Genomic DNA, 55,707 nt, shown 5'->3' on the forward strand with positions numbered 1-55,707 from the left:
CGCCCCGGCCCCCCCCCCCCCCCCCCCCCCCCCCCCCCCCCGCCCCCCCCCCCCCCCCCCCCCCCCGGGGGGGGCCCCGCCGCCGTGTCCGGCCTCCGGGCCCGCCGCCGTGTCCGGCCCCGGCGGGGACCGGCCGCCCTACACTGGCCCGCTGTGAACGAAACACTCGGGGACGCCGCGCTCGTCCTCGTCTTCATCCTGCTGGGCGGGCTGTTCAACGTCGCCGAGATCTCGCTGATCTCGCTGCGCGAGGGCCAGATCCGGGCGCTGGAGGGGCGCGGCACCCGGCGCGCGGCGCGGGCCGCGCACCTGGCCGCCGACCCCAACCGCTTCCTGGCCGCCGTCCAGGTCGGGGTGACCTGCATGGGCTTCCTGTCCGCCGCCTTCGGCGCGGACACCCTGTCCGGCAAGGTCGCCCCGCTGTTCGTCCGGGCCGGGCTCTCCGAGGGCGTGTCCGACGCGGTGGCGCTGGTCGGCCTCACCCTGGTGATCAGTTACGCCTCGCTGGTGCTGGGCGAGCTGACCCCCAAGCGGATCGGCCTGCAGCGCGCCGAGTCGATCTCGGTCGTCGCCGCCCCGGTGGTGGACGTGATGTCGGTGGTGCTGCGGCCGGCGATCTGGCTGCTCGGCCACTCCACCGACCTGATGGTCCGGCTGCTCGGCGGCGACCCGACGGCGGGCCGCGGCTCGATGAGCTCCGAGGAGCTGCGCGGCCTGGTCGCCACCAACACCGAACTCGGAAGCGACGAACGGGCGTTGATCGCCGACGTGTTCGCCGCCGGGGAGCGCCAGCTGCGCGAGGTGATGGTCCCGCGCACCGAGGTGACCTTCCTGGACGCCGAGCGCCCGCTGGCCGCCGTCCGGCACCAGGCCGACACCTCGCCGCACTCGCGCTACCCGGTGGTCGAGGGCAGCGCCGACGCGGTGGTCGGCTTCGTCCACGTCCGCGACCTGTACGGCGCGCGCGGCGAGCAGGCCGCCAAGGTCCGCGACCTGGCCCGCCCGGTCAAGCTGCTGCCCGGCACCAAACGGGTGCTGGAGGCGATGGGCGAGATGCGCCGCGAGGGCCACCACCTGGCCATCGTGGTGGACGAGTACGGCGGCACCGCCGGGATCGTCACCCTGGAGGACCTGGTCGAGGAGGTGATCGGCGAGATCCGGGACGAGTACGACCGCCCGGAGGCCGCCCCCACCCGCCGGCTGGCCGGCGGCGGCATGGAGCTGGACGGTCTGCTCAACCTCGGCGACTTCACCGAGGAGACCGGCGTCACGCTGCCGGAGGGCCCGTACGAGACGGTGGCGGGCTGCCTGGTCGCCGCGCTCGGCCGGCTGCCCCGGGACGGCGACCAGGTGCGGGTCCCGGTCGAGGGCGGCGGCGGGGTGCTGCTGACGGTGGCCAAGGTCGAGGGCCGGCGGATCGCCCGGGTGGGGGTGAGTGCGGTCACACTGGCCGACCCCGCGGGGGCGGAGGTTTCCTGAGCGAGCGGTGGAACTGGAACAATGGCCCGCATGGTCAACGCAGCGGTCACTGGTCCGGTCAAGGACCGTCCCCGGGTGCTCTCCGGCATCCAGCCCACCTCCGGCTCGTTCCACCTCGGCAACTACCTGGGCGCGGTGCGCCAGTGGGTCGACCTCCAGGAGGCCAACGACGCCTTCTACATGGTCGTCGACCTGCACGCGATCACGGTGCCGCAGGACCCGGCGACGCTGCGCCAGAACACCAGGGTCTCCGCCGCCCAGCTGCTCGGCGCCGGCCTGGACCCGGACGACTGCACGCTGTTCGTCCAGTCGCACGTGCCCGAGCACGCGCAGCTCGCCTGGGTGATGAACTGCCTCACCGGTTTCGGCGAGGCCTCCCGGATGACGCAGTTCAAGGACAAGTCCTCCCGGTACGGCGCCGAGGGCACCACCGTCGGCCTGTTCACCTACCCGATCCTGCAGATCGCGGACATCCTGCTCTACCAGGCGGACGCCGTCCCGGTCGGCGAGGACCAGCGCCAGCACGTGGAGATCACCCGCGACATCGCCGAGCGCTTCAACACCCGCTACAGCCCGACCTTCACCGTCCCGAAGCCGTACATCCTCAAGGAGACGGCGAAGATCCAGGACCTCCAGGACCCGGGCGTGAAGATGAGCAAGTCGGCCTCCTCGCCCAAGGGCCTGGTGAGCCTGCTGGACGAGCCGAAGGCCAGCGCCAAGAAGTTCAAGAGCGCCGTCACCGACACCGGCACCGTCGTCTCCTACGACGAGCAGGAGAAGGCCGGCGTCTCCAACCTGCTGCGCATCCACTCCGCGCTCAGCGGCCAGACGATCGACCAGCTGGTCGCGCACTTCGAGGGCCGGATGTACGGCGCCCTGAAGACCGAGCTGGCCGAGCTGTTCACCGAGTGGGTGACGCCGTTCCAGGAGCGCACCCGGATGTTCCTGGACGACCCGGCCGAGCTGGACCGGGTGCTGGCGATCGGCGCCCACAAGGCCCGTGAGGTGGCGTCGGTGACGCTGGAGACGGTGTACGACCGGATCGGCTTCCTCCCGGCCGCCAAGCGGTGACTCCGCTCACGCGCCTGCCCGGTGGTGGCGACCTCCCCGAGGTCGTCACCATCGGCGTGTCCGTGAGCGTCCCGGATCCGTACGGCGCGGCGATCCAGGACGCCCGGGCCGGGCACGGCGATCCGCTGGCCCGGTCGATACCCACGCACGTCACCCTGCTGCCGCCGACCGAGGTGCCCGCGGAGCTGCTGCCGAAGATCGAGGAGCACCTGGCGGCGGTGGCGGCCGCGCACCGGCCGTTCCGGATGCTGCTGCGCGGCGGCGGGACCTTCCGCCCGGTCTCCCCGGTGGTGTACGTCCGGGTCGAGGAGGGCGCGCAGGAGTGCCGGCTGCTGGAGGCGGACATCCGCTCCGGCCCGCTGGCCCGCGAGCTGGCCTTCCCGTACCACCCGCACGTGACGGTCGCCCACGGCCTGTCCGACGACGTGCTGGACCAGGCGTACGAGCAGGCGCGCGGCTTCCGGGCGGACTTCCCGGTGCCGGGCTTCGGCCTCTCCCGCTTCGACGCGGACGAGGTCTGGCGCCCCTGGCGGAGCTACCCGTTCGGGTGACCCGGCGAGCGTGACCCGGCAACGGTGTCCCGCCCCGGCGCGGGCTCGACCCGCTCCGACCGGCCACCGCACGGCGCCCGCGGACGCGCGGGCGCCCGGCACCGAGGGTGCCGGGCGCCTTCCGGATCGCGCGCGGGGGCTATTCCTTGCGGAGCATCGCGTCGACCACCCGGGCCGAGGCCTTGCCGTCGTCCAGGTCGCAGTACGCCTCGCGGAACGCGGCCGCCCGGTCCGCGTACTCCTCGGTGACCTCGTCCAGCCGGCCGAGCATCGAGACGAGCTCCTCGGAGGTGGCCGGCATCGGGCCGGGCGCCTCCGCCTCGAAGTTCAGGCTGAAGCCGCGCAGGTTGTCCCGGTAGTGCTCCAGGTCGTAGGTGAAGAACACGATCGGCTTGCCGGTCGCCGCGAAGTCGAACACGCTCGCCGAGTAGTCCGTCACCAGGACGTCGGCGATCAGCAGCAGCTCCGCCATGTCGGGGTAGCTGCCGACGTCCCAGACGTAGCCGTTGCCGGCGCCCGGGATCTGGCCGCACATCAGGTGGTGCCGGCGCACCAGCAGCACCTGGTCGTCGCCGAGCGCGGCCCTGGCCGCCGCCAGGTCGATCCGCAGGTCGATCTGGTAGCCGCCCTGCGGCCGACGCCGGTCCTCGCGCCAGGTCGGCGCGTAGAGCACGACCTTCTTGCCCTCGGGCAGGCCGAGCCGCTCCCGGACCTGCTCGGCGGTCTTCTCCCGGTCGGCCGCGAACAGCAGGTCGTTCCGCGGCGAGCCGCTCTCCAGGATCTCGCCCTTGAAGTCGAAGGCGCGCCGCAGCACCGGGGCCGACCAGCGGTTGCCGGCCACCAGCAGGCTCCAGTTCGGGACCTCCCGGGCCAGGCTCTTGAGGTACTCGGAGTCGGTGAACCAGACCTTCTCGAAGTCGAGGCCGATCTGCTTCAGCGGGGTGCCGTGCCAGGTCTGGAGGACCACCTGGTCGGGACGGCGGACGAAGAAGTCGGGCAGGTGGGTGCTGGCCACCACGTACTTGGCGGTGGCCAGCGCCTCGTACCACTCCGGGCTGCGGTAGCGGAGCGCGGTCACGCTCTGCGGCAGCTCGGCCTGCATGTCGTCGTTGCCCCACAGGTGCTCCAGCGGCAGGCCGCGGCGGACCAGCTCCTCGTGGACCGCCCGCGGCGAGCCGGAGTAGGTGCCGTACTTGCCGGTGTGGTAGACCACCGTGTCGCGCACCGGCAGCCGGCGGGCGGCGGGGTAGTCCACGCTCTGCAGCTGGCGCTGGCGGAAGCCGGCCCGCTCCTCGGGCAGCAGCACCGAGTCCGACTCCAGCGACAGCCCGTCGTGGTTGCGGCGCTCCAGCAGTATCCGCTTGCCGCGGGACTCCACCACGACCGGCAGGACGTCGAAGCAGTCCGGGGTCACCAGCGCGGCGGCGTCCGGCAGTTCCGGCACCGGCACCCCGACCGGCCGGAAGACGACGTTCCAGGTGCCCCGGGAGAGCGGCACCCGGCCGGCGAAGGAGGCCGTCGGGACGGCGGGCAGCGCGGTGCGGAACCGGCCGTCCGAGATCTCCACCGGGTAGGCGTGCTCCTCCTCGCGCCACTTGTGACGGACCACCAGCTCCCAGCGGTGCGCGCCGGGCAGCGGGAACGAGCCGCTGAGCAGGAAGCCGTCGGCGCCGCGCGAGGACACCTCGTCCACCATCGGCTGGAGCACCTGGTCGGTGAACTGGAGGCGCCCCTCGGGGGACGGCTTGGAGTAGAGCGCCCGGCGCTCGGCGACCGGGGCCTGCGGGTTCAGCGCCAGGTGCAGCCGCTCCGGCGCGTTGCGGTCGTCCCAGGCCAGCGGGACGGTGCTGCCGTCGGCCAGCAGCAGCGCGCCGTCCCAGTGGTCGCGGCTGCGCTCGGCGGCCATCGGGTCCAGCTCGGCCCAGGCCTCGCGGACGGCGGTCAGCTCGGCGACCGGGAACGCCGCGGTGAACGGCTGGAGCGAGCCGACCGGGGTGCCCAGCTCCAGCGGGAAGCTCACGTGGCGGTCCGACTCGGCGTGGGTGAGCCGCAGCCGCGCCCCGGCGAAGCTCGGGCCGGAGCGGGCCGCACCCGAGACCTCCAGCCGGTCGCCGTGCGCGGCCAGGCCGGTCACCCGGGCCTTGACCGTCTCCACCCGGAGGTAGACGAAGTTGTCCCGGACCCACGGCACGATCCGCACGTCCGGCTCGACCCAGTGCGACGGGAGGAACTGGGCGCTGTCGCTCCACCCGGCCGAGATCCGGCCCTTGTAGACCCCGCCCTTGCCCGCGCCGGCCACCAGGACGCGCCAGTTGCCGTCCTTCCACTGGCCGCGGTACCGGAGCTTCCTCGGGTCGACGGCGACGGTGAAGCCGGACCAGTCGCAGCTGTACAGGTCGTGGCGGCAGCTCGCGGTGGCCTCGGGGCTGTACGTCGTCCGCATCGGCACCGCGATGACCCGGCGGCCCTTGGTCTCGCGCAGCACCAGGGTGCGGACCATGTCGTGCTTGCCGGCCGCGCCCAGCTGCTCCGGGTACGCGTGCCCGGTCATCCGGAGCTTGCCGCCTTCCCAGGAGCTGCTGTACAGCCGGCTGCGGATGACCAGCGAGTTGTCCAGCTTGAGCACCCCGGCCGGCACGCTCCTGCGCCCGCCGCGCAGGAACGGGTAGTCGGCGTACGGGCGCAGCAGACCGCGGGCCTGGACGCCGCCGCCGCTCTCGCGCTCGTACGTGATCTGCTCGACCAGCTCGTCCATCCGGCCCGACAGGGTCAGGTGGTACTTCAGCCGCAGCGGCGCGCGCAGCCGGGCGACCTGGTCGGCGCCGATCGCCCGGAGCAGCCGGCCGACGTGCAGGAGGTAGGCGTCCCGGTACTCCTTGTCGCCCTCCACGAGGGAGGAGAAGAACATCGGGATCTCCTCGACGAGGGTGTTCTCGTCGTAGGAGCGCAGGTACTCGGCGAAGCGCGGCTCGGTCTGCTTCATCAGCCAGGCGCGGACCAGCTCGACCGAGGCGACCCGGTCGATCAGGCCCTTGGGGTTGGTGCGCATCTGGGTGATCGACATCTCGCCGACCTCGCGCTCGCGCCAGTGGTAGATCGGCTCGGAGAGCACGTCCACGCTCTTGGCCAGGTAGTGGTGCGGCACGCTGACCGGGGCGTCCTCGTACAGGATGCCTTCGGGGTAGAGCAGGCCGGCCGCGTCGAAGAACGAGCGGCGGTACACCTTGTTCCACGCGGTGCGGTCGGTGACCAGCGCCGGGATCTCGGTGATGTGGGTCTTGAGCCTGGTCTCCTTGAACGGCTTCAGGTGGCCGCCGGACGGGTAGTAGCCCACGGCGCGGAAGCGCAGCACGTTGCCGGTGCAGAAGTCCGAGCCGGTCTCGTCCAGCGTGTTGATCATCAGCTCGTACGCGCTCGGCGGCATCGAGTCGTCGCTGTCCACGAAGCACAGGAACTCGGAGTCCGGGTCGATGTGCCGGATGCCGGTGTTGCGGGCCGCGCCGAGGCCCTTGTTCACCTGCCGGACCAGCCGGAACCGGGAGTCCCCGGCCGCGTAGGCCTCGGCGAGCGCCGCGCTGCCGTCCTTCGAACCGTCGTCGACCATGACGCACTCGAAGTCCGTGAAGGTCTGGGCGGCGATCGAGTCGAGGCATTCGACGAGGTAGCGCTCGACGTTGTAGATCGGGACGACGATGGAGAGGCGGGGAGCCATCGGCTACGCAGGCCTTTCTCTGGAGGAGCGTGGCAGCCCGTACGGGGCCTGGCCGCACTTGTGATCGGTGCGTACGTGCGTCCCGATCCTACCTCCGGGGACCTCGCCCGCCCGGGGGCCACTACGCTGGGGCCGTGTCCCGTTTCAGCGTGATCGTCCCCGTGTACCAGGTCCAGGACTACCTCGCCGAGTGCCTCGAATCGGTGCTCGGCCAGGACGGCCCGGACTTCGAGCTGATCGCGGTGGACGACCGCTCCCCGGACCGCTGCGGCGCGATGCTGGACGAGGCCGCCGCCGCCGACGCCCGGATCCGGGTGCTGCACCTGCCGGAGAACGTCGGCCTCGGCCGGGCCCGCAACGCCGGCCTGGAGGTCGCCACCGGGGACTACGTGATCTTCCTCGACAGCGACGACACGCTGACGCCCGGATTGCTGAAGGCCGTCGACGAGCGGCTCACCGCCACGGGTGAACCGGACGTCCTGGTCTACGACTACGCCCGTACCTACGCCGACGGCCGGATCACCCGGGCCGCCTCCGCGCACGTCTTCGGCGCCGCCTCCCCGGACGTCTTCGACCTCGACGCCCGCCCCGACCTGCTCGACCTGCTGCAGGTCGTCTGGAACAAGGCCTACCGCCGCGGGTTCGTCACCGAGCAGCGGCTGGTCTTCCCGGCCGGCTACTACGAGGACACCCCCTGGACGTACCCGGCGCTGCTCGCCGCCGCCCGGATCACCCTGCTCGACCAGGTCGGCGTGCACTACCGCCAGCGCCAGGAGGGCGGCAACATCCTGGCCACCGCCAGCCGCAAGCACTTCGACGTGTTCGCCCAGTACGACCTGGTCTTCGCCTTCCTCGACCGCCGCCCCGACCTGGACCGCTGGCGCCCGGTCGTCTACGGCCGGATGCTGCACCACCTCAACACCGTGGTCTCCAAGCCCGGCCGGGTCCCGCCCGGCGACCGCCGCGAGTACTTCCGCCGGGCCGCCGGGCACTGCGCCCGGCTGCGGCCGGCCGGCTACCGGCCGCCGGCCGGGGTGGACGGCGTGCGCACCGAGCTGCTCAGCCACGGCCGCTACGGCGCCTACCAGGCCGTCCGGGCCCTCGCCAAGGCCCGCCGACTCGTCAAGCGGTAGCCGGCCGGTCCCGCCGCGCTCCCGGGCCGCGGCGGCCGACGGACCGGTTCCTGGGCCCGCCTGACGCCCATTCGGGGGACAGGCCGGTATAACCGGTGGGTGGACTTCCTGACCCGACTTCCGGTCGTCGGCCCCTTCGTGGCCCGGGTACTGCGCAGCCGCCCGTACCGGGTGTACGAGTACCTCTCCGCCGCCCGGGGCAACCGGCTGGCCGGCGCCGTCACCTTCTTCGGCTTCCTCGCCCTCTTCCCGCTGCTCACGGTGGGCCTGGCGATCGCCGCCGCGGCGCTGAGCGACAGCCGGGTGCACGAGCTGCAGGAGCACATCTCCGACCAGCTGCCGGGGATCTCGGACGCGCTCGACCTGCCCGCCCTGGTGGCCAACGCGGGCACCGTCGGACTGGTCGGCGGGGCGCTGCTGCTGGTCTCCGGCCTCGGCTGGGTGGACACCATGCGCACCTCGATCCGCGACCTGTGGCAGCTGCCCCAGGAGGACGGCAACCCGGTGCTGCGCAAGGCCTGGGACGTGGTGGTGCTGGCCGGCCTCGGCCTGGTGTCGCTGTTCTCGCTGGGCGTCTCCGCCGTCGGGACCACGCTGGCCGGCCGGATCGCCGGCGCGGCCGGCCTGGGCAGCGGCTACCTGCTGACGGCGGTGGGCGTGCTGATCGCCATAGCGTGCGACATGCTGCTCTTCGCCTACCTGCTGGCGCCCTTCCCGGGGATCACCGAGCAGCGCCGCCGGGACCTCGTGCAGGGCGCCCTGATCGGCTCGGTCGGCTTCGAACTGCTGAAGCTCCTGCTCGCCTCCTACCTGAGCTCGGTCGCGGGACGGAGCCTGTACGGGGCGTTCGCCACCCCGGTGGCGCTGCTGCTGTGGATCAACTTCGTCTCCCGGCTGCTGATGTACTGCGTGGCCTGGACCGCGACGGCCGACCCGGTGGCCGCCCGGGAGCGGACCAGGGCGCACGGCCGGACGCTGCTGGAGGCGGCCGACAAGGCGGAGGCGGCGGCCGGGCGGGTGGAGACGGCGGTGGAGAAGGGCGGGGCCCGGCCCCCGGACTGAGGCCGAACCCCGCCGACGACCGGTGGGTCAGCCGGCGGAGCGCCGCCGCCGCAGCACCACCGCGCCGTACCCGGCCGCGGCCCCGGCCAGCACCACGGCCGACCAGCCGCCGAGCCCGAGCCCGCCGCCGTCGGTGGCCGCGGCGGGCGCCGACGCGGCCGCGGTGGCCGGCGCGGCGGTGGCCGAGGGGTGCGGCGGCGGGGCGGGCGGGCCGCCGGTGCCGCCGGCCTGGCCGGTCGGCTCGGCGCCGCCGGGCGGGAGCTCGTCGACCAGCCTGCCGACCGGCTGGACCTTGCTGGCCGCGGCGAAGCCCCAGTCCAGCAGGGCGGCCGTCTCGTCGTACACCTTCTGGTAGTTGGCCGGGTGCATCACCGTCACCAGCAGGGTGCGGCCGTCGCGCTCGGCGGCCCCGACGAAGGTCGAGCCGGCGTTGGTGGTGGTGCCGTTCTTCACGCCGATCAGCCCCGGGTACCTGCCCAGCAGCCGGTCGGTGTTGGCGATCCCGAAGCTGCCGCGCTGGCCGGTGTTCCGGTCGACGGCGCCCGGGAACATCGCGTCCCGGGTGGCGCAGTACGTCCGGAAGTCCGCGTTGCGCAGGCCGGCCCGGGCGAACAGCGACAGGTCGTAGGCCGAGGAGACCTGGCCGTCCATGTCGTAGCCGTCCGGGGAGACCACCCTGGTGTCCCTCGCCTGGAGCGCGTCGGCGCGCGCCTGCATCTCGTCGACGGTCCGCTGGACGCCGCCGTTCATGTGCGCCAGGACGTGCACCGCGTCGTTGCCGGAGCTCAGGAACACCCCGCGCCACAGGTCCTCGACCCGGTAGTCCAGGTTCTCCTTGATGCCGACCAGGCTGCTGCCGGGGCCGATCCCCTGGATCTCCTCGTCGGCCACCCGGTGCACCGCGTCGCGGTCGAACTTGGGCAGCACGGTGTCCGCGAAGAGGATCTTCAGGGTGCTCGCCGGGGGCAGCCGCAGATGCGGGTTGCTGGCCGCCAGCACCTCTCCCGACGCCGCGTCGGAGACTATCCAGGACTGGCCGGTCAGGTCGGTGGGCAGGGGCGGGGCGCCCGCCATCGGGGCGACCTGCACCCCGGGGAGCCCGAGCCGCTCGCCGCCGATCGCGACCGACGGGGGCGGCTGCTGCGGGGCCGCGCCCGCCGGGGCGGCGAGCAGTACCGGTAGGGCCGCGGTGAGCGCGCCGCACAGGCGCGCGAGCGTGTGACGGGGTGTGGGCACCAGCCGACCGTACCCACTCCCGGCTCCCCGCGTCCTCCCCCCGGGGCCCGTCCACTCCGCAGGAGGGGCCCGCCCTACGCCGATCGGAGGCCGCGCATACTGGGGACGCACACCGTCTTCACACGCCGAGGAACCCCCATGAAGCTCAGCCGCCGCACCTCCTGGTTCCTGACCGCCTTCGGGGTCTGGTCGGTCATCATCTGGACGACCTTCGTCAAGAACCTCTGGAAGGACTCCGGCGGCCAGGCCTTCACCGGCGGCGACCACTCCCAGCCCACCGCCTTCTTCTGGGTCCACCTCCTCCTCGCCGTCACCTCCTTCGCCCTCGGCATCGCCGTCGGCGCCGTCGGCGTCCGCGGCCTGCGCGCCACCCGCCGCACCCCGGCCGCCGACTGACCCGGCGGGCGGGAACGCGAAGGCCCCCGGCCCGATCGGTGGATCGGGCCGGGGGCCTTCGGGCCGTCAGGCGGGGATCAGAAGCGGCGGGTGACCAGCGCCCGCTTCACTTCCTGGATCGCCTTGGTGACCTCGATGCCGCGCGGGCAGGCCTCGGAGCAGTTGAAGGTGGTGCGGCAGCGCCACACGCCCTCACGGTCGTTGAGGATCTCCAGGCGCTGCTCGCCACCCTCGTCGCGCGAGTCGAAGATGAAGCGGTGCGCGTTGACGATGGCGGCCGGGCCGAAGTACTGGCCGTCGTTCCAGAACACCGGGCAGGACGACGTGCACGCGGCGCACAGGATGCACTTGGTGGTGTCGTCGAAGCGCTCGCGGTCCTCGGCGGACTGCAGGCGCTCGCGGGTCGGCTCGTTCCCCTTGGTGATGAGGAACGGCATGACGTCCTTGTACGCCTGGAAGAACGGGTCCATGTCCACGACCAGGTCCTTGAGGACCGTCAGGCCCTTGATGGCCTCGATCGTGATCGGCTTCTCCGGGTTGACGTCCTTGATCAGCGTCTTGCACGCCAGCCGGTTGCGGCCGTTGATCCGCATGGCGTCGGAACCGCAGATGCCGTGCGCGCAGGAACGGCGGTAGGTGAGGGTGCCGTCCTGCTCCCACTTGATCTTGTTGAGCGCGTCCAGGACGCGCTCCTTCGGGTCCATCTCCAGCTGGTAGTCGACCCACACCGGGTCCGGGTGCTCCTCCGGGTTGAACCGGCGGATCCGGAAGGTGACGGTGATCAGCTGGACGGCACCCGCCTCGGCCGCGTCCAGAGCGGCCGAGTGCTTCTCCACGGTCGGAGTGCTCATCAGTACTTACGCTCCATCGGCTGGTAGCGGGTCGTGACGACCGGCTTGTAGTCGAGGCGGATGGAGGTGGTGCCGTCCTCGGCAACCTCCTGGTACGCCATGGTGTGCTGCATGAACTTCACGTCGTCACGCGTCGGGAAGTCCTCGCGGTAGTGGCCGCCGCGGGACTCCTCGCGGGCGAGCGCGGAGACCGCCAGCACCTCGGCCAGGTCGAGCAGGTTGCCCAGCTCGACGGCCTCCAGCAGGTCCGTGTTGTACCGGAAGCCCTTGTCCTGGATCGCCACGTTCTTGTAGCGCTCCTTCAGCGCGGCGATGTCCTCGACCGCCTGCTTCAGGGTGGCGCCGGTGCGGTAGACCATGGCGTTGGTGTCCATGGTCTCCTGCAGCTCCTTGCGGATCTGCGCCACGGACTCGGTGCCGGTGGACTCGCGCAGGCCGTCGACCAGGGCCTGGACCTTCTCGGCCGGGTTCTCGGGCAGCTCGGTGAAGTCGACCGTCTGCGCGTAGTCGGCGGCGGCGATGCCCGCGCGCTTGCCGAACACGTTGATGTCCAGCAGCGAGTTGGTGCCCAGGCGGTTGGCGCCGTGCACGGACACGCAGGCGACCTCGCCGGCCGCGTACAGGCCGGGGACGATGTCGGTGTTGTTGCGCAGCACCTCGCCCTCGACGTTGGTCGGGATGCCGCCCATGGCGTAGTGCGCGGTGGGCTGGATCGGGATCGGGTCCGTGTAGGGCTCGATGCCGAGGTAGGTGCGCGCGAACTCGGTGATGTCCGGCAGCTTGGCGTCCAGCTGCTCCGGCGGCAGGTGGGTCAGGTCCAGGTAGACGTGGTCGCCGTCCGGACCGCAGCCGCGACCCTCGCGGATCTCGGTGTAGATCGCGCGGGAGCAGACGTCACGGGACGCGAGGTCCTTCATGACGGGGGCGTAGCGCTCCATGAAGCGCTCGCCGTCCTTGTTGCGCAGGATGCCGCCCTCGCCGCGGGCGCCCTCGGTGAGCAGGATGCCCATGCGCCAGATGCCCGTCGGGTGGAACTGGAAGAACTCCATGTCCTCCAGCGGCAGGCCGCGGCGGTAGACCAGGGCCTGGCCGTCACCGGTGAGGGTGTGGGCGTTGGAGGAGACCTTGAAGAACTTGCCGGTGCCGCCGGAGGCGAACACGACCGACTTGGCCTGGAAGACGTGGATCTCGCCGGTGGCCAGCTCGTACGCGACGACGCCGGCCGTCTTGCCCTCGTTGATCAGCAGGTCGAGGACGTAGAACTCGTTGAAGAACTCGACGCCGTGCTTGACGCAGTTCTGGAACAGCGTCTGGAGGATCATGTGGCCGGTGCGGTCGGCCGCGTAGCACGAGCGGCGGACCGGGGCCTCGCCGTGGTTGCGGGAGTGGCCGCCGAAGCGGCGCTGGTCGATCCGGCCCTGCTCGGTGCGGGAGAAGGGCAGACCCATCTTCTCCAGGTCGAGGACGGCGTCGATGGCCTCCTTGCACATGATCTCGGCGGCGTCCTGGTCGACCAGGTAGTCACCACCCTTGACCGTGTCGAAGGTGTGCCACTCCCAGTTGTCCTCCTCGACGTTGGCCAGGGCGGCGCACATGCCGCCCTGGGCCGCGCCGGTGTGGGACCGGGTCGGGTAGAGCTTGGTCAGGACGGCGGTGCGGCTGCGCTGCGTCGACTCGATGGCCGCGCGCATGCCGGCGCCGCCGGCGCCGACGATGACGGTGTCGTACTGGTGAATCTGCATGGGGGGTTAACTCGCCTCTGGCCTCTGCCGGTGGTCGATGGTGCTCGCGGCTCAGATGTTGGGGTCGAAGGTGAAGATCACCAGGGTGCCCAGCAGCACGGTGAAGACCGTGGCGGTACCCATGAGCCCCTTGAGCCAGAGCCGGGTCGAGTCCTTCTCGGCGTAGTCGTTGATGACCTGACGCATGCCGTTGGCGCCGTGCAGCATGGCGAGCCAGAGCATCAGCAGGTCCCAGCCCTGCCAGAACGGCGAGGCCCAGCGGCCGGCCACGAAGGCGAAACCGATCTTGGAGACGCCGCCGTCGAGCACCAGCATGATCAGCAGGTGGCCGAGGATCAGCACGACCAGGACGATGCCGGACAGGCGCATGAAGAGCCAGGCCAGCATCTCGAAGTTGGTGCGGGTGCGACGCGGGGTCTTCTTGGTCCGCTTGCGCGGAGGCTCGATGACGAACGCGTCGGCCGGGTTGCCGGTGCCCAGTCCCTTGCCGGTGTGCGCCTGCTTCGACGGGACGACGATGGCGTCGGAGATTTCCGTGGACATGTCTCGGCTCACTTCCCGAACCAGGAGATCAGCGTGTGCTGGAGGATCCCGTAGAAGGAACCGGCCATCATGACGACCCAGACGCCGACGACGGTCCAGAGCATCTGCTTCTGGTACTTCGGGCCCTTGGACCAGAAGTCCACCGCGACGACGCGCAGGCCGTTGAGGGCGTGGAACAGGATGGCGGCCACCAGGCCGTACTCCATCAGGTTCACGAGCGGAGTCTTGTACGTCTGGATGACGGTGTCGTAGGACTCCGGCGACACTCGCACGAGGGCGGTGTCCAGGACGTGGGCGAACAGGAAGAAGAAGATGAGGACGCCGGTGACTCGATGAGCCACCCAGCTCCACATGCCTTCCCGGCCGCGGTACAGCGTTCCAGCCGGCACGGAAAAACCCTCCGGAAGCGATTGGGGGCTCGGCCGGCTTCGGTGTCGGTCAGCCCGGCCGGGTACGGTCCACCGGCCGCCAGCATCCTATCGACGCCTTCTCGGGAACCGCCTCCGGGGGCCCCAGGTGTGATCAATCAGGCACTTCTGGCCTAGCGGGGCGGGAACCGGACCGGTTGCCGCCACGGCGGGTGAGGGCGCGCTCACGCCGCGCACCGGAGGGTGTGGGGCGCGGCGGTCGCGGACTCGGGCCGGTTCGGCTCCGGTGGTGCCCCGGATTCACCCGTCCGGGCGGATTCGCGGATGGAGTCACCCGCACAGGTGAAGCCGGGGTGCGGTGGCGGGCTCAGTGCGCCGCGGCCCCCGTGGGGGTGGCAACCAGGTGCTCCAGTCGGGTGAGGGCGATCCGGCGGAGTTCGTCGGCCGCGATCAGCCGCTCCTCGTCCGGGTCGTTGGCGAGCCGGGTGCGGATGGAGGAGAGCACGGTGTCGAGCATCTCCTCCGGGGCGACCCGCTCCAGGCAGACCACGAAGACGTGCCCGAACCGGGCCTCGTACGCGGCGTGCGCCGCCCGCAGCGCGGTGTGGGCGGCCTGGCTGCCGGGGGCCCGCATGCCGAGCAGTGGCTGCGGCATCCAGCTCTCGTCCGCCAGCGCCTCGGCGAGGTCGGCCGGGCGGAGGTCGTAGGAGGCCTCGCTGGCGGCGGCCAGCAGGGACTCGATGTCGGGGTAGGGCCGGTGCGCGGTGAGGCGCAGGGCCCAGCGGTGGCTGCCGCAGCAGGCCAGCAGGGCCTCCTCGGCAGCGCCGGCGTCGGCTTCGTTGAAGCGGTGCAACCCGAGGAGGGTCGGCTCTGTTCTGACGTCGAGCCGCTGTGACGGGATGTCGCTGGCCAGCGGGTCCTCCTCGTGAGGGCGGGAAGGTGCCGGTGAAGGGGGGTGGTGAGCGGGTGGAAGAGGGGCTGCCGGGGGGCGCGCGGGCGCCGGTCGGGCTGCGCCTCAAAGGTAGTTGAGCCGTCATCAGTTGGGGAGGGCGCGCGCCGAATTCATCCGGACGAGCTATCAAGTTGTGACGTTGACACCTGCACGTCAGCGCCCTCCCCGCGGTCGTCGGCCCGCCCCTCGGGGCGGGCCCCGGCTCAGCCGCGGTGGACCTTGTGGTTGGCGGCCTGCGCCCGGGGGCGGACCACCAGCAGGTCGATGTTCACGTGCGAGGGCCGGGTGACCGCCCACGCCACGGTGTCCGCGACGTCCTCCGAGGTGAGCGGCTCGGCCACGCCCGCGTAGACCGCGGCGGCCTTCTCCTCGTCGCCGCGGAAGCGGGTGACCGCGAAGCCCTCGGACTTCACCATGCCGGGCGCGATCTCGATCACCCGGATCGGCTCCCCGCACAGCTCCAGCCGCAGCGTGGCGGCGATGGTGTGCGCGGCGTGCTTGGCGGCGACGTACCCGCCGCCGCCCTCGTACGCGGCCAGCGCGGCGGTCGAGGAGAGCACCAGGACCGTGCCGTCGCCGGTGGCCCGCAGGGCCGGCAGCAGGGCCTGGGTCACGTGCAGCACGCCGAGCACGTTCACCTCGTACATGGCCCGCCAGTCGGCCGGGTCGCCGTGCTCGACGGTCTCGGCGCCGATCGCGCCGCCGGCGTTGTTCACCAGGACGTCCACCCGGCCCACCGCGGCCGCGAAGGCGTCCACCGCGGCCCGGTCGGTGACGTCCAGGGTGACCGCCCGGGCGGAGCCGCCCCCGTCGGCGATCTCCTTGGCCAGCGCCTCGACGCGGTCGGTCCGGCGGGCGGTCAGCACCACGTCGAAACCCTCGGCGGCCAGCCGGCGGGCGGTCGCCGCGCCGATCCCGCTGCTGGCACCGGTGACCACGGCCACCTTCTGCTCGGTCATTGCCACTCCCTGGGGCTCATCGGTCGTTCACCCGATCATCTCAACCGCGTCGCCGCCCCGGCGGGCCGGTCAGGCCCTACATTGCGAGACACCGCGAGGACCTTGCTCCCAGTTCCGCAGGAGGCACCCATGGCAGCCGAGCCGCGCCGCGCCGAGTCGGGCTTCGGGATCGAGCCGCTGTACGGGCCCGAGTCCCTGGCGGGCTGGGACGCCGGCGCCCGGCTGGGCCGGCCGGGGGAGTACCCGTACACCCGGGGCGTCTACCCGACGATGTACACCGGCCGCCCCTGGACGATGCGCCAGTACGCGGGCTTCGGCACCGCCGCCGAGTCCAACGCCCGCTACCGGCAGCTGATCGCCGGCGGCGGCACCGGCCTCTCGGTCGCCTTCGACCTGCCCACCCAGATGGGCTACGACTCGGACGCGCCGCTCGCCGCCGGGGAGGTCGGCAGGGTGGGCGTCGCCGTGGACAGCGTCGACGACATGGCGGAGCTGTTCGACGGCATCCCGCTCGGCGACGTGTCCACCTCGATGACCATCAACGCGCCCGCCGCCCTGCTCCTGCTCCTCTACCGGCTGGTCGCCGAGGCCCAGGGGGTGGCGCCGGCGGCGCTCACCGGCACGGTCCAGAACGACGTGCTGAAGGAGTACATCGCCCGCGGTACGTACATCTTCCCGCCGCAGCCCTCGCTGCGGCTGGTCGCCGACGTCTTCCGGTACTGCCGGGCCGAGATCCCGCGCTGGAACACCATCTCCATCTCCGGCTACCACATGGCCGAGGCCGGCGCCGACCCCGCGCAGGAGGTCGCCTTCACCCTGGCCAACGGCATCGCCTACGTCCGTACCGCGCTCGCCGCCGGGATGGCCGTGGACGACTTCGCGCCCCGGCTCTCGTTCTTCTTCGTTGCCCGTACGACCCTGCTGGAGGAAGTGGCCAAGTTCCGCGCGGCGCGCAGGATCTGGGCCGGGATCATGCGGGACGGATTCGGCGCCCGGGACCCGCGCTCGCAGATGCTGCGCTTCCACACCCAGACCGCGGGAGTGCAGCTCACCGCCCAGCAGCCCGAGGTCAACCTGGCCCGGGTCACCGTCCAGGCGCTCGCCGCGGTGCTCGGCGGCACCCAGTCGCTGCACACCAACGGATTCGACGAGGCGATCGCGCTGCCCACCGAGAAGGCCGCCCGGCTCGCCCTGCGCACCCAGCAGGTGCTCGCGTACGAGACCGACGTGACCGCCACCGTGGACCCGTTCGCCGGCTCCTACGCCGTGGAGTCGCTCACCGACCAGCTGGAGGACGCCGCGCGGGCGCTGATGGACCGGATCGAGGAGCAGGGCGGTGCGGTGGCCGCGATCGAACGCGGGTTCCAGAAGGGCGAGATCGAGCGCACCGCCTACCGGCTCCAGCAGGAGACCGACTCCGGTGAGCGGACCGTGGTCGGCGTCAACCGCTTCCGGTCGGACACGGAGGAGCCGTACCAGCCGCTGCGGGTGGACCCGGCGATCGAGCGGCGGCAGGCGCGGCGGCTGGCCCGGCTGCGGGCCGAGCGCTCGGCCGGCGCCGTCACCCGGACGCTGGACGCGCTGCGCCGCACCGCCGAGGGGACGGGGAACGTGCTGTACCCGATGAAGGAGGCGCTGGCCGCCCGGGCCACCGTCGGCGAGGTGTGCGACGCGCTGCGCGGGGTGTGGGGGACGTACGCCCCGGTGGAGCGCTTCTGACCTCCCGCTGAACGGCCGTCAACCCGCGGGTCGCGTCCTGGCGGTGGCGGCCGTGACCGCCGGCCGGAGGGATCGTTGCACAGGGCACGCAACCCGGGGAAGGCGGCTGAAACAAGATGTCATACCCACGTGTCCGGCCGGTATGCACCCATCCGGAGACTAATTTTCCGGAAGTCGGGCCAAATCCCCCCAACAGGCCTACGATTGGCGAGATGAACCGTCCTGAGCCCGCTCAGTCGGGCGCCACCACTCTCGCCGTCGCACGTCCCGCCGCCGATCTGCGCGACCGGGTACGGGCGCTGGAGCCCGAGCTGATCGCCTTCCGCCGTGATCTGCACCGGCACCCGGAGCTGGGCCGCCAGGAGTTCCGAACCACCGGGCTGCTGCGCGACCGGCTGGTGGCGGCCGGCCTCGAACCCCGGGTGCTGCCGGGCGGCACCGGCATGCTCGTCGACATCGTCCCGCCCGGCACCGCCCCGGGCACGGAGTTCCTGGCCTTCCGCGCCGACATCGACGCGCTGCCGATCGACGACGCCAAGACCGACGTGCCGTACCGCTCCTCCGTCCCCGGCCGGGCCCACGCCTGCGGCCACGACGTGCACACCTCGGTGGTGCTCGGCACCGGCCTGGTGCTGGCCGAGGCCGCCCGCACCGGCGAACTGCGCCGCCCCGTCCGGCTGGTGTTCCAGCCCGCCGAGGAGGTCATGCCGGGCGGCGCGCTGGACGTGATCAAGGCCGGCGGGATGGCGGGCGTCGGGCGGATCTTCGCGGTGCACTGCGACCCGAAGGTGGAGGTCGGCCGGATCGCGCTGCGGGTCGGGGCGATCACCTCGGCCTGCGACCGCCTGGTGCTCCACCTGGACGGTCCCGGCGGGCACACCGCCCGTCCGCACCTGACCACCGATCTGGTCACCGCCGTCGCCCGGACGGCCGCCGACCTCCCGGGCGCGCTGGCCCGCCGGATGGACCCGCGCTGGGGCGTCAGCCTGGTCTGGGGGCGGATCGCCTCCGGCTCCGCGGCCAACGTCATCCCGCAGCACGCCGAGCTGGAGGGCACCGTCCGCTGCCTGGAGCTGGACGGCTGGCGCGAGGCGCCGGACCTGCTGCACGAGCTGATCGCCAAGCTGGCCGAGACCCACCGGGCCAAGTGGACGCTGGACTACCACCGCGGGGTGCCGCCGGTGGTCAACGAGGCGGTCTCGGTCGCCCGGTTGGACGAGGTGATGAACGACCGTTTCGGCCGGGACGGCGCCGTGGTCGTGGAGGGCACCGAACAGAGCCTGGGCGGCGAGGACTTCTCCTGGTACCTGGAGCACGCCCCGGGCGCCCTGGCCCGGCTGGGCGTCCGCGCCCCCGGCGACGCCACCGTCCGGGACCTGCACCAGGGCCGCTTCGACGTGGACGAACGGTCGATCGGCATCGGCGTGGAGCTGTTCTCGGCGCTGGCCCTGGAGGCGGACGGCAGCTGACGGCGCGGCGACAGCCGGCGACGGACCCGGGGCGGTGCGGCCGACACGGGCGGAGCGCGCGGACCCGGGGGTTCCGGAACCGTTCCGTAGACTGGCCGGACCGACCTCGGACCACCGTCCGCGCAGGGGACAGAGCCTCGGGGCGAGCATCAGACCACGGTTTGATAACAACCCGAATGCTCCGGCACCCCGTAACACAACCGTGTTCTACGCGCGTTACGGTGGCGTCCGACCACGCCAAACGGTTGCGTGTAGAAGGAGATATCCCCTTGCGCCGTTCAATGAAGCTCGCCGCGGTTGTGCTCTCGGGTTCCCTGGGCATGGCCTCGCTCGCCGCTTGCGGCGCAAAGAGCACCGACACCTCCTCCTCTTCCGGCTCGGGCGACGGCTCGATCAAGGTCGGCATGGCCTACGACATCGGCGGCCGCGGCGACCAGTCGTTCAACGACTCCGCCGCCCGTGGCCTCGACAAGGCCAAGTCCGAGCTGGGCGTCTCCGTGACCGAGGCCGAGGCCAAGCAGGGCGAGGCCGAGGCCGACAAGGAGACCCGCCTCAAGAACCTGATCGACGGTGGCTACAAGACCATCGTCGCGGTCGGCTTCGTCTACCAGCAGGCGGTCAACAAGGTCGCCAAGGACAACCCGGGCGTCAAGTTCGCGATCATCGACTCGAACGACAAGGACCAGCCGGCCAACGTCACCTCGCTGCTCTTCGCCGAGCAGGAGGGCTCGTACCTGGCCGGCGTCGCCGCCGCGAACAAGTCGAAGGCCAAGCACGTCGGCTTCATCGGCGGCGTGCAGTCCGAGCTGATCAAGAAGTTCGAGGCCGGCTACACCGCGGGTGTGAAGTCCGTCGACCCGAACATCACGGTCGAGACCACCTACCTGACCACCCCGCCGGACTTCACCGGCTTCGCCTCGCCCGACAAGGGCAAGGAGGCCGCCCAGGGCCAGCTCGACAAGGGCGCGGACGTCATCTACACCGCCGCCGGCTCCTCCGGCAACGGTGCCATCGAGGCCGTCGCCAACAAGTCGGGCGCGCTGGCCATCGGCGTCGACTCCGACCAGGCCAGCCAGCCGGCCCTGGCGAAGTACAAGAACAGCATCCTGACCTCGATGGTCAAGAACGTCGACACCGCGGTGTTCTCGTACGTCCAGTCGGTCAAGCAGGGCCAGAGCCCGACCGGCGTCAAGCTGTTCGACCTGAAGGCCGAGGGTGTCTCGCTCGCCACCACCGGCGGCAAGATCGACGACATCCAGGACAAGCTGAAGGCCGCCGCCGACGCGATCAAGTCCGGCGCCACCACCATCCCGACCGCGCCGGTCAAGTAAGCACCGCGCGTCCCGGACGCCGCGGCGCCTGCCGCCTGCCCGGCAGCGCGACGCGTCCACACAGTTCACGGGAGGGGCCCGGCAGGGTGCGCTCAACGCGTACCCCCGGGCCCCGTTCCGTCTCCCACGTTCCCCCTTGGCCCTCCGAGCGCAACGTCGCGCCTCCAGACCACCAGGAGATCGCCATCACCGCATCCGACCCCGTCCCCCTGCGCGAGGACGGCACCCCCAGCGCGGGGACGGCGACACTGGCCGTCGAACTGCGCGGCATCACCAAGCGCTTCCCCGGTGTCGTGGCCAACCACGACATCAACCTCACCGTCCGCACCGGCACCGTGCACGCCCTGATGGGTGAGAACGGCGCCGGCAAGTCGACGCTGATGAAGATCCTCTACGGCATGCAGAAGCCGGACGAGGGCACCATCGCGATCAACGGCGAACTGTGCGAGTTCAACACCCCGGGCGACGCCATCTCCCGCGGCATCGGCATGGTGCACCAGCACTTCATGCTCGCCGACAACCTCACGGTGTGGGAGAACGTCGTCCTCGGCGGCGAGAAGATCCACGGCATCGGCGCCAAGGCCAAGGCGAAGATCAAGGAGATCTCCGACCAGTACGGCCTGGGCGTGCGCCCGGACGCCCTGGTCGAGGACCTCGGCGTCGCCGACCGCCAGCGCGTCGAGATCCTCAAGGTGCTGTACCGCGGCGCCAAGATCCTGATCCTCGACGAGCCCACGGCCGTGCTCGTGCCGCAGGAGGTCGACGCGCTGTTCGACAACCTGCGCGAGCTCAAGTCCGAGGGCGTCACCGTCATCTTCATCTCGCACAAGCTGCACGAGGTGCTCGCGGTGGCCGACGCGATCAGCGTCATCCGGCGCGGCACCACGGTCGGCGACGCCGACCCGAAGGCCGTCACCGCCCGCCAGCTCGCCGAGCTGATGGTCGGCGCCGAGCTGCCCTCCCCGGAGAGCCGCGAGTCGACCGTCACCGACGCCGTGATGCTCGACGTCGACGGCCTGCGGATCGCCAAGACCGACGCCGAGGGCGTCGAGCGCGTCGTCCTGGACGACGTCTCGCTGCGCATCCACAAGGGCGAGATCCTCGGCATCGCCGGTGTCGAGGGCAACGGCCAGGCCGAGCTGGTCGAGGCCGTGATGGGCATGCTGCCGCTGAACGCCGGCACCGTCACCCTGGACGGCAAGGACCTCTCCGGCGTCCAGACCCGGGCCCGCCGCGAGGCCGGCATCGGCTACATCCCCGAGGACCGCCACCGGCACGGCCTGCTGCTGGAGGCTCCGCTCTGGGAGAACCGCATGCTCGGGCACGTCACCGAGGCGCCCAACTCCAAGGGCGTGCTGCTCGACCCGGCCGCCGCCCGGGTGGACACCCAGCGGATCGTCGAGGAGTACGACGTCCGCACCCCCGGCATCGAGGTCACCGCGGCCTCGCTCTCCGGCGGCAACCAGCAGAAGCTGATCATCGGCCGCGAGATGAGCCACCAGCCCAAGCTGCTGATCGCCGCCCACCCCACCCGCGGTGTGGACGTCGGCGCGCAGGCGCAGATCTGGGAGCACATCCGGGTCGCCCAGCGGGCCGGCCTGGCCGTCCTGCTGATCTCCGCGGACCTGGACGAACTGATCGGCCTGTCCGACACCATCCGGGTGATCTACCGCGGCCGCCTGGTCGCCGACGCCGACCCGGCCACCGTCACCGCCGAGGACCTCGGCACCGCGATGACCGGTGCCGCCAGCGGCCACCTGGAGTCCGAGCCGGAGGCCGTCGCCGAGGCGCAGGCCGTCGCCGCCGAGGGCACCGAGGCCGAGGGCCAGCACTCGCACACCGACACCGCCGACGACCCGCAGGCGGGGGAGTAACCCATGACCAGTCCCAACCCCGCCGCCGCGAAGCCCGGCCTGGCGCAGCGGTTCAGCGGCGAGCGGATCGTGCTCGCCCTGGCGGCGCCGGTGCTCGCGATCGTGCTCTCCGTCGCCATCTGCTCGGTGCTGCTGGCGACCTCGGGCAAGAACCCGTTCGACGCGTGGAACGTGATGATCACGTACGCCACCAAGTCGGACGGCCAGGTGAACATCATCAACCGGACCACCACGTACTACCTGGCCGCCGCGGCCGCGGCGTTCGGGTTCCGGATGAACCTGTTCAACATCGGCGTCGAGGGCCAGTACAAGGTCGCGGCGCTGTTCGCGGCCTTCGTCGGCAGCCGGCTCGACCTGCCGGCCTTCATCCAGATCCCGCTGCTGCTGATCACCGCCATGCTGGTCGGTGGCCTGTACGCGAGCATCGCCGGTCTGCTGAAGGTCTACCGCGGCGTCAGCGAGGTCATCTCGACCATCATGCTGAACGCGATCGCCACCGCGATCGTCGGCGTGCTGCTCGTCCCGGGCATCTTCGCGCCCAAGGTGAGCGGCACCAGCAACTCGATCCAGACCGAGAAGATCTCGGAGTCCAGCCACTTCTTCTCGATCGAGACGGACGGCGGCAGGCTCTGGGGCTTCCTGGTCGTCGCCGTCCTGGTCGGCGTGGTCTTCCAGTTCGTGCTGACCCGCACCCGCTTCGGCTTCGACCTGCGGGCCACCGGCCGCTCGGAGTCCGCCGCGACCGCGTCCGGCGTGAACGTCAAGAAGATGGTCGTCATCTCGATGATCGTCTCCGGTGCGATCGCCGGTCTGATCGGTCTGCCCGAACTGCTGCAGAACTCGTACTACTTCGGCCAGACCTTCCAGCAGAACCTGGGCTTCCTGGGCATCTCGATCGCCCTGCTCGGCCGGAACAGCCCGATCGGCATCGCCTTCGCGGCGCTGCTGTTCGCCTTCCTGGACGCGTCCGGCTCGGTGCTCCCGCTGCCCCTGAACGGCGAGTTCCCGTTCGAGATCGTCGACGTCATGAAGGGCACCATCGTCATCTGCGTCGTCGTCGCGTACGAGCTGGTGCGCCGCTACGGCCTGAAGCGCCAGCAGCAGAAGGTCGGCGCCCAGCTCGCCGCCCAGCTCGCGGCCACTGAGAAGAAGGAGGTGTCGGCATGAGTACCGCCACCGCTGCTCGTCCGAAGGCGCCGGGCGCGCCCGCGAAGAAGCGCAAGCTGTCCTGGCCGGTCGTCCTGCTCCTGATCGCGGGCGCCCTGGTCCTGTTCTCCGCCGTGGGCCTGGCCACCGGCAACCACTCGCTGACCTCCTCCGGGCAGGTCACCGCCGCGCTGGGCGCGGCCGTGCCGATCGGCATGGCCGGTCTCGGCGGCCTCTGGTCCGAGCGGGCCGGTGTGGTCAACATCGGTCTCGAAGGCATGATGGTCGCCGGCACCTTCTGCGGCGCCTGGGCGGGCTACCTGGTCAACCCGTGGGTCGGCCTGCTGGCCGGCATGGCCGGCGGCGCGCTCGGCGGCCTGCTGCACGCGGTCGTCACCGTCACCTTCGGCGTCGACCACATCGTCTCCGGCGTCGGCATCAACCTGCTGATCCCCGGCATCTGCGCGTACGTCAACCGGATCTACTACAAGGACTACGTCTCGGCCGGCGCCGGCCAGAACCAGTCCCCGCCGGCGGACCCGCTGCCGTACATCACCATCCCGGGCCTGTCCTCCGGGCTGAAGGACATCGAGAGCCACCACTGGTTCTTCGTCTCGGACCTCGCCGGGGTGCTCGGCGGCATGGTCACCAAGCTCTCGGTGGTCGTGGTGCTCGCCGCCGTGCTGATCGTGGTCAGCTACTTCGCGCTCTGGCGCACGGTATTCGGCCTGCGGCTGCGCTCCTGCGGCGAGAACCCCACCGCCGCCGAGTCGCTGGGCGTCAACGTCTACAAGTACAAGTACCTCGCGGTCGTCGCCTCCGGCGCGTTCGCGGGCCTCGGCGGTGCCTACCTCTCGCTGGTCGCCGCGCACTTCTACAAGGACGGCCAGACGGCCGGCCGCGGCTTCATCGGCCTGGCCGCGATGATCTTCGGCAACTGGATGCCCGGCGGCCTCGCCATGGGCGCCGGCCTGTTCGGCTTCACCGACAGCCTCCAGCTCCGCGACCCGGAGTCGGTGCACGTGCTGATCCTGATCGTCGGCATCGCGATGGTCCTGCTGGCGCTCTGGAACCTGTACCGCCGCAAGTACGTCTCGACGGCGGTCACCACCGCGGCGGCCGCGGGCCTGATCTGCTGGTACGCGTTCACCGAGCAGGTGCAGCGCCCGCTGATCGTCGCCACGCCGTACCTGATCACCCTGGTGGTGCTCTCGCTGGCCTCGCAACGGCTGCGGATGCCGAAGGCGGACGGCCAGATCTACCGCAAGGGGCAGGGCAAGTGACGGCCCCGGCCGCCGGCCCGGTCGACTGGGAGCTGCTGCGGACGGCGGCGCGCGAGGCGATGGGCCACGCGTACGCGCCGTACAGCAGGTTCCCGGTCGGCGCGGCCGCACTGGTGGACGACGGCCGGGTGGTCACCGGCTGCAACGTCGAGAACGCCTCGTACGGGCTGGGGCTGTGCGCCGAGTGCGGGCTGGTGTCCGCGCTGCACTCCTCCGGCGGCGGCCGGCTGGTCGCCTTCACCTGCGTGGACGGCGCCGGCGACCTGCTGATGCCGTGCGGGCGCTGCCGCCAGCTGCTCTACGAGCACGGCGGGCCGGAGCTGCTGATCGAACTGGCCTCGGGCGTGAAGCCGATGAGCGAGGTCCTGCCCGACGCGTTCGGGCCGGAGCGGCTCTAGCATCCTTTTCTGTTACGCGCGTAGAGTGTCGCGAGTGGGCCGGAACCAGGTCATCTCGCGGCACTCTTCGCTTTTGACGCTTTTTGAAACCCCTCTTGGAGCACGCATGGACGTCATCTCCGTCATCAGGACCAAGCGCGACCGCGGAGAGCTGAGCGACGCTCAGATCGACTGGGTCATCGACGCCTACACCCGCGGCGAGGTCGCCGACGAGCAGATGTCCGCCCTGGCGATGGCGATCCTGCTGAACGGGATGGGGCCGCGCGAGATCAGCCGCTGGACCGACGCCATGATCCGCTCCGGCGTCCGGATGGACTTCTCCTCGCTGCCGCTGCCCACCAGCGACAAGCACTCCACCGGCGGCGTCGGCGACAAGATCACCCTGCCGCTCGCCCCGCTGGTGGCCGCCTGCGGCGCCGCCGTCCCGCAGCTGTCCGGCCGCGGCCTCGGCCACACCGGCGGCACCCTGGACAAGCTGGAGTCCATCCCCGGCTGGCGCGCCCTGCTCTCCAACGAGGAGATGATGGACGTGCTGCGCGACGCCGGCGCGGTCATCTGCGCCGCCGGCGACGGCCTCGCGCCGGCCGACAAGAAGCTGTACGCGCTGCGCGACGTCACCGGCACCGTCGAGGCCATCCCGCTGATCGCCTCCTCGATCATGTCCAAGAAGATCGCCGAGGGCACCGGCGCGCTCGTCCTGGACGTCAAGGTCGGCTCCGGCGCGTTCATGAAGAACCTGGACGACGCCCGCGAGCTCGCCCGCACCATGGTCGGCCTGGGCACCACCGCCGGGGTCAACACCGTCGCCCTGCTCACCGACATGTCCACCCCGCTCGGCCTCACCGCGGGCAACGCGCTGGAGGTCCGGGAGTCCCTGGAGGTGCTCGCGGGCGGCGGCCCGGCCGACGTCGTGGAGCTGACCCTGGCGCTCGCCCGCGAGATGCTCGCCGCGGCCGGCGTGCACGGCAAGGACCCGGCGGACGCGCTGCGGGACGGCTCCGCGATGGACCACTGGCGCCGCATGATCGCCGCCCAGGGCGGCGACGTCGACGCCCCGCTCCCGGTCGCCCGCGAGCAGCACGTCATCCCGGCGCCCGCCTCCGGCGTGCTCACCGCGCTGGACGCCTACGCCGTCGGCGTCTGCGCCTGGCGCCTGGGCGCCGGCCGCGCCCGCAAGGAGGACCCGGTCCAGGCCGGCGCCGGCGTCGAGATGCACGCCAAGCCCGGCGACACGGTGGTGGCCGGCCAGCCCCTGCTGACCCTCCACACCGACACCCCGGAGCGCTTCGACTACGCGGTCGAGGCCCTGGCCGGCGGCATCGAGGTCGCCCCGGCGGGCACCGCCTTCACCCCGAACCCGATCGTGCTGGACCGCATCGCCTGACGGTCCCGGGGTCTGCTCGCGTACGCCGGATCAGGCGTACGTGAGCAGACCGCTGGTGTCGAGCGTCCAGGGGCCCACGGCGACGTGGTCGCCGAACACGAACTTCTCCCGGGCCTCGTAACCGGGTTCCGAGTGCACGATTCCGGTGCCCGTGCGGGGATCGACGAGCAGGTAGAACGGAATCCCCATCGCCGAGTAGTCGCGAACCTTGTCGTGGTAGTCGTTCTCGGGGTTGGACTTCGAGACGATCTCCACGACGAGCAGCACCTCGTGCGGCAGGACCGCCCGCTGCTCGCCCTCCAGGGTCGCCTCGGGGAACACCATCAGGTCGGGGTTGCGCAGTTGGCCGAGCCCCGCGTCCTGGAGATCCGCACCGTGGTACGCGATGTGGCCCGGGTGGGTGGCCGACAACTGGGCGTTGAGCTGTCGGGAAAGGCGCAGCACCGCGAGTTCGTGGCGCTTCACGGGCGACATCATCATGACGATCTGGCCGTCGGCGATCTCGATCTTCCCTATCCCCGGCACCTTCGGCAGCTGATCCGCGATTTCGAGCAGCCGGGCGTACACAGCAGGATCGATGCTCATGTTCCGGAGTTTATCGGCGGTGGCTGTCAAGCGTCCGCGACCGTCCGCCGGGCCGCGTGGGCCTGGCGGGTGGCGTAGAGGGTGACGGCGGCGGCGAGGGCCATGGCGGCGAGGCCGACGGTGGCGGCGCCGGGCCAGCCGGTGGCGTGGTAGGCGTCGGCGCCGAGGGTGCCGCCCAGGCTGTTGCCCAGGTAGTAGGCGATCAGGTAGAGGGCGGAGGCCTGGGCGCGGCCCTCGGTGGCGGTGCGGCCCACCGAGGAGGAGGCGGTGGCGTGGCCGGCGAAGAAGCCGGCGGTGATCAGGACCAGGCCGAGCAGGGCGCAGACCAGGGACTGGGCGAGGGAGAGCAGCAGGCCGGCCGCGGTCACGCCGATGGAGACGTAGAGGGCGCCGCGCCGGCCGAGGCGGCCGGAGAGCCGGCCGGCCGCGGCGGAGGTGCCGGTGCCGACCAGGTAGACCACGAAGATCGAGGCGGCGACCGACTCCGGCAGGTGGAACGGCGAGCCGATCAGCCGGTAGCCGACGGTGTTGTAGACCGCGCCGAACACCGCCATGAACAGCATCCCGAGCAGGTACAGCCGCACCAGCAGCGGGTTGCGCAGGTGCCGCCCGACGGTCCGGGCGAGCGCGCGGGCGTCCACCGGGGCCGGGGTGAAGTGCCGGGCGGCGGGGATCAGCAGCCGGAAGGCGAGGGTGGCGAGCAGCGCGAGGACGGCGGAGGCGGCGAGGCCCCAGCGCCAGCCGAGCCCGGCGGCGGTCCAGCCGGAGAGCAGCCGGCCGCCCATCCCGCCGATGCTGTTGCCGGCCACGTACAGGCCCATCGCGGAGGGCAGCGCGCTGGGGTGGACCTCCTCGGCGAGGTAGGCCATGGCGGTGGCCGGGAGCCCGGCGAGGGCGGCGCCCTGGAGGGCCCGCAGCGCGACGAGGGTGGTGAGGTCCGGCGCGAAGGGCAGCGCGAGGGCGAGCACGGAGGCGGCGAGGGTGGAGGCGGTCATCACCGCGGTGCGGCCGTACCGGTCGGAGAGCGCGCTGGCCGGGAGCAGCCCGAGGGCGAGGCCGAGGGTGGCGGCGGAGGCCGTCCAGCTGGCCTGGCCGGGGGTGAGGTCGAGGTCGGCCGAGAGGACCGGCAGCAGGCCCTGGGTGGAGTAGAGCAGGACGAAGGTCGCGACCCCGGCGGCGAACAGGGCGAGGTTGGCGCGGCGGAAGGCGCGCCCGCCGGGGCGGTGGCGGTCGTCTCCGGAGATGGCGGCGGAGGAGGGGGCGGTGGCGGGGGCATCCGGGGCGGCCACGGATGCCCTGGTACTGGAGGGCTGCATGTCCTCGACCGTAGGACCGGCGCGCTTGATGCGTCCAATGCATGAAGCATGGATGATCGATGCACTGTCGTATGAGTCGAGGTGGTGGCGGGATGTCCGGTCCGGAACCGGTGGACGGCGGCGATCAGCGGTACCGGGAGGCCGAGTTGGGGCCGGAGGAGCCGGCCGTGCTGCTGGCGCCCCGGCTGGCGCAGTTCGCCGCGGTGGCCCGGCTGGAGCACGTGACCCGGGCGGCCGCGCTGCTCGGGGTGCCGCAGCCGACGCTGTCGCGCGCGGTGGCCCGGCTGGAGGAGGAGCTGGGGGTGGACCTGCTGGCCCGGCAGGGCCGTACGGTGCGGCTGACCAGGGCGGGTCGGCTGCTGCTGGCCTCGGTGGAGCGGGCGCTGGCCGAGGTCGAGCGCGGTGCGGCGGCGGCCCGGGCGGAGGCGGACCCGGCGGGGGGCCTGGTGGCCTTCGGGTTCCTGCACACGATGGGGCCGGACGCGGTGCCGGCGCTGCTGCGCGGCTTCCGCGCGGAGCACCCGCGGGTGCGCTTCCAGCTGGTGCAGGACTACGGCGCGGCGATGCTGGAGCGGCTGCGGGCCGGGGAGTTGGACCTCTGCCTGGTCGCGCCGCTGCCGGACGACCCGGCGTTCGCCGCCCGCCCGCTGGACGAGCAGCGGCTGCACCTGGTCGTCCCGGCGGACCACCGGCTGGCCGGGCGGCGGCGGATCCGGCTGGCGGAGGTGGCCGAGGAGCCGTTCGTCGGGCTGGAGCAGGGGTACGGGCTGCGGGTGATCACGGACGGCTTCTGCGCGCAGGCCGGGTTCGTCCCGCGGCTGGCGTTCGAGGGGGAGGAGGCGGAGACGCTGCGCGGGCTGGTGGCGGCCGGGCTGGGGGTGGCGCTGCTGCCGCCGGCCCTGGTGGCGCGGCCGGGGGTGGTGGAGCTGGAGGTGACGGCACCGCGCACCCGGCGGGCGGTCGGGCTGGCCTGGGCGGCGGGGCGGCCGCTGACGCCGCCGGCGCGGGCGTTCCGGGATTTCGTGCTGTCCCGGCGCGGGCGGCTGCTGCACCACGACTGAGGCCGTCGCCGGGGGCGGGCGGCGCTTTGGCGGATCGTATGGACCGGGCGGTGGAATTCCGGGACGGGTTTGGACCATCCGGCGGTGCGCGCGGTGGTCGGTCTACGCGCGTAGGGGCTATATTTCCGCAATGGAACAGCAGATCCCCGTCACCACCGCGGGCACCGGCCCGCGCATCCCCACCCCCGACCAGATCCTCCGCGCGCCGAAGGTCCTCCTGCACGACCACCTGGACGGCGGGCTGCGCCCGGAGACCGTGGTCGAGCTGGCCGCCGCCTGCGGCTACCAGGGCCTGCCCACCACCGACCCCAAGGAGCTCGGCGAGTGGTTCCGCGAGGCCGCCGACTCCGGCTCGCTGGTCCGCTACCTGGAGACCTTCGCGCACACCTGCGCCGTGATGCAGACCCGTGAGGCGCTGGTCAAGGTCGCCGCGGACTGCGCCGAGGACCTGGCCGCCGACGGCGTCGTGTACGCCGAGGTCCGCTACGCCCCCGAGCAGCACCTGGAGGCCGGACTGAGCCTGGACGAGGTCGTCGAGGCCGTCCAGGAGGGCTTCCGCCTCGGCGAGGCCAACGCCCGCGAGGCCGGCCACCGCATCCGCGTCGGCACCCTGCTGACCGCGATGCGGCACGCCGCCCGCTCCACCGAGATCGCCGAACTGGCCAACCGCTACCGGGACCGCGGCGTGGTCGGCTTCGACATCGCCGGTGCCGAGGCCGGCTACCCGCCCACCCGCCACCAGGCCGCCTTCGACTACCTCAAGGGCGAGAACAACCACTTCACCATCCACGCGGGCGAGGCCTTCGGCCTGCCGTCGATCTGGGAGGCCCTGCAGTGCTGCGGCGCCGACCGGCTCGGCCACGGCGTGCGGATCGTCGACGACATCACGGTGGGCGAGGACGGCACGGTCGAACTCGGCCGACTGGCCGCGTACGTGCGCGACAAGCGCGTCCCGCTGGAGATGTGCCCGACCTCCAACATCCAGACCGGCGCCGCCGCCTCGTACGCCGAGCACCCGATCGGGCTGCTCAGCCGGCTGAAGTTCCGGGTCACCGTGAACACCGACAACCGGCTGATGAGCGGCACCAGCATGAGCCGGGAGTTCGGCCACGTGGTGGACGCCTTCGGCTACACCCTGGGCGACCTGGAGTGGTTCACGGTGAACGCGATGAAGTCCGCGTTCCTGCCCTTCGACGAGCGGCTGGCGATGATCAACGACGTGATCAAGCCGGGCTACGCCGAGCTGAAGGCGGAGTGGCTGTTCAGCGGGGGTGTCGGCGGCAACTGAGCCGCTGGCGCGGTGTGCCCGCCCCGCCCGTCGGATGAACACCGCTCTCCTGGAGGGGAGTTGGTGTTCATCCGACTAGTCACTCGGGTGAGTGAACGCCCTTTGGTCGCCGCGCGACCTGCTCACTACGGTGTGCCCGTCATTGCCGACACGTCGCGGCGGGCGGTCGCACGTCCGCCGGTCCCGTGCGTGAACCCGGCCACCGACGAGGATCCAAAGGGGACCAACCATGAAGCAGGCTCTCAAGGCCGCCGGCACCGCGGCGCTCGGCATCGCCATCGCGGCGGTCGGCGCCGGTACCGCGTCCGCGGCTGACGGCCAGGCGGCCGGCGGCCTCGGGCTGCCCACCGGCGTGTTGACGAACCCGGCGGTGACCGGTGCGGTCACCGACACCGCCGGCAAGCTGCCCGCCACCGGCAAGGTGACCGACACCCTGGGCACCCTCGCCCCGAGCGTCGGCAAGGCCGTCCCCGCCGGTGACACCCCGCTGGCCGGTGTCACCCAGCAGCGCGCCGCCGTCCCGTCCATCCCCGGACTGGACAAGACCCCGATCGGCGGGCTGACCGGCCTGCTCCCGGGCCTGGGCGGCTGAGCCGGAGCCCACGGCACGGCGACGGGCCGCCCACTCCCGGAGACCCCGGGAGTGGGCGGCCCGTCGCTCTGTGCGCGGGGCCGCCGGGCTCACGGTTCCTGGGGGAGCAGCAGCCAGAGGGCCAGGTAGAGGAGGAACTGGGGGCCGGGGAGCAGGCAGGAGAGCAGGAAGATCAGCCGGACGGTCCACGGGGTCAGGCCGAAGCGTTCGGCGATCCCGGCGCAGACGCCGGCGATCACGCGGTTGTGGCGGGGACGGGCGAGGCGCGCGCTCATGATTTCTCCGTACGGTGGCGGCCCGGTCCGGCCGGTCCGGCGGGCTGCTTCCATACTCCGCCGCCACCCGCCCCCAGTCCTCCGTCCGGCAGGTGATTCCGGGCCCCGAAGGGTCACCGGGGAGGCGTAGCCGAATGTCGGGGTCCTCCTCAGGGTGACCCTGAGGGACGGGGGCCGGAAGTCCGGCCGGGCCCGTCCGAACGTCCGGAGTCGGCTCGGTAGGATGCTGCCGATCGCGGTCGGCCGGGGGGCGGACGGAAGAGCCCGACTTCGTCGTGGAAACGACCTCTCGTGCAAGCGATTTCACGTCCTGATGGGTTCTGTCCCGAATTCTCTCGTGGGGTTGAATTGCACATTCGGCATCGCAGATTCCTGACCGCGACCGCCGCCGTCACGCTGGCCTCCGGCCTGGCCGCCGCCGGGGCCCTGGCCGTCCTCGCCGCGCCGGAGGCCGTCGCGGCGGCCCCGGGCTCCCAGTCCCGCCCCTCGCCGGTCACGATCACCTTCAGCGGCCTTCCCGGCACCGTCCAGGCCGGTGGCGCGCCGGTGGAGTTCACCGCGACGCTCCGGAACACCGCCGACCACCGGCTGGACGTCCCCTCCTCGGCCTTCGTGGTCGCCGACACCGGCGCCGGCGCCGGGCAGGGCCACTTCCGGCTGGAGTACCGGCCGCCCGGCGGCACCCAGTGGCTGGACGCCAGGGTGAGCGCGGGGGGCGTCGGCGCCTTCTGGACGCTCGACCAGCCCGCCGTGCTGTCGCTGCCTGCCGGTGCCGAGGCGGGCTACCGGCTGCGGCTCACCGTCACCGCCGACGCCCCGGCCGGGCGGGTGGCGCCGGGCTTCAACTCCGTGGTCTCGGACCCGGCCCTGCCGCCGGAGCAGCGCGCCGCCGAGGCGGGCAGCGGCTACCCGGACCTGCTCATCGCCCCGGCGGCGGCGCCGAGCACCCCACCGAGCGCCACGCCGGCCGCCCCGGCGGCCACCGCCCGGGTCGGGTTCGACGGTGTGCCGACCGCGTTCACGGTGGGCGGGGAGGCGAAGCCGTTCCGGCTGGTCCTCACCAACCGGAGCGGCCGGGGCTTGCGGGTGGTGCCCGCGGTGGTGTTCCAGGGGGTGGACGAACTCCCCCCGCAGACCGTCGTGTTGGAGTTCCGCACCGCCGACGGCCAGTGGCGGGAAGCCACCCCGGGCGGCAGCCCGGAGCACCCGACCTGGCTGTACTTCGGGCTGCGGACCGGGGATCGGAACGCCGACGTCGTCGCGCTGGCGAAGGGCGAGAGCCGCACCGTCGACCTCCGGCTGGCCTTCACCAAGGACGCGCCGATCCTCTTCGAGTCCCTGGTCGCCGTCTCGGGCACCCTGCCGGAGCCGGGCGAGAGCGCGGCCGAGGCGGACGGCCCGGCGGCCGACTTCATCACCGTGCCCGCGACGCGCGCCACCGCGGTGCCCGCTCGCGCCGTCCCGGACCCCGACCCGGCCCCGGAGGCGGCGGAGTCGCCCACCGCCCCGGTCGGCCCCGCGACGGCCTCCTCGGGGGTGCCGAGCCCGGCGGTGGGCGGCGTGCGGACGGCCGCCGTCGCGGCCCCGGCCGCCGACCCCCGGCTGGCCTCCACCGGTGGCGGGACGGCGGCGGAGCCGATGGCGGTCACCGGTGCGGCCGCGATCGCCCTCGGCGTCGGCACCCTGGTGGTGGCGCGGCGCCGCGACCGCGTGCGGCGCGGCGCCGGGAACTGACCCCGGAGGACGGCGAGGCCCGCCCGTCCCCGCCGGGTGGCGGGGTCGGACGGGCCTCGGTCGGTTCCGTGACGGCCGTACGGCGCGGTCAGCCGACCGGGTGCTGCGGCGGCTGCGGCTGCGCGTACGGGTTGTCCGCGACCGGCTGCGGCGGCAGACCCGGCTGGTACGGTGCGGCGCCCTGCGGCGGGGCCGGCGGAGCGACCGGCGGGACGGGGGCACCGGCCGGCGGCGGGACGGGAGCGCCCGGCTGCGGGGCGTACGGCGCCTGCGGGGCGTTGGGGTTGAACGGCGCCTGCGGGGCCTGGGCGGCGTTGGGGTTGAACGGCGCCTGCGGGGCGTTGGGGTTGAACGGCGCGTTCGGGTTGAACGCGGCGGCCGCCTGGGCGGCCTGCTGCTGCTTGGCGTTGCCGCGCTCGACCAGCGCCTTCACCGAGGCGACGATCATCAGGACCGGCAGGATGAACACCTTGAAGAAGATGGTGTACGTGCCGCCCTCGAAGACGAACGCCAGGTAGTAGGCGTACCCCAGGAACGCGAGGCCGATGACGACGTTGAGGATGCGCAGGCCGACCTTCATCCCGCCGGCGACGGCCCCGAGGACCACCATGATGACGCCGCTGACCGCCAGTGCGACGACGTACCAGGAGAAAAGCGGTTCGGCGTTGAAGTCGAGATTGTTCAAGGAGATTTCCTGGGAAGGGGAAGACGAAAACGGCGGGCACCGTTCGGGGACGAGAGCGCACAGTACTGGAGGCGGCCGACATCCGTCTCCGCCTTTGCGTCACGGTGTCATTGCGCTGTGCCGCAGCGGAAGTCGACGAGGTGGGAAATGACGGAGTTTGAGGTGCTGCGGGTCTTTTGCGGGCCCGACGGGAGCCAGGGGAACGCGCTCGGTGTGGTGCGCGACGGCGCCGCCGTGCCGGAGCGCGCGGACCGGCAGCGGATCGCACGCGGACTCGGCTTCAGCGAGACGGTGTTCGTCGACGATCCGGAGCGCGGCGAGATCGACATCTACACCCCGTCGGTGCGCCTGCCGTTCGCCGGCCATCCGTGCGTGGGCGCCGCCTGGCTGCTCGGGGTGGACCGGCTGGTCACGGCCGCCGGAGAGGTGGCGGTGCGGCGCGAGGACGGGCTGACCCGGATCGCGGCCCGGCCGGAGTGGGCCCCGGGGCGCACGCTGCGGCAGTACGGTTCGGCGGCCGAGGTGGAGGCGCTGGAGGTGCCGCTGCCGGGGGAGTGGGTCTACGCCTGGGCCTGGCAGGACGAGGCGGCCGGCACCGTACGGGCCCGGGCCTTCCCCGGGCGGGGCGACGGGATCGACGAGGACGAGGCCACCGGCGCGGCCGCGCTGCTGCTGGCCGCGAGCCTCGGCCGGGCGCTGACCGTCACCCAGGGGCGGGGATCGCTGCTGCTGGCCGGTCCGCGCCCGGGCGGGCTGGTCGAGGTCGGCGGCCGGGTGGTCCGCGGCCGGGGGCCTCAGCCGGTCGGCGGCGTCGGCTCGGCGTAGGCGCGCCGCCGGGCGGCGGGTGCGACGGCCGTGACGGCCGTGACGGAGGCGACGGCCGCGACGGCGGCGATGGAGCCGACGGCCGGGACGGAGCCGGCGGTGGGTACCGGCGGCACGGAGCGCACCGCCCGCCGGGGCGCCCGGGGCCGCCGGTCCCGCAGCAGGAGCCGCAGGCCGGGGACGAGCGCGAGGTGGGCGACGGCCACGCCGGCCGCGGCGAACAGGATGTGGTCCACGTTGAGGACGTGCCCGGGCGCCCAGGAGGAGAGGAACTCCAGCGCGGTCGCCAGCAGCGCGGAGACGCCGGTGGTGCGCAGGAAGGACGGCAGCCAGGGGGCCCGGAGCCGGCCGCCGGCCAGCGGCAGCAGGACGCCGAGCGGGGCCAGCAGCAGGAGCTCGCCGAGCACCTGCCAGGCGCTGGAGGAGCGGAGCGAGGCGAGCGGCGTCAGGTTGGCGTCGTACACCCAGGCCACCGGCAGCGGTCTCAGGACCAGCCAGAGCACCAGCGCCAGGTGGCCGGTGAGGCCCGCCAGCCCGGCCAACCGCAGGGGACGGTGGACGGCCGCCGCCGGGCTGCTCTCGGTCCCCGCGCCGGAACGCTCGTCGCGTGTCCTGGTGCCATCTCGCTGCACGGGGGGAAGGACGTGGGCCGACGCCACGTCGGTTCCACGCCGGGCGTGAACATTCCAGGACGCGCCCCCCGCCGCCCTTCCCGCCCCCTTCCCGGCGGCCTACTTGCAGGGCGAGGCCGTCGGCACCGCGCCGAACACGTTGTCCGGCGGCGGACTGCCCGGCGCCACCGGGGTGGGCGACGGGCTCGGGCTCGCGGCCGCCTTGCCGCCGCGGGCCGGCGTCGTGGTCGGGGCCGGTCCCGGCGGGGTGGCCAGGGCCGGCGGTATGTGCGGGGTGGTCGGGCAGGCCGTCCGGCTGGCGGGCGCGCCGGCGTCGACCGGTACGGCGGTCGGCCGGATGCCGCAGCCGGAGGCCAGCGCGAGCAGCAGCAGCACGCCCGCGCCGCGGCGCAGGACGGTGCGGGGGACGGCGGTGTCGGTGCGGGGGGTCACGTGGCGTCCTTGTCCTCGGCGGCGTCGCCGGCGGGGCCGCCCTCGGCCCCGCCCGCGGACGGCGGAGGCGGCGGGGCCAGCGGCAGGGTCAGGGTGAACACCGCGCCGACCTCCCCGTTCGCCGCCGTGATCGTCCCCCCGTGTATCTGCGCGTTGGCCATCGCGATCGACAGGCCGAGACCGCTGCCCTCCGAGCGCGCCCGCCCCCGGTCCGCCTTGTAGAACCGGTCGAAGACGTGCGGCAGCACGTCCTCCGGGATGCCCGGCCCGCTGTCGGAGACCTCGACCACGACCGACTCCCCGTCCTGCCGGACCTTCACCCGCACCGGCGAGCCGCCGTGCTTCAGCGCGTTGCCGATCAGGTTGGCGAAGACCACGTCGAGCCGGCGCGGGTCGACCACCGCCAGGATGCCGCGCGGGGCGTCCAGTTCGACCGCGTCGTACCAGGCCCGCCCGTCGATGCAGGACATGATCAGGTCGGCGACGTCCACCTCGTCGGCGACCAGCTTGGCGGTGCCGGCGTCGAAGCGGGTCACCTCCATCAGGTTCTCCACCAGGTCGGACAGCCGCCGGGTCTCGCTGACCACGAGCCGGACGGCCGGCTCGATCATCGGGTCCAGCGACTCGGCCTCGTCCTCCAGGATGTCGGTCACGGCGGTCATCGCGGTCAGCGGGGTGCGCAGCTCGTGCGACATGTCGGCGACGAACCGCCGGCTCTGCGCCTCGCGCGCGCTCAGCTCCTCGACCTGCTCGTGCAGGGACTCCGCGGCCCGGTTGAACGTCCTCGCCAGGTCGGCGAGTTCGTCCGAGCCCTCGACCTCCAGCCGGGTGTCCAGGCGCCCCTCGCCGAGCCGCCGGGCGGCGTCCCCGAGCCGCTTGACCGGCCGCAGCACGGTCGCCGAGGCGGCCTGGGCGAGCAGCGCCGAGCCGATCAGCGCGAGCAGCGTGGCGATGGCCAGCGACCAGCCCAGCGTGTTGAGGTCGGCCCGCTCGTTCTCCAGCGACTTGAACATGTACGCCGTCGGGCCGCTCGGCACCACCTTGGTGCCGCCGATCACGAACGGCCGGCCCTCCAGGTTCTGCCGCTGCCAGTACAGGTGGTACGGGAACGGGTTGTTCTCGGTGACCTCGCGCGGCCTGGCGACGGTGGCCTGCAGGGCGGTCGGGACGTCGGCGAGCGTGAAGTTCGCCGGGTCGGAGGAGGCCGTGCACTCCGGGTGCGCCGGGTCGACCACCACCACGTCGTAGGTCAGGCCGGAGCTGGCCACGGTGGACGCCAGCGAGGCCAGCTCCGGGCAGCTCGCGTTCAGCGGCAGCTCGGAGACGTTGCGGGTGAGCGACACCCGGAAGTCGTTCAGCGCGGTGTCCTGGGCGCGCTTGAGCACCGCGTCGCGGTTCAGCCAGTACGCGATGCCGGAGGCCGAGACGGCGGCGAGCAGCGCGACGGCCGCGAACACCGCGATCAGCCGCACCCGCAGGGAGCGCAGCCGACGCCACCGGCCCGTCGAGAACCGCCGGGCAGTCGTCTGATGGTCAGTCACAAGAGCCTGTCGTGATACGGGAGTTCAGGGGACGGGTGGGGGCTGGTCGGGAGGCGTTCGGGATCAGGCCGGCGGGTCCAGCCGGTAGCCCACCCCCCGGACGGTGCGGATCAGCGTCGGCGCGGACGGCACGTCCTCGACCTTGGCCCGCAGCCGCTGCACGCAGGCGTCCACCAGCCGGGAGTCGCCGAGGTAGTCGTGCTCCCAGACCAGCCGCAGCAGCTGCTGGCGGGAGAGCGCCTGGCCGGGGCGGCGGCTGAGCTCCAGCAGCAGCCGCAGCTCGGTCGGGGTGAGCTGGAGGTCCTGTCCGTCCTTGGTGACGGTCATCGCCGCGCGGTCGATCACCACGCTGCCGTAGGCCGAGGAGTCCGAGCTCTCCCGCTCGCCGCGCCGCAGCACCGCGCGGATCCGGGCGTCCAGCACGCGGGGCTGGACCGGCTTCACCACGTAGTCGTCGGCTCCGGACTCCAGACCCACCACCACGTCGATGTCGTCGGAGCGGGCGGTCAGCAGGATGATCGGCAGCTGGTCGGTGCGGCGGATCCGGCGGCAGACTTCGAAGCCGTCGATTCCGGGCAGCATCACGTCCAGCACGATCAGGTCGGGTCGCTGCTCCTTGAAGAGCCTCAGACCGTCCTCGCCGGAGGCGGCGGTGGCCACGCGGTGGCCCTGGCGGGTGAGAGCGAGTTCGAGGCCGGTCCGGATGGCGTCGTCGTCCTCGATCAGTAGGAGGAAAGGCACGGCCCCATTTTGGCCCACCCGCAGCCCCGAATCACCCCCCGGACCGATCACCGGCCCCCCGGGAACCGGAACGGGCGCCACCGGCGTCCGCTACGGAGGGAGGCGGACCGGGACGTTCGACCCGCTCCTGTGACACCCCTGTGACAGTCGGCGGACAGCGCCATCACAACCGGCGGGCAGGATTTTCCATGTCGCCGCAGGACAGCGGGCCGCAAGGCCGGCTGGAGGGCGGCTACCGGAACCGCTCGTACCGACCCAGGGGGCGCACGATGAACGCCATGCTTCAGACCCGGACCAACCCGGCTGTCCGCACCGCGCGTTCGTCAGCCGCGTCCCACCGGACCCGGTACGAGGTCAGGACCGACGAGAACTCCGGTGCCGTGACCGTGCGGGGGTGCGCGCACAGCACCGGTGGAAACCCTGTCGCCCGCCGGGTGAGCGGCGGCGGCAGGACGGGGGAGCTGTACGGGATCGGCCGTCTGGGGAGTTCGGTCGACTCCGCCAACACCCTCACGCTGCGGGGGATCCTCCCCGTCCGCGTCGAGGGCAAGGACGCCCCGGGGGGCAACCGGGGGACCGGGGGGAACGGTCTGCGGACGGTCGGTTCGGGGGAGCCGACCGGTCGCGAGGCCGCCGGTGCGACGCTGCTGCGGTTGAACCCCGCGGCGGCCCGCACCACCGAGGCGGGACAGGGAGGCGCGCAGGGGGAGCACTCGGCCGTCGCGGAGGACCACATCACGGAGTTCACCGCGTACGTGCGCGAGCGCCGCGCCTCCCTGTACGCCACGGCCTACCACCTGACCGGTGACCGCTACGAGGCCGAGGACCTGCTGCAGAGCGCGCTCTTCAGCACGTACCGGGCCTGGGGCCGGATCACCGACAAGGCCGCGGTCGGCGGGTACCTCCGCCGCACCATGACCAACCTGCACATCTCCGCCTGGCGGCGCCGCAAGGTCAACGAGTACCCGACCGAGGAGCTGCCGGAGACGGCCGGCGACACCGACGCGATGGGCGGCACCGAGCTGCGCACCGTGCTCTGGCAGGCGCTGGCGAAGCTGCCGGAGAACCAGCGCACCATGCTGGTGCTGCGGTACTACGAGGGCAAGACCGACCCGGAGATCGCCGACGTGCTGGGGATCAGCGTCGGCACGGTCAAGAGCAGCATCTGGCGCGCCCTGCGCCGGCTGCGCGAGGACGAGCACCTGAACAAGTCCGGCGACACCGTCCGGGCGTTCGGCGAGCTGGTCGCGTAACAGAGGACTCCCGTCGGGGGACGGGAAGCGGACGGTCACGGTCCGGGGGCAGCGGCTCGGGGGAGCATGCCCGTGGGGGAGCCGAGGACCGTTCGGGGAAGGCGACGGCCCGGTGCGGGGGAGACGCACCGGGCCTTCGTCGTGCCGTGGGCAGGGCGGGGCAGGGCAGGGCCGGTCTCGGACACGGGCGCGGTCCCGGACGCGGGCCCCCACGGTCGGCCCCGACGGTCGGCTCAGACGGCGGAGAGCTCGGTGGCCAGGGCCGCGGCGCGGATCCGCCGCTCGGCCTCCGGGCCGGCGCACGCGTACGAGCCGAGCGCGACCTGCCGGCCGACGATGGACCGCTCGGCCCGCATCAGCCGCAGGCCCCGGCGCAGCAGCACCGGCAGCGACTTGCGGCCCTCCCGGACGTCCCGGCGCAGCCGGCGCCAGGCCGTGGTGAGCGCGCCGTTGCGCAGGCACAGGGCGTCGCCGAGCAGGCCCTGTCCGGCGCACTCGGCCGTGATCTCGGCGGCGAAGATGCCCTCCGCGATGAACGCGCCCGCCCCGTCCAGCTCCAGGCCGCGGGTGCCGACCCGGCCGTTGTCCGGGATCGAGTACACCGGGACGTCCGCGCGGCCGTGCTCGTGCAGGGCGCGGATCGCGGCGACGGCCTGGTCGCGGTGCCAGGCCAGCGGGGAGTCCCAGTCGACGGCGCCGTCCGGCAGCCGCGGCAGGGTCGGGTCGTCCCCGTCCTTGTAGAAGTCGTCGAGCTGGAGCACCGGCAGGCCGCTGCGCTCGGCGAGCGAGGACTTCCCCGACCCGGAGGGCCCGGAGAGCAGGATCACCCGGGCGTGCGCGGCCGGTGCGGGGTTCATGGGGGAGTCACTCACGGGACACCAGTCTGACGCATCCCGGCCGGTTGCCGAAACCGGTCGGCACGGGTCTTCTGCCGTCAGGCGGTCCGCTGCGACCGCGGGTCGGCGAGGGCGACGTGCACCATCGGCAGGTAGCGGCTGTCCACCTGGAGGTAGACCAGTTCCCCGGTGCCGGGCGGCAGGTAGCCGGTGGCGGCCCAGTCCTGGCTGTGCCAGGTGTCGGGCTCGGGGTCGTGGAAGGTGCCCCCGGCGGGCAGGTCGAGGCGTCCGTCGTCGCGGGAGACCAGGGCCACGCTGTCGGCGCCGGGCGTGATGTGGAGGGTGCCGTTGGTGTACTCGGCCTGTCGCTCGGACCGGGCCGAGCAGGGCACCCGGACCGGGCGGCCGGCGGCCAGCCGCCGCGTGGTGCGGGCCACGTGCCACCGGCGGTAGAAGCCGTCCGCGAACAGTGCCATCAGCTCGCCGATGAACTCGCCCATCCGTCCCCCTCGATCGTTTCCGTCTCCGGTGATTCTGGCCCGGCCGCAGGGGTGTGCGGGAGCGTCGAAAGTCGGCGGTGGGCAGTGACGAAAGTCGCCGGAACGCCGGCGGCGGGCGGCCGGAACGGCGACGGACCCGCGCCAGGGGGGGGGAGAGGCGCGGGTCCGTCCAATGACCGTCCGGGCCCTGGGGGGGTGAGGGCACTGGGGACGGCCAGTCTGTGGAGTTGTTCGCTCGGAGCGACGAGGTCAGATCCCCATCGGGTGCCAGACCGTCTTCGTCTCCAGGAACGAGAGTAGCCGGTCCGTACCGGGCGCATTGGTCCAGTCCTGGGCGAACGGGTCCAGCACCGGACGGACCACCCTCTTCAGGGTATCCGCGGCGGCCGCCTCCAGCGCCTGCGGCGCGCCGGGGCCGTCGGAGGCGATCGCCCCGGTGAGGTCCAGCGCGTTGACGTCCTGGTGCGAGGCCAGGGTGGGGGCGATGTCCGCGGTCCGGCCCGAGATGATGTTGACCACGCCGCCCGGGACGTCCGAGGTGGCCAGCACCTCGCCCAGCGACAGCGCGGGCAGCGGGGCGTCCGCGGCGGCCGCGACCACGACCGTGTTGCCGGTGGCGATCGCCGGGGCGATCACCGAGACCAGGCCGAGCAGCGAGTGCCCGTACCCGGCCTGCGGGGCGACGATCCCGACCACGCCGGTCGGCTCCGGGGTGGAGAGGTTGAAGAACGGCCCGGCGACCGGGTTGGCGCCGCCCGCGATCTGGGCGACCTTGTCGGTCCAGCCCGCGTACCAGACCCAGCGGTCGATCGCGGCGTCCACCAGCGCGGCGGCCTTCTTCGGGCCGACGCCCTCGGAGACGGACACCTCGGCGGCGAACTGCTCGCGGCGGCCCTGGAGCATCTCGGCCACCCGGTACAGCACCTGGCCGCGGTTGTACGCGGTGGTGCCGGCCCAGCCCTTGACCGCCTTGCGGGCGGCCAGGACGGCGTCGCGGGTGTCCTTGCGGGTGCCCAGCGGGGCGTTGGCGAGCCACTCGCCCTTCGAGTCGGTCACCTCGTACACCCGTCCGCTCTCGGAGCGCGGGAACTTCCCGCCGACGTACAGCTTGTAGGTCTTGAGGACGTCAAGACGCGTTGCGACATCAGACATCTCGGGCCTCGACATTCAGGTAGGGCTCCAGACCGTGGCGGCCACCCTCGCGGCCGTAGCCCGACTCCTTGTAGCCGCCGAACGGCGAGGTCGGGTCGAACTTGTTGAAGGTGTTGGCCCAGACCACGCCGGCCCTGAGCTGGTTCGCCATCCAGAGGATGCGCGAGCCCTTCTCCGTCCAGATGCCGGCGGAGAGGCCGTACGGGGTGTTGTTGGCCTTCTCGACCGCCTCGGCGGGGGTGCGGAAGGTCAGCACCGACAGGACCGGGCCGAAGATCTCCTCCTGGGCGATCCGGTGGGCCTGGCTCACGCCGGTGAACAGGGTCGGCTTGAACCAGAAGCCGGTGCCCGGGAGTTCGCACGCGGGCGACCAGCGCTCGGCGCCCTCGGCCTCGCCGGCGTCGGTCAGCGCGGTGATCCGGGCCAGCTGCTCGGCCGAGTTGATGGCGCCGATGTCGGTGTTCTTGTCCAGCGGGTCGCCGACCCGCAGGGTGGCCATCCGGCGCTTCAGGGCGTCCAGCAGCTCGTCCTGCACCGACTCCTGGACCAGCAGGCGCGAGCCCGCGCAGCAGACGTGGCCCTGGTTGAAGAAGATGCCGTTGACGATGCCCTCGACCGCCTGGTCGATCGGCGCGTCGTCGAAGACGATGTTCGCGGCCTTGCCGCCCAGCTCCAGCGAGAGCTTCTTGCGGGTGCCGGCCAGCTGCTTGGCGATGGCCCGGCCGACCGGGGTGGAGCCGGTGAAGGCGACCTTGTTGACGTCCGGGTGGGAGGTCAGCGCGGCGCCGGTGCGGCCGTCACCGGTGACGATGTTGACGACGCCCTTCGGCAGACCGGCCTGGCGGCAGATCTCGGCGAAGCGCAGCGCGGTCAGCGGGGTGGTCTCGGCCGGCTTCAGGACGACCGTGTTGCCGGTCGCCAGCGCGGGCGCGATCTTCCACGCCAGCATCAGCAGCGGGAAGTTCCACGGGATGACCTGGCCGGCCACGCCCAGCGGCTTCGGGTTCGGGCCGAAGCCGGCGAAGTCCAGCTTGTCCGCCCAGCCCGCGTAGTAGAAGAAGTGCGCGGCGACCAGCGGCAGGTCGACGTCGCGGGTCTCGCGGATCGGCTTGCCGTTGTCGATCGACTCCAGCACGGCCAGCTCGCGGCTGCGCTCCTGGATGATCCGGGCGATCCGGAACAGGTACTTGGCGCGCTCGCTGCCGGGCAGCGCCGACCAGTCGGCGAAGGCCTTGCGGGCGGCGGCGACCGCGCGGTCCACGTCCTGCTCGGTGCCCTGGGCGAACTCGGCGAGCACCTGCTCGGTGGCCGGGTTGACCGTCTTCAGGGCCTCGTTGCCGGAGGAGTCGACGAACTCGCCGCCGATGAAGTGGCCGTAGGAGGTGGCGATGTCACCCGCGGCGGCCGGGGACTCCGGGGCCGGGGCGTAGGCGAAGAGGCCGCCGGCGGGCTCGGCCACGGGCTCCTCGGTGTTCTTCTTCTTGGCCATGGTGATCAGTCCACCGTCACGTAGTCGGGGCCGGAGTAGCGGCCGGTGGCCAGCTTCTGGCGCTGCATCAGCAGGTCGTTGAGCAGGCTGGAGGCGCCGAAGCGGAACCAGTGCGGGGTCAGCCAGTCGTCGCCGAGGGTCTCGTTGACCATCACCAGGTACTTCATGGCGTCCTTGGTGGTGCGGATCCCGCCGGCGGGCTTGACGCCGACCTGGACGCCGGTGGCCGCGCGGAAGTCGCGGACCGCCTCCAGCATCAGCAGGGTGACCGGCGGGGTCGCGTTGACGGCGACCTTGCCGGTGGAGGTCTTGATGAAGTCGGCGCCGGCCAGCATCGCCAGCCAGGAGACCCGGCGGACGTTGTCGTAGGTCTGGAGCTCGCCGGTCTCGAAGATCACCTTGAGGTGGGCGGAGCTGCCGTCGGGGCGCTTGCACGCCTCCTTGACGGCGACGATCTCGTTGAAGACGTCGAGGTAGCGGCCGGAGAGGAAGGCGCCGCGGTCGATCACCATGTCGATCTCGTCGGCGCCCGCGGCCACCGCGTCGGCGGTGTCGGCGAGCTTGACCGGCAGGGCGGCGCGGCCGGCCGGGAAGGCGGTGGCGACCGAGGCGACCTGGATGCCGGTGCCCTTCAGGGCGTCCTTGGCGGTGGCGACCATGTCCGGGTAGACGCAGATGGCGGCGACGCGGGGGGTGGTCGGGTCGGTCGGGTCGGGGGTCCTGCCCTTGGCGCACAGCGCGCGCACCTTGCCGACCGTGTCCGCGCCCTCCAGCGTGGTCAGGTCGATCATCGAGATCGCCAGGTCGATGGCGTACGCCTTCGCCGTGGTCTTGATCGAGCGGGTACCGAGAGCGGCGGCGCGCGCCTCCAGGCCGACCTGGTCGACGCCGGGCAGGCCGTGCAGGAAGCGGCGGAGCGAGGCCTCGGACGCCGCAACGTCCTGAAGGCCGCTGCCCGCAACGCCGAGGGCATTGGCTGCAACAGTGGACATAGTCACCAGACCAGCATATCTACGCGCGTAGTCGACCGCTAGACCGCCGACCCATCGTGGCCGGACCGAGACCTCCGCAGGTGGGGGGCATGGGGCAGAATCGACGCCATGACCGATTCCGACGGCAAGCCCGACCAGGGCCCCGCCGCCCCCGACGGGGAGCCCGAGTACGCCGACCGGGTGTACCGCTCTGTCCCCGGTGTGATCTCCGGAGTGCTGCTGCTGGTCGTCGCGGCCTGGCTGGTCGGCGACGCGGTGGCCAGTGGCACCGGGAAGACCCCGTACGTCTCGCTCGCGGCGGTGCCGGTGTTCGCCTTCCCGGTGATCGCGTACACGCTGCGCCCGGCCGTGCGGGCCGGCCGCGACCGGCTGGTGGTGCGCAACCCGTGGCGGACCGTCGTCGCGCCGTGGGCCTCGGTGGACGCGCTGCGCGCCGGGTACTCGGTCGAACTGCTCGCGGGCGGCAGGAAGTACCAGGTCTGGGCGGTGCCGGTGTCGCTGCGCCAGCGCAAGCGGGCCACCCGGGCGCAGAGCCCCAGCGCCGCCGAGCACGCCTCCCGGACCGGCCTGGGCATGGGACTGGCCAAGCGCACCAACCCGGTCGTCCAGGGCTCGCCCGACCCCACCCGCGCCTGGTCCGACCAGGTCACCGCCGTCCTCCAGGAGATGGCCGAACGCAACGCCGCCCGCCCCGCCGCGGCCGGCCCGGTGCGGGTCCGCTGGTGCTGGTGGGTCATCGCGCCCACTCTGCTCGGCCTGATCGCCCTGGTCACCGTCATCGCGGTCTGACACCGCACCCGCGCGCAGGGGCCCGCCGGTCGCGACCGGCGGGCCCCTTCGCGCGTTCCGTGGCGTCAGGCGGTGATGCCGGCGGCCAGGGCGAGGTCCTGCTTGACGGTGGCGAGGAGGGCGGCGGCGCGCTCGCGGGCGGGGCCGAGGTCGGCCGCGGAGGCGACCGGGAGGACGACCTCCAGGTAGCACTTGAGCTTGGGCTCGGTGCCGGAGGGGCGCACCACGATGCGGGCGGAGCAGACGCCCTCGCCGGCCAGGTAGTAGCGCAGGCCGTCGGTGGGCGGCAGGTCGGCGGAGCCGGCCGACAGGTCGTCGGCGCGGGTCACCTGGAGGCCGGCCAGGACGGTCGGCGGCCGCTCGCGCAGACGGCGCATGGCGTCGGCGATCAGCGTGAGGTCCTGGACCCGGACGGAGAGCTGGTCGGTGGCGTGCAGCCCGTGCTCCAGCGCCAGGTCGTCCAGCAGGTCGGACAGGGTGCGGCCGGACTTCTTGAGGGTGGCGGCGAGCTCGGCGACCAGCAGGGCGGCGGTGATGCCGTCCTTGTCGCGGACGCCCTGCGGGTCGACGCAGTAGCCGAGCGCCTCCTCGTAGCCGTAGCGCAGGCCCTCGGCGCGGGAGATCCACTTGAAGCCGGTCAGCGTCTCGGCGTAGCCCAGGCCCGCCGCCTCGGCGATCCGGCCGAGCAGGGTGGCGGAGACGATGGTGGTGGCGAAGGTGCCCTCGGCCTTCTTCGCGACCAGGGCCGAGCCGAGCAGCGCGCCGACCTCGTCGCCGCGCAGCATCCGCCAGCCGGCGCCGCCGCCGCTGCCGGCCGCGTTGCCGTTGGCGGGGACGGCCACCGCGCAGCGGTCGGCGTCCGGGTCGTTGGCGATCACGATGTCCGGCCCGACGGAGGCGGCGGTGCGGAAGGCGAGGTCCATCGCCCCCGGCTCCTCCGGGTTGGGGAAGGCCACGGTCGGGAAGTCCGGGTCGGGCTCGGCCTGCTCGGCGACCACGGTGGGCGCGGGGAAGCCGGCCCGGCGGAACGCGGCGACCAGGGTGTCGCGGCCGACGCCGTGCATCGGGGTGTAGACCACCTCCAGGTCGCGCGGGCCGTGCTCGTCGACGATGGAGACGGCCCGGGCCAGGTACGCCTCGACGACGTCCTCGCCGAGCACCTCCCAGCCCTCCTCGACGCGCGGGACCTCGTCCAGCGAGCCGATCGCGTCGATCTCGGCGGCGATCCCGGCGTCGGCCGGCGGGACGATCTGCGAGCCGTCGCCCAGGTAGACCTTGTAGCCGTTGTCCTGCGGCGGGTTGTGGCTGGCGGTGACGGTGACGCCGGCGGCCGCGCCCAGGTGGCGGACGGCGAAGGCGAGCACCGGGGTCGGCAGCGGGCGCGGCAGCAGCGCGGCGCGCAGGCCGGCGCCGACCACCACGGCGGCGGTGTCGCGGGCGAAGTCGTACGACTTGTGGCGGGCGTCGTAGCCGATGACGACCAGGTCGCCCAGGCCCTGCTGCCGGACGTACGAGACCAGGCCGGCCGCGGCCCGGATCACCACGGCGCGGTTCATCCGCATCGGGCCGGCGCCGAGTTCGCCGCGCAGGCCGGCGGTGCCGAACTGGAGGCGGTCGGAGAAGCGCTCGGCGAGCTCCGCCCAGGCGAGCTTGCTGTCGGTCTCGGCCTCCGGGCCCTCGGCCCGGGCCAGCAGGGCGGCGAGCTCCTCGCGGGTCCGCGGGTCGGGGTCCTCGGCCAGCCAGGTCCGGGCCCGGGCGAGGAGGTCGGTGGTGGGTGCCTGCGTCATGCCAGCTCCATCGGGAAGTGCGTCGGTGTGTCGGCCGGAGGTTCCGCCGTGGGTCGGGAGGGTTCCGCTGTGACCGGAGGGTTCCGCACAGAAGGGGGTCGCGCACGCGGACGGGGCCCACGGGATGGTGTGATCAGCGGATCACACCGCCCGTGGGCCCCGTCAGTCATGATTCTGCGCCCCGCGGGGGTCAGATCCGCTCAAGGACCTTCGCCAGCAGCTCGCCCATGCGCTCGGCGGAGGCCTTGCCGGCCTCCAGCACCTCTTCGTGGTTGAGCGGCTCGCCGGTCATGCCGGCGGCCAGGTTGGTGACCAGGGAGATGCCGAGCACCTCGGAGCCGGCCTCGCGGGCGGCGATGGCCTCCAGGGTGGTGGACATGCCGACCAGCTCGCCGCCGATCACCCGGGCCATGTTGACCTCGGCCGGGGTCTCGTAGTGCGGGCCGCGGAACTGGACGTAGACGGCCTCGTCCAGGGTCGGGTCGACCTCGTGGCACAGGGCGCGCAGGCGCTTGGAGTACAGGTCGGTGAGGTCGACGAAGTTGGCGCCGACGATCGGGGAGTCCCCGGTCAGGTTGATGTGGTCGCTGATCAGCACCGGCTGGCCCGGGGTCCAGCCCTGGCGCAGACCGCCGCAGCCGTTGGTCAGCACGACGATGCCGCAGCCGGCCGCGGCGGCGGTGCGCACGCCGTGGACGACGGTGGCCACGCCGTGGCCCTCGTAGTAGTGGTTGCGGCCGAGGAAGATCAGGGCGCGCTTGTCGCCGATCTTCACCGAACGGATCTTGCCGGCGTGGCCGGCGACGGCGGGGGCGGGGAAGCCCGGGAGGTCGGTGACCGGGAACTCGGCCACGGTCTCGCCCAGGGCGTCGGCGGCCGGCACCCAGCCGGAGCCCATCACCAGGGCGACGTCGTGCCGCTCGGCACCGGTCAGCTCGCGCAGGCGCTCGGCGGCGGCCTGGGCGGCGGCGTAGGGGTCGGCGGAGACGACCGACTGAGGAGAAGCGTTCACGGGTCAGAGGATAGACGGGTTTCGGCTACGCGCGTAGAAATTCGGTCCCGGCGTGCCGGATCGTTACCCGGATGACCCGAAGGCACAGCTCGGCGGCGTTCTCCGGGCACCCGGCTCGTCGGTTCCCACACCCGGCGGGAAGCGTCGGACACGCCTCAGCAGGGGCGGCGGCGCAGGTCCATCACGTAGTCGTGCGGGGCGCCGGCGCTCTCCGCGGCGTCGGCGACCAGCCCGAGGTAGCGGGCCGCGGGCAGGCCGCCCTCGTAGTCGTTCAGCACGTACGTCCAGACCGGGATGTCGCCGTCCAGGGTCTGCGCGCGCAGCTTGATCTTGCGGTAGATGCCGAGCTGGACGCCCTCCCAGCGGTCCAGGCCCTCCTCGTCCATCGGCGCGACGTCGTACAGCGAGACGAAGACCTGGTCCTTCTCGTCCTCGACCACGGTCGCCAGCGAGCCCTCCCAACCGAGCTGCTCGCCACCGAAGGTGAGCCGCCAGCCGGCTAGCCACCCCGTGCCGCGCAGCGGGGAGTGCGGGGCTCGGCGGGTCATCTGCCGAGCATCGAGGTTGGTGGCATACGCGGCGTAAAGGGGCATGGGGGCCAGCGTAGCCCGGGCGGCGGGCGGGCCGCGGCGACTGGACGAAGGTACCGAGCCCGGACCCCGGCGTGGCGGCGCTCCCGGCGTGCGGGACAATGGGGAGCGTGACTCGGATCGTGATCATCGGTGGCGGACCCGGCGGCTACGAGGCGGCCCTGGTCGCCGCACAGCTCGGCGCGGAGGTGACCGTCGTCGACCGCGACGGTCTGGGCGGATCGGCGGTGCTCACGGACTGCGTTCCGTCGAAGACCCTGATCGCGACCGCGGAGGTGATGACCACCTTCGACAGCTCGTACGAGGAACTGGGCATCCTGGTCGCGGACGACACCCCGCCGATCGAGCAGGCGGCCCGGGTGATCGGCGTGGACCTGGGGAAGGTCAACCGCCGGGTGAAGCGCCTGGCCATCGCGCAGTCCCACGACATCACCCAGTCCGTCACCCGGGCCGGCGTCACCGTGCTGCGCGGCCGCGGCCGGCTCGGCACCGGCGGGCAGGCCGTGGACGGCTCCCGCGAGGTCCTGGTGGACGCGCCCGACGGCACCGTGCAGTCGCTGCGCGCCGACGCCGTGCTGATCGCCACCGGCGCCCACCCGCGCGAGCTGCCGGACGCCCAGCCGGACGGCGAGCGGATCCTCACCTGGACCCAGGTGTACGACCTGGAGGAGCTGCCCCGCGAGCTGATCGTGGTCGGCTCCGGCGTGACCGGCGCCGAGTTCGCCGGCGCGTACCAGGCGCTCGGCTCCAAGGTCACCCTGGTGTCCAGCCGCGACCGGGTGCTGCCCGGCGAGGACCCGGACGCCGCCGAGGTGCTGGAGGACGTCTTCCGCCGCCGCGGCATGAACGTGATGGGCCGCTCGCGCGCCGAGAGCGTCAAGCGGATCGGCGACCGGGTCGAGGTCATGCTGGCCGACGGCCGGGTGATCGAGGGCAGCCACTGCCTGATGGCGGTCGGCTCGATCCCCAACACGTCCGAGATGGGCCTGGAGGAGGCCGGGGTCAAGCTCAACGACTGGGGCCAGATCCAGGTCGACCGGGTCTCCCGCACCACCGCCCCCGGCGTCTACGCGGCGGGCGACTGCACCGGCGTCTTCATGCTCGCCTCGGTGGCGGCCATGCAGGGCCGGATCGCGATGTACCACGCGCTCGGTGACGCGGTGCAGCCGCTGAACCTCAAGACCGTGGCCTCCAACGTCTTCACCGACCCGGAGATCGCCACCGTCGGCTACACGGCGGCCGACGTGGAGTGCGGCAAGATGGACGCCGTCGTGGTCAAGCTCCCGCTGCGCGGCAACCCGCGGGCGAAGATGCAGGGCATCCGGGACGGCTTCGTGAAGCTGTTCTGCCGCCCGGGCACCGGCATCGTGGTGGGCGGCGTGGTCGTCGCCCCGCGGGCCAGCGAGCTGATCCACCCGATCTCGCTCGCGGTGGACGCCAATCTGACGGTCGAACAGGTGGCCAGCGCCTTCACCGTCTACCCGTCCGTCTCCGGCTCGACCGCCGAGGCCGCCCGGCAGCTGCACATCCGCAAGCGGGCCGACGGCGAATCCTGAGCGTCCGGCGCACAGTTGAGGGCGGCTGCCGATCGGCGGCCGCCCTTCGCGCGGGCATGCCCGTCACCCGGACGGCGGGCGCAGTCCCGGGCCGTCGACGGCGCGTATTGTACGGTCACGCGCCGCTCGTGCGTGAGCAATTCCCGCTACTAGCTGCAAACGCCTGAAAGCAGACGGTCACGCAGGTTACCGTCGGTTCTGTGTTTGCAGCAGAACGTCGCCAGTTGATCCTCGAAATGGTGCGCGCCAACGGAGCCGTCTCGCTCCGGGAGTTGGCCCGCGTCGTCCAGACCTCCGAAGTGACCGTGCGTCGTGACGTGCGGGCGCTGGAGGCAGAAGGGCTCCTCGACCGCCGGCACGGCGGCGCGGTGCTCCCCGGCGGCTTCAGCCGCGAACCCGGATACCCGCAGAAGACCCACCTCTCCGCGGCGGAGAAGAGCGCCATCGCGGACCTCGCCGCCGGCCTGGTGGAGGAGGGCGACGCGGTGGTGGTCGGCGCCGGCACCACCACCCAGGAGCTGGCCCGCCGACTGGCCCGGGTGCCCGGGCTGACGGTGGTCACCAACTCGCTGCTGGTCGCCCAGGCCCTGGCGCACGCCAACCGGGTCGAGGTGGTGATGACCGGCGGCACCCTGCGCGGCTCCAACTACGCGTTGGTGGGCAGCGGCGCGGAGCAGTCGCTGCAGGGGCTGAGGGTCAACAAGGCCTTCATCTCCGGCAGCGGGCTGACGGCCGAGCGTGGGCTGTCGACGGCGAACATGCTGTCCGCGAGCGTGGACCGGGCCATGGTGCTGGCGGCCGCCGAGGTGATCGTCCTCGCCGACCACACCAAGCTCGGCGCGGCCGGCATGTTCCAGACCGTCGCCACCGAGACCATCACCCGGCTGGTCACCGACGAGCAGGCCACCGCGGACGACGGCACCGCCCGCGAGCTGGACGCGCTCGCCGACTGCGGGGTGCAGGTCGACCTGGCCCCGCTGGGCGCGGGCCCGAGCGGTGACGCCCCGGTGCACGGCACCGGCAGCGGCCCGGTGCACCAGACCCAGCCCGGCCCGATGGCCCGCCGCGGCGGCCCGCCCCCCGGCGGCGCCCCGCTGCCCGGCCAGCGCCGCCCCGGCGCGCACGGCGGGCCGGTCGGCCCGGGCGGCATGCCGGCCCGGCTGGCCGAGCTGGGCCTGCCGCGCGGGCGCTGAGCCCGTACCGGCCTCGGAAACGGGACCGGTCCGCACACCCCGGAGGGCGTACGGACCGGTCCGAGGACGGGGACGGTGTCAGTCCTTGATCTCGCAGAGCGCCGCGCCGCTGCTGACGCTCGCGCCCACCTCGGCCTTGAGGCCGGAGACGGTGCCCGCCTTGTGGGCGTTCAGCGGCTGCTCCATCTTCATCGCCTCCAGGACCACGATCAGCTCGCCCTCGGCGACGACCTGGCCCTCCTCCACGGCGACCTTGACGATGGTGCCCTGCATCGGCGAGGCCAGGGTGTCACCGCTGACGGCCGAGCCGGCCTTCTTGGCGCCCACCCGGCGCTTGGCCTTGGCGGCACCCGCCGCACCGGCGGCCGGGGCCGCCGCGACGCCCAGCGAGGACGGCAGCGAGACCTCGATCCGCTTGCCGCCGACCTCGACCACCACGGTCTCCCGGGTCTCGGCCTCCTCGCCGTCACCGGCCGTGCCGGCGAACGGCGGGATGGTGTTGTCGAACTCGGTCTCGATCCACCGGGTGAAGACCTTGAACGGCCCCTCGCCGCCGTGCACCTCGGGCGCGAACGCCGGGTCGGTGACGACCGCCCGGTGGAACGGGATGGCGGTGGCCATGCCCTCCACCTTGAACTCGGCCAGGGCACGGCGGGCCCGCTCCAGGGCCTGCTTGCGGTCGCGGCCGGAGACGACCAGCTTGGCCAGCAGCGAGTCCCAGGCCGGGCCGATGACCGAGCCGCTCTCCACGCCGGAGTCCAGGCGCACGCCCGGGCCGGACGGCGGGGCGAACAGCGTCACGGTGCCGGGCGCGGGCAGGAAGTTGCGGCCCGGGTCCTCGCCGTTGATGCGGAACTCGAAGGAGTGGCCGCGCACCTCGGGGTCGCCGTAGCCGAGCTCCTCGCCGTCGGCGATCCGGAACATCTCGCGGACCAGGTCGAGGCCGGTGACCTCCTCGGTGACCGGGTGCTCCACCTGGAGGCGGGTGTTGACCTCCAGGAAGGAGATCGTGCCGTCCAGCGCGACCAGGAACTCACAGGTCCCGGCGCCCTCGTAGCCGGCCTCCTTCAGGATGGCCTTGGACGCCCGGTACAGCTCGGCGTTCTGCTCCTCGGTCAGGAACGGCGCGGGCGCCTCCTCGACGAGCTTCTGGTGGCGGCGCTGGAGCGAGCAGTCACGGGTGGAGACGACCACCACGTTGCCGTGCTTGTCGGCCAGGCACTGGGTCTCCACGTGCCGCGGGTTGTCCAGGTAGCGCTCGACGAAGCACTCGCCGCGGCCGAAGGCGGCGACGGCCTCGCGCACCGCGGAGTCGTACAGCTCCGGGATCTCCTCCAGGGTGCGGGCGACCTTGAGGCCGCGGCCGCCGCCGCCGAAGGCCGCCTTGATGGCGACCGGGAGGCCGTGCTCCCGGGCGAACGTGACGACCTCGTCGGCACCCGAGACCGGGTCCGGGGTGCCGGCCACCAGCGGGGCACCGGCCCGCTGGGCGACGTGCCGGGCGGTGACCTTGTCACCGAGGTCGCGGATGGCCTGCGGCGGCGGGCCGATCCAGATCAGACCCGCGTCGAGGACGGCCTGGGCGAAGTCGGCGTTCTCCGACAGGAACCCGTAACCGGGGTGGACGGCGTCCGCGCCGGAGTCGGCGGCCGCCTTCAGGACCTTGGCGATGTCCAGGTAGCTGGTAGCGGGGGTGTCACCGCCCAGCGCGTAAGCCTCGTCGGCCGCGCGGACGTGCAGCGCATCCCGGTCCGGCTCGGCGTAGACGGCGACGCTGGCGATACCGGCGTCCGAGCAGGCCCGGGCGACGCGGACGGCGATTTCCCCGCGGTTGGCGATGAGCACCTTGCGCACTGTGGCTCCCTTCTTGAACCTCGATGAGTTTATGGATTCCCGGGCAGTACCGGCGAGTAGCCCCGGGTTGTGAACTATCCCACACGCTCGGTGATGGCTCTCCCGGGCCCCTGGACGGGCTCCCGCACGACACCGCAGGTCGGCGCGGGTCCGCCCGGACCGGCGGGGGCCACAGCGGGTGACCGGCCGGCGGCGTGGCGGGAGGTGGCATCGGCCACAGTCTCGCGCGGACCGCTCAAGCGGCGCCTGAGCGGGCCTCGGGCCGCCGCAGCGCCTCGGCCGTCACGTCGGCCGCCACCTCGACCATGTCCGGCCCGTACGCCTCCGGGTTGACCGCCCGCAGGACGAGCGCGAAGGTGCCGTCCTGGCCGTACTTCCGGGCGAGCTCGCGGTGCCGGGCGACCAGGAAGCGCACCCCGGCCTGGTTGGCGATGCCGGTCTGGCCCGCGACCAGGAACACCGGGCGGCCGCCGTCCGGGGTGGCGATCCGGGCGAGCAGGGCGTGCGTCCGGTCGGGACCGGCGGCGAAGTCGCGCTCGCCCACCACGATCACGTTGCTGCCCGGCCCCGGGCCCGAGGTGACCAGCACGCCCGGCAGGCCCCAGGCGAGGTGGGCGGCCGTCCGCTCGTTGCTGACCGGCCCGCCCAGGCACAGCTCGGTCTTGGCGCCCAGGCCGCGGTGCGCGGCGTCGTGGGCGACCAGCTCGGGCCGCGCCCCGCACTCCTCGACCAGTCCGGCCAGCCACATCAGCGCGTAGGCGTCGCGCCGGGTCACGGTGTGGGCGTGCGAGCCCGTCCCGATGCTGCGCGGCACCACGACCAGGCACTCGCTGCCGTTCGGCAGTCCGAGGAAGGACCGCACCCGCTCGACCCTGCGGCGGCGCCGCAGCGCCTGCGCCAGCCAGCCGAGGCAGGCGCTGATCGCGCTGGCCACCAGGCCCAGCACCACGTTGAGCACGCTGTCGGTCATCTGCCGCGTCCCCTCCCCGTCCGGACGCCGGTCAGCTTAGGGGCACCACCGCCGGGTGCGGCAGGTCAGTCGGTCCACAGATCGGTGATGCGCAGGTCCAGGTCGGCGAGCAGCCGGCGCAGCAGCGGCAGGGAGAGGCCGATGACGTTGCCCGGGTCGCCGTCGATGCCGTCGACGAACGGCGCCGAGCGGCCGTCCAGGGTGAACGCCCCGGCCACGTGCAGCGGTTCGCCGGAGGCCACGTACGCGGCGATCTCCGCGTCGTCCGGGGTGCCGAAGCGGACGGTGGTGGAGGCGGTGGCCGAGGACTGCCGGCCGGTCGCGGTGTCGATCACGCAGTGGCCGGTGCGCAGCACGCCGGCCCGTCCGCGCATCGACCGCCAGCGGGCCAGCGCCTCGGCGGCGTCGGCGGGCTTGCCGAGGGCCCGGCCGTCCAGTTCCAGGACGGAGTCGCACCCGATCACCAGCTCGCCGTCGGAGAGTCCGGCGGCGACGGCCTTCGCCTTGGCCTCGGCCAGGACGAGGGCGAGCTCGGCGGGGGTGGCGGCGGTGATCGCGTCCTCGTCGACGCCGCTGACCACCACGCGGGGGTCGAGCCCCGCCTGGCGCAGCAGCCCGAGGCGGGCGGGGGAGGCGGAGGCGAGGACGAGGGGGCGCTGGTCGGTCATGCCCACCAGCGTAGGGGGTGCCCGTGTCCGCCGTTCGGGTGAACGGCTCAGGTGAAGGAGCGGGAGAGCATCATCAGCACGGCGCCGACCAGCACCAGGGCGGCGAGCACCTTGCCGGCCCGCTGCATCCGCTCCTGCATCCGACGGGCCTCGGGCGAGGGCTCGTCACGGGGGTCTGACCAGAGCACCCGTCCAGAGTGCGCCGGGCGGGGCTGCGGGCGCCTGAGTATCCGTACTCAGGTTTCGGGCGGAGCCCCTCGGCGGGGCGGGCGGGGGAGCCGGGTGGAGCGGGTCGCCGGCGCGGCCGGACTCCCGCTCCACCCGGGGGACTTCAGTGCGCCCAGCCCGAGGTCCGCCAGGCGTTCACGCCCGGGTGGACGGCCGGGCGGAGCAGGCGGGAGCGGTCGTTCCAGGGGGAGGCCGGGCCGGCACCGGCCGGCCGCGCCGTCTCGGCGGCGGCCTGCGCGGCGGCGGCCCGGGCCTGGACCACCGCCAGGACGGTGGCCAGCTCCTCGGGGGTCGGCTGCCCGTGCAGCACGTGGATCGGGGACATGGCTGGTTCTCTCCCGACAGGGACGGGGCCTACAGGGGGATGTTGCCGTGCTTCTTGGGCGGCAGCACCTCGCGCTTGCCGCGCAGCGCCCGCAGGCCGCGGACGATGTGCCGGCGCGTCTCGCTCGGGGCGATCACCGCGTCCACG

Annotated in this window: 53 protein-coding genes (1 of these 53 only partly in view); 23 read left to right on the forward strand and 30 right to left on the reverse strand. The window is 73.0% G+C overall.

Annotated elements, in window-relative coordinates:
• Positions 1-153: 153 nt before the first annotated feature.
• The 3 genes from ACFY0X_RS20275 to ACFY0X_RS20285 all read left to right on the forward strand — a co-directional run bounded on the left by ACFY0X_RS20275 (position 154) and on the right by ACFY0X_RS20285 (position 3,101).
• Positions 154-1,479, forward strand: a complete 1,326-nt coding sequence (locus ACFY0X_RS20275) for a hemolysin family protein (RefSeq protein ID WP_387756458.1) — start codon at positions 154-156, stop codon at positions 1,477-1,479.
• 75 nt (positions 1,480-1,554) lie between these two features.
• A complete protein-coding gene (trpS, locus tag ACFY0X_RS20280) occupies positions 1,555-2,550 on the forward strand; it encodes a tryptophan--tRNA ligase (RefSeq protein ID WP_387756608.1) in 996 nt (331 codons plus the stop codon).
• A gap of 62 nt (positions 2,551-2,612) precedes the next feature.
• The gene (locus ACFY0X_RS20285) at positions 2,613-3,101 is read left to right on the forward strand and encodes a 2'-5' RNA ligase family protein (RefSeq protein ID WP_387756460.1); all 489 of its coding nucleotides are present in this window, start codon (positions 2,613-2,615) and stop codon (positions 3,099-3,101) included.
• Positions 3,102-3,240: 139 nt separating this feature from the next.
• Here the strand turns inward: ACFY0X_RS20285 and ACFY0X_RS20290 are convergent, their stop codons facing one another.
• Positions 3,241-6,813, reverse strand: a complete 3,573-nt coding sequence (locus ACFY0X_RS20290; protein ID WP_387756462.1) for a CDP-glycerol glycerophosphotransferase family protein — start codon at positions 6,811-6,813, stop codon at positions 3,241-3,243.
• A 134-nt stretch (positions 6,814-6,947) separates the two neighbouring features.
• On the opposite strand from ACFY0X_RS20290, the gene ACFY0X_RS20295 reads away from it, so the two are divergent.
• Together ACFY0X_RS20295 and ACFY0X_RS20300 are read left to right on the forward strand one after the other, a co-directional pair.
• Complete coding sequence (locus tag ACFY0X_RS20295; protein WP_387756464.1) at positions 6,948-7,946, forward strand: glycosyltransferase family 2 protein; 999 nt, start codon at positions 6,948-6,950, stop codon at positions 7,944-7,946.
• Positions 7,947-8,045: 99 nt separating this feature from the next.
• Entirely contained in the window at positions 8,046-9,008 is a 963-nt protein-coding gene (locus ACFY0X_RS20300) for a YihY/virulence factor BrkB family protein (RefSeq protein ID WP_387756466.1), read from the forward strand.
• A gap of 27 nt (positions 9,009-9,035) precedes the next feature.
• Here ACFY0X_RS20300 and ACFY0X_RS20305 read toward each other — a convergent pair whose 3' ends face one another.
• Entirely contained in the window at positions 9,036-10,244 is a 1,209-nt protein-coding gene (locus ACFY0X_RS20305; protein WP_387756468.1) for a D-alanyl-D-alanine carboxypeptidase family protein, read from the reverse strand.
• Positions 10,245-10,382: 138 nt separating this feature from the next.
• Here ACFY0X_RS20305 and ACFY0X_RS20310 point away from each other — a divergent pair, with 138 nt between their 5' ends.
• Positions 10,383-10,640, forward strand: coding sequence for an SCO4848 family membrane protein (locus ACFY0X_RS20310; protein WP_387756470.1), 258 nt, complete (start codon positions 10,383-10,385; stop codon positions 10,638-10,640).
• Positions 10,641-10,717: 77 nt separating this feature from the next.
• Here the strand turns inward: ACFY0X_RS20310 and ACFY0X_RS20315 are convergent, their stop codons facing one another.
• The 6 genes from ACFY0X_RS20315 to ACFY0X_RS20340 form a co-directional block, all read right to left on the reverse strand.
• Positions 10,718-11,491 (reverse strand): succinate dehydrogenase iron-sulfur subunit, encoded by a 774-nt coding sequence (locus ACFY0X_RS20315; protein WP_387756472.1) that lies wholly within the window; start codon positions 11,489-11,491, stop codon positions 10,718-10,720.
• Entirely contained in the window at positions 11,491-13,233 is a 1,743-nt protein-coding gene (sdhA, locus tag ACFY0X_RS20320) for a succinate dehydrogenase flavoprotein subunit (protein WP_387756474.1), read from the reverse strand. Before sdhA ends, ACFY0X_RS20315 begins: the two co-directional genes overlap by 1 nt.
• Before the next feature lie 51 nt (positions 13,234-13,284).
• Entirely contained in the window at positions 13,285-13,776 is a 492-nt protein-coding gene (gene sdhD / locus ACFY0X_RS20325; RefSeq protein ID WP_316523753.1) for a succinate dehydrogenase, hydrophobic membrane anchor protein, read from the reverse strand.
• Between the two features lie 8 nt (positions 13,777-13,784).
• Entirely contained in the window at positions 13,785-14,165 is a 381-nt protein-coding gene (gene sdhC / locus ACFY0X_RS20330; RefSeq protein WP_387756477.1) for a succinate dehydrogenase, cytochrome b556 subunit, read from the reverse strand.
• A 346-nt stretch (positions 14,166-14,511) separates the two neighbouring features.
• Positions 14,512-15,057: a 2-oxo-4-hydroxy-4-carboxy-5-ureidoimidazoline decarboxylase gene (locus ACFY0X_RS20335; protein WP_387756609.1), complete on the reverse strand. Its 546-nt coding sequence runs from the start codon at positions 15,055-15,057 to the stop codon at positions 14,512-14,514.
• A 242-nt stretch (positions 15,058-15,299) separates the two neighbouring features.
• The gene (locus tag ACFY0X_RS20340) at positions 15,300-16,055 is read right to left on the reverse strand and encodes an SDR family oxidoreductase (protein ID WP_387756479.1); all 756 of its coding nucleotides are present in this window, start codon (positions 16,053-16,055) and stop codon (positions 15,300-15,302) included.
• Between the two features lie 129 nt (positions 16,056-16,184).
• On the opposite strand from ACFY0X_RS20340, the gene ACFY0X_RS20345 reads away from it, so the two are divergent.
• The 8 genes from ACFY0X_RS20345 (at position 16,185) to ACFY0X_RS20380 (ending at position 26,659) form a co-directional block, all read left to right on the forward strand.
• A complete protein-coding gene (locus ACFY0X_RS20345) occupies positions 16,185-17,774 on the forward strand; it encodes a methylmalonyl-CoA mutase (RefSeq protein ID WP_387756481.1) in 1,590 nt (529 codons plus the stop codon).
• A 212-nt stretch (positions 17,775-17,986) separates the two neighbouring features.
• Complete coding sequence (locus ACFY0X_RS20350; protein ID WP_387756483.1) at positions 17,987-19,243, forward strand: amidohydrolase; 1,257 nt, start codon at positions 17,987-17,989, stop codon at positions 19,241-19,243.
• Positions 19,244-19,512: 269 nt separating this feature from the next.
• Positions 19,513-20,574 carry a BMP family protein gene (locus ACFY0X_RS20355; RefSeq protein ID WP_387756485.1) on the forward strand — a complete coding sequence of 354 codons (1,062 nt, stop codon included), beginning with the start codon at positions 19,513-19,515 and terminating at the stop codon, positions 20,572-20,574.
• A 347-nt stretch (positions 20,575-20,921) separates the two neighbouring features.
• Entirely contained in the window at positions 20,922-22,448 is a 1,527-nt protein-coding gene (locus tag ACFY0X_RS20360; protein WP_387756610.1) for an ABC transporter ATP-binding protein, read from the forward strand.
• A 3-nt stretch (positions 22,449-22,451) separates the two neighbouring features.
• A complete protein-coding gene (locus ACFY0X_RS20365; RefSeq protein ID WP_387756487.1) occupies positions 22,452-23,615 on the forward strand; it encodes an ABC transporter permease in 1,164 nt (387 codons plus the stop codon).
• A complete protein-coding gene (locus ACFY0X_RS20370; protein WP_387756489.1) occupies positions 23,612-24,877 on the forward strand; it encodes an ABC transporter permease in 1,266 nt (421 codons plus the stop codon). Before ACFY0X_RS20365 ends, ACFY0X_RS20370 begins: the two co-directional genes overlap by 4 nt.
• Positions 24,874-25,275, forward strand: coding sequence for a cytidine deaminase (locus tag ACFY0X_RS20375; RefSeq protein ID WP_387756491.1), 402 nt, complete (start codon positions 24,874-24,876; stop codon positions 25,273-25,275). Before ACFY0X_RS20370 ends, ACFY0X_RS20375 begins: the two co-directional genes overlap by 4 nt.
• 106 nt (positions 25,276-25,381) lie before the next feature.
• Positions 25,382-26,659 carry a thymidine phosphorylase gene (locus tag ACFY0X_RS20380; protein WP_387756493.1) on the forward strand — a complete coding sequence of 426 codons (1,278 nt, stop codon included), beginning with the start codon at positions 25,382-25,384 and terminating at the stop codon, positions 26,657-26,659.
• Between the two features lie 30 nt (positions 26,660-26,689).
• Here ACFY0X_RS20380 and ACFY0X_RS20385 read toward each other — a convergent pair whose 3' ends face one another.
• Positions 26,690-27,244, reverse strand: a complete 555-nt coding sequence (locus tag ACFY0X_RS20385) for a Uma2 family endonuclease (protein ID WP_387756495.1) — start codon at positions 27,242-27,244, stop codon at positions 26,690-26,692.
• Positions 27,245-27,270: 26 nt separating this feature from the next.
• The gene (locus ACFY0X_RS20390; protein WP_387756497.1) at positions 27,271-28,560 is read right to left on the reverse strand and encodes an MFS transporter; all 1,290 of its coding nucleotides are present in this window, start codon (positions 28,558-28,560) and stop codon (positions 27,271-27,273) included.
• Positions 28,561-28,652: 92 nt separating this feature from the next.
• On the opposite strand from ACFY0X_RS20390, the gene ACFY0X_RS20395 reads away from it, so the two are divergent.
• From ACFY0X_RS20395 to ACFY0X_RS20405, 3 genes are all read left to right on the forward strand, one after another.
• Positions 28,653-29,621: a LysR family transcriptional regulator gene (locus ACFY0X_RS20395; protein ID WP_387756499.1), complete on the forward strand. Its 969-nt coding sequence runs from the start codon at positions 28,653-28,655 to the stop codon at positions 29,619-29,621.
• 130 nt (positions 29,622-29,751) lie between these two features.
• Positions 29,752-30,909, forward strand: a complete 1,158-nt coding sequence (locus ACFY0X_RS20400) for an adenosine deaminase (RefSeq protein WP_387756501.1) — start codon at positions 29,752-29,754, stop codon at positions 30,907-30,909.
• A 229-nt stretch (positions 30,910-31,138) separates the two neighbouring features.
• Positions 31,139-31,501, forward strand: a complete 363-nt coding sequence (locus ACFY0X_RS20405) for a hypothetical protein (RefSeq protein WP_387756503.1) — start codon at positions 31,139-31,141, stop codon at positions 31,499-31,501.
• Positions 31,502-31,590: 89 nt separating this feature from the next.
• Here the strand turns inward: ACFY0X_RS20405 and ACFY0X_RS20410 are convergent, their stop codons facing one another.
• Positions 31,591-31,776 carry a PspC domain-containing protein gene (locus tag ACFY0X_RS20410; protein WP_355267409.1) on the reverse strand — a complete coding sequence of 62 codons (186 nt, stop codon included), beginning with the start codon at positions 31,774-31,776 and terminating at the stop codon, positions 31,591-31,593.
• Positions 31,777-32,124: 348 nt separating this feature from the next.
• On the opposite strand from ACFY0X_RS20410, the gene ACFY0X_RS20415 reads away from it, so the two are divergent.
• Entirely contained in the window at positions 32,125-33,510 is a 1,386-nt protein-coding gene (locus ACFY0X_RS20415; RefSeq protein ID WP_387756505.1) for a hypothetical protein, read from the forward strand.
• Between the two features lie 88 nt (positions 33,511-33,598).
• Here the strand turns inward: ACFY0X_RS20415 and ACFY0X_RS20420 are convergent, their stop codons facing one another.
• A complete protein-coding gene (locus ACFY0X_RS20420) occupies positions 33,599-34,195 on the reverse strand; it encodes a hypothetical protein (protein ID WP_387756507.1) in 597 nt (198 codons plus the stop codon).
• 147 nt (positions 34,196-34,342) lie between these two features.
• On the opposite strand from ACFY0X_RS20420, the gene ACFY0X_RS20425 reads away from it, so the two are divergent.
• Complete coding sequence (locus ACFY0X_RS20425; RefSeq protein ID WP_387756509.1) at positions 34,343-35,020, forward strand: PhzF family phenazine biosynthesis protein; 678 nt, start codon at positions 34,343-34,345, stop codon at positions 35,018-35,020.
• Here the strand turns inward: ACFY0X_RS20425 and ACFY0X_RS20430 are convergent.
• From ACFY0X_RS20430 to ACFY0X_RS20445, 4 genes are all read right to left on the reverse strand, one after another.
• Complete coding sequence (locus tag ACFY0X_RS20430; protein WP_387756511.1) at positions 34,990-35,652, reverse strand: VanZ family protein; 663 nt, start codon at positions 35,650-35,652, stop codon at positions 34,990-34,992. The genes ACFY0X_RS20425 and ACFY0X_RS20430 overlap by 31 nt on opposite strands.
• A 99-nt stretch (positions 35,653-35,751) precedes the next feature.
• Entirely contained in the window at positions 35,752-36,084 is a 333-nt protein-coding gene (locus tag ACFY0X_RS20435) for a hypothetical protein (RefSeq protein WP_387756513.1), read from the reverse strand.
• The gene (locus ACFY0X_RS20440) at positions 36,081-37,625 is read right to left on the reverse strand and encodes an ATP-binding protein (RefSeq protein WP_387756515.1); all 1,545 of its coding nucleotides are present in this window, start codon (positions 37,623-37,625) and stop codon (positions 36,081-36,083) included. Before ACFY0X_RS20440 ends, ACFY0X_RS20435 begins: the two co-directional genes overlap by 4 nt.
• 63 nt (positions 37,626-37,688) lie before the next feature.
• On the reverse strand, positions 37,689-38,366 hold the full coding sequence (locus ACFY0X_RS20445) for a response regulator transcription factor (protein WP_030257458.1): 678 nt from the start codon (positions 38,364-38,366) through the stop codon (positions 37,689-37,691).
• Positions 38,367-38,746: 380 nt separating this feature from the next.
• Between ACFY0X_RS20445 and ACFY0X_RS20450 the strand changes: the two genes are divergently transcribed.
• Positions 38,747-39,619 (forward strand): SigE family RNA polymerase sigma factor, encoded by an 873-nt coding sequence (locus ACFY0X_RS20450; protein ID WP_387756611.1) that lies wholly within the window; start codon positions 38,747-38,749, stop codon positions 39,617-39,619.
• Positions 39,620-39,852: 233 nt separating this feature from the next.
• On the opposite strand, the gene ACFY0X_RS20455 is transcribed toward ACFY0X_RS20450, so the two are convergent.
• The 5 genes from ACFY0X_RS20455 to deoC all read right to left on the reverse strand — a co-directional run bounded on the left by ACFY0X_RS20455 (position 39,853) and on the right by deoC (position 44,588).
• Positions 39,853-40,491, reverse strand: coding sequence for an ATP-binding protein (locus ACFY0X_RS20455; protein WP_387756517.1), 639 nt, complete (start codon positions 40,489-40,491; stop codon positions 39,853-39,855).
• 62 nt (positions 40,492-40,553) lie between these two features.
• Positions 40,554-40,955 (reverse strand): hypothetical protein, encoded by a 402-nt coding sequence (locus ACFY0X_RS20460; RefSeq protein ID WP_387756519.1) that lies wholly within the window; start codon positions 40,953-40,955, stop codon positions 40,554-40,556.
• A 249-nt stretch (positions 40,956-41,204) separates the two neighbouring features.
• Entirely contained in the window at positions 41,205-42,107 is a 903-nt protein-coding gene (locus ACFY0X_RS20465; RefSeq protein ID WP_387756521.1) for an aldehyde dehydrogenase family protein, read from the reverse strand.
• Positions 42,100-43,596 (reverse strand): aldehyde dehydrogenase family protein, encoded by a 1,497-nt coding sequence (locus ACFY0X_RS20470; RefSeq protein WP_387756523.1) that lies wholly within the window; start codon positions 43,594-43,596, stop codon positions 42,100-42,102. The genes ACFY0X_RS20465 and ACFY0X_RS20470 overlap by 8 nt, the downstream gene beginning before the upstream one ends.
• A 5-nt stretch (positions 43,597-43,601) precedes the next feature.
• Positions 43,602-44,588 (reverse strand): deoxyribose-phosphate aldolase, encoded by a 987-nt coding sequence (gene deoC / locus ACFY0X_RS20475; RefSeq protein ID WP_387756525.1) that lies wholly within the window; start codon positions 44,586-44,588, stop codon positions 43,602-43,604.
• Between the two features lie 108 nt (positions 44,589-44,696).
• Between deoC and ACFY0X_RS20480 the strand changes: the two genes are divergently transcribed.
• A complete protein-coding gene (locus tag ACFY0X_RS20480) occupies positions 44,697-45,377 on the forward strand; it encodes a PH domain-containing protein (protein ID WP_387756527.1) in 681 nt (226 codons plus the stop codon).
• A 65-nt stretch (positions 45,378-45,442) separates the two neighbouring features.
• Here the strand turns inward: ACFY0X_RS20480 and ACFY0X_RS20485 are convergent, their stop codons facing one another.
• From ACFY0X_RS20485 to ACFY0X_RS20495, 3 genes are all read right to left on the reverse strand, one after another.
• Entirely contained in the window at positions 45,443-47,164 is a 1,722-nt protein-coding gene (locus tag ACFY0X_RS20485; protein ID WP_387756529.1) for a phospho-sugar mutase, read from the reverse strand.
• A gap of 190 nt (positions 47,165-47,354) precedes the next feature.
• Positions 47,355-48,176: a purine-nucleoside phosphorylase gene (locus ACFY0X_RS20490; RefSeq protein WP_387756531.1), complete on the reverse strand. Its 822-nt coding sequence runs from the start codon at positions 48,174-48,176 to the stop codon at positions 47,355-47,357.
• Positions 48,177-48,331: 155 nt separating this feature from the next.
• Positions 48,332-48,769, reverse strand: a complete 438-nt coding sequence (locus tag ACFY0X_RS20495) for a gamma-glutamylcyclotransferase (protein ID WP_049660023.1) — start codon at positions 48,767-48,769, stop codon at positions 48,332-48,334.
• 98 nt (positions 48,770-48,867) lie between these two features.
• Between ACFY0X_RS20495 and ACFY0X_RS20500 the strand changes: the two genes are divergently transcribed.
• Positions 48,868-50,322, forward strand: coding sequence for an NAD(P)H-quinone dehydrogenase (locus ACFY0X_RS20500; protein ID WP_387756534.1), 1,455 nt, complete (start codon positions 48,868-48,870; stop codon positions 50,320-50,322).
• A 236-nt stretch (positions 50,323-50,558) separates the two neighbouring features.
• Positions 50,559-51,515: a DeoR/GlpR family DNA-binding transcription regulator gene (locus tag ACFY0X_RS20505; protein WP_387756612.1), complete on the forward strand. Its 957-nt coding sequence runs from the start codon at positions 50,559-50,561 to the stop codon at positions 51,513-51,515.
• A gap of 78 nt (positions 51,516-51,593) precedes the next feature.
• Here ACFY0X_RS20505 and ACFY0X_RS20510 read toward each other — a convergent pair whose 3' ends face one another.
• The 6 genes from ACFY0X_RS20510 to ACFY0X_RS20535 all read right to left on the reverse strand — a co-directional run.
• The gene (locus ACFY0X_RS20510) at positions 51,594-53,369 is read right to left on the reverse strand and encodes an acetyl/propionyl/methylcrotonyl-CoA carboxylase subunit alpha (protein ID WP_387756536.1); all 1,776 of its coding nucleotides are present in this window, start codon (positions 53,367-53,369) and stop codon (positions 51,594-51,596) included.
• A 235-nt stretch (positions 53,370-53,604) separates the two neighbouring features.
• On the reverse strand, positions 53,605-54,339 hold the full coding sequence (locus ACFY0X_RS20515; protein ID WP_387756538.1) for a hypothetical protein: 735 nt from the start codon (positions 54,337-54,339) through the stop codon (positions 53,605-53,607).
• A 65-nt stretch (positions 54,340-54,404) separates the two neighbouring features.
• Positions 54,405-55,007: a nucleoside triphosphate pyrophosphatase gene (locus ACFY0X_RS20520; RefSeq protein ID WP_387756540.1), complete on the reverse strand. Its 603-nt coding sequence runs from the start codon at positions 55,005-55,007 to the stop codon at positions 54,405-54,407.
• A 47-nt stretch (positions 55,008-55,054) separates the two neighbouring features.
• Positions 55,055-55,195 (reverse strand): morphogenic membrane protein MmpB, encoded by a 141-nt coding sequence (mmpB, locus tag ACFY0X_RS20525; RefSeq protein ID WP_387756542.1) that lies wholly within the window; start codon positions 55,193-55,195, stop codon positions 55,055-55,057.
• 143 nt (positions 55,196-55,338) lie between these two features.
• Positions 55,339-55,560 (reverse strand): acyl-CoA carboxylase subunit epsilon, encoded by a 222-nt coding sequence (locus ACFY0X_RS20530; protein ID WP_387756544.1) that lies wholly within the window; start codon positions 55,558-55,560, stop codon positions 55,339-55,341.
• A 29-nt stretch (positions 55,561-55,589) separates the two neighbouring features.
• Positions 55,590-55,707, reverse strand: partial view of an acyl-CoA carboxylase subunit beta gene (locus ACFY0X_RS20535; protein ID WP_387756546.1) — the final stretch only. The gene runs 1,472 nt beyond the window's last position; only the last 118 of its 1,590 coding nucleotides appear in the window; its start codon lies beyond the right edge, outside the window; the stop codon is at positions 55,590-55,592.

Source organism: Kitasatospora sp. NPDC001547 (assembly GCF_042894165.1).
In the GTDB taxonomy this organism is placed as follows: domain Bacteria; phylum Actinomycetota; class Actinomycetes; order Streptomycetales; family Streptomycetaceae; genus Kitasatospora.

Excerpts from the sequence above, each read along its gene's own strand:
- ACFY0X_RS20290 (WP_387756462.1), bottom strand. The coding sequence starts at position 6,813 with ATGGCTCCCCGCCTCTCCATCGTCGTCCCGATCTACAACGTCGAGCGC.
- ACFY0X_RS20310 (WP_387756470.1), top strand. The coding sequence starts at position 10,383 with ATGAAGCTCAGCCGCCGCACCTCCTGGTTCCTGACCGCCTTCGGGGTC.
- ACFY0X_RS20315 (WP_387756472.1), bottom strand. The coding sequence starts at position 11,491 with ATGAGCACTCCGACCGTGGAGAAGCACTCGGCCGCTCTGGACGCGGCC.
- sdhA (WP_387756474.1), bottom strand. The coding sequence starts at position 13,233 with ATGCAGATTCACCAGTACGACACCGTCATCGTCGGCGCCGGCGGCGCC.
- sdhD (WP_316523753.1), bottom strand. The coding sequence starts at position 13,776 with ATGTCCACGGAAATCTCCGACGCCATCGTCGTCCCGTCGAAGCAGGCG.
- ACFY0X_RS20340 (WP_387756479.1), bottom strand. The coding sequence starts at position 16,055 with ATGACCGAGCAGAAGGTGGCCGTGGTCACCGGTGCCAGCAGCGGGATC.
- ACFY0X_RS20345 (WP_387756481.1), top strand. The coding sequence starts at position 16,185 with ATGGCAGCCGAGCCGCGCCGCGCCGAGTCGGGCTTCGGGATCGAGCCG.
- ACFY0X_RS20350 (WP_387756483.1), top strand. The coding sequence starts at position 17,987 with ATGAACCGTCCTGAGCCCGCTCAGTCGGGCGCCACCACTCTCGCCGTC.
- ACFY0X_RS20360 (WP_387756610.1), top strand. The coding sequence starts at position 20,922 with ATGGGTGAGAACGGCGCCGGCAAGTCGACGCTGATGAAGATCCTCTAC.
- ACFY0X_RS20365 (WP_387756487.1), top strand. The coding sequence starts at position 22,452 with ATGACCAGTCCCAACCCCGCCGCCGCGAAGCCCGGCCTGGCGCAGCGG.
- ACFY0X_RS20370 (WP_387756489.1), top strand. The coding sequence starts at position 23,612 with ATGAGTACCGCCACCGCTGCTCGTCCGAAGGCGCCGGGCGCGCCCGCG.
- ACFY0X_RS20380 (WP_387756493.1), top strand. The coding sequence starts at position 25,382 with ATGGACGTCATCTCCGTCATCAGGACCAAGCGCGACCGCGGAGAGCTG.
- ACFY0X_RS20385 (WP_387756495.1), bottom strand. The coding sequence starts at position 27,244 with ATGAGCATCGATCCTGCTGTGTACGCCCGGCTGCTCGAAATCGCGGAT.
- ACFY0X_RS20390 (WP_387756497.1), bottom strand. The coding sequence starts at position 28,560 with ATGCAGCCCTCCAGTACCAGGGCATCCGTGGCCGCCCCGGATGCCCCC.
- ACFY0X_RS20395 (WP_387756499.1), top strand. The coding sequence starts at position 28,653 with ATGTCCGGTCCGGAACCGGTGGACGGCGGCGATCAGCGGTACCGGGAG.
- ACFY0X_RS20400 (WP_387756501.1), top strand. The coding sequence starts at position 29,752 with ATGGAACAGCAGATCCCCGTCACCACCGCGGGCACCGGCCCGCGCATC.
- ACFY0X_RS20405 (WP_387756503.1), top strand. The coding sequence starts at position 31,139 with ATGAAGCAGGCTCTCAAGGCCGCCGGCACCGCGGCGCTCGGCATCGCC.
- ACFY0X_RS20410 (WP_355267409.1), bottom strand. The coding sequence starts at position 31,776 with ATGAGCGCGCGCCTCGCCCGTCCCCGCCACAACCGCGTGATCGCCGGC.
- ACFY0X_RS20425 (WP_387756509.1), top strand. The coding sequence starts at position 34,343 with ATGACGGAGTTTGAGGTGCTGCGGGTCTTTTGCGGGCCCGACGGGAGC.
- ACFY0X_RS20460 (WP_387756519.1), bottom strand. The coding sequence starts at position 40,955 with ATGGGCGAGTTCATCGGCGAGCTGATGGCACTGTTCGCGGACGGCTTC.
- ACFY0X_RS20465 (WP_387756521.1), bottom strand. The coding sequence starts at position 42,107 with ATGTCTGATGTCGCAACGCGTCTTGACGTCCTCAAGACCTACAAGCTG.
- ACFY0X_RS20470 (WP_387756523.1), bottom strand. The coding sequence starts at position 43,596 with ATGGCCAAGAAGAAGAACACCGAGGAGCCCGTGGCCGAGCCCGCCGGC.
- deoC (WP_387756525.1), bottom strand. The coding sequence starts at position 44,588 with ATGTCCACTGTTGCAGCCAATGCCCTCGGCGTTGCGGGCAGCGGCCTT.
- ACFY0X_RS20480 (WP_387756527.1), top strand. The coding sequence starts at position 44,697 with ATGACCGATTCCGACGGCAAGCCCGACCAGGGCCCCGCCGCCCCCGAC.
- ACFY0X_RS20485 (WP_387756529.1), bottom strand. The coding sequence starts at position 47,164 with ATGACGCAGGCACCCACCACCGACCTCCTCGCCCGGGCCCGGACCTGG.
- ACFY0X_RS20495 (WP_049660023.1), bottom strand. The coding sequence starts at position 48,769 with ATGCCCCTTTACGCCGCGTATGCCACCAACCTCGATGCTCGGCAGATG.
- ACFY0X_RS20500 (WP_387756534.1), top strand. The coding sequence starts at position 48,868 with ATGGGGAGCGTGACTCGGATCGTGATCATCGGTGGCGGACCCGGCGGC.
- ACFY0X_RS20505 (WP_387756612.1), top strand. The coding sequence starts at position 50,559 with ATGGTGCGCGCCAACGGAGCCGTCTCGCTCCGGGAGTTGGCCCGCGTC.
- ACFY0X_RS20515 (WP_387756538.1), bottom strand. The coding sequence starts at position 54,339 with ATGACCGACAGCGTGCTCAACGTGGTGCTGGGCCTGGTGGCCAGCGCG.
- ACFY0X_RS20520 (WP_387756540.1), bottom strand. The coding sequence starts at position 55,007 with ATGACCGACCAGCGCCCCCTCGTCCTCGCCTCCGCCTCCCCCGCCCGC.
- ACFY0X_RS20530 (WP_387756544.1), bottom strand. The coding sequence starts at position 55,560 with ATGTCCCCGATCCACGTGCTGCACGGGCAGCCGACCCCCGAGGAGCTG.